33 protein-coding genes and 1 pseudogene (1 of these 34 running past the window's edge) are annotated in these 57,671 nt (G+C 61.8%); 6 read left to right on the top strand and 28 right to left on the bottom strand.

What is annotated here, in order from left to right; translation table 11 throughout:
• Window positions 1–719 carry the 3' portion of a purine-nucleoside phosphorylase gene (locus AC07V4_RS25495; protein ID WP_492637968.1) on the top strand. It extends 310 nt beyond the left edge of the window, so 719 of the gene's 1,029 nt are visible here — the last part of the coding sequence; the start codon falls outside the window, past its left edge; the stop codon is at window positions 717–719.
• Window positions 720–769: 50 nt separating this feature from the next.
• On the opposite strand, the gene AC07V4_RS25490 is transcribed toward AC07V4_RS25495, so the two are convergent.
• The 5 genes from AC07V4_RS25490 to AC07V4_RS25470 all read right to left on the bottom strand — a co-directional run bounded on the left by AC07V4_RS25490 (window position 770) and on the right by AC07V4_RS25470 (window position 3,936).
• Window positions 770–1,729 carry a quinone oxidoreductase family protein gene (locus tag AC07V4_RS25490; protein WP_492637969.1) on the bottom strand — a complete coding sequence of 320 codons (960 nt, stop codon included), beginning with the start codon at window positions 1,727–1,729 and terminating at the stop codon, window positions 770–772.
• Window positions 1,730–1,759: 30 nt separating this feature from the next.
• Complete coding sequence (locus AC07V4_RS25485) at window positions 1,760–1,933, bottom strand: DUF1427 family protein (RefSeq protein WP_492637970.1); 174 nt, start codon at window positions 1,931–1,933, stop codon at window positions 1,760–1,762.
• A 90-nt stretch (window positions 1,934–2,023) separates the two neighbouring features.
• Window positions 2,024–2,788, bottom strand: coding sequence for an AraC family transcriptional regulator (locus tag AC07V4_RS25480; protein WP_492637971.1), 765 nt, complete (start codon window positions 2,786–2,788; stop codon window positions 2,024–2,026).
• Window positions 2,789–2,987: 199 nt separating this feature from the next.
• On the bottom strand, window positions 2,988–3,443 hold the full coding sequence (locus tag AC07V4_RS25475) for a DMT family transporter (protein WP_492637972.1): 456 nt from the start codon (window positions 3,441–3,443) through the stop codon (window positions 2,988–2,990).
• Between the two features lie 4 nt (window positions 3,444–3,447).
• The gene (locus tag AC07V4_RS25470) at window positions 3,448–3,936 is read right to left on the bottom strand and encodes a DMT family transporter (RefSeq protein WP_492637973.1); all 489 of its coding nucleotides are present in this window, start codon (window positions 3,934–3,936) and stop codon (window positions 3,448–3,450) included.
• A gap of 117 nt (window positions 3,937–4,053) precedes the next feature.
• Between AC07V4_RS25470 and AC07V4_RS25465 the strand changes: the two genes are divergently transcribed.
• The gene (locus AC07V4_RS25465) at window positions 4,054–4,986 is read left to right on the top strand and encodes a LysR family transcriptional regulator (RefSeq protein WP_431750391.1); all 933 of its coding nucleotides are present in this window, start codon (window positions 4,054–4,056) and stop codon (window positions 4,984–4,986) included.
• Window position 4,987: 1 nt separating this feature from the next.
• On the opposite strand, the gene AC07V4_RS25460 is transcribed toward AC07V4_RS25465, so the two are convergent.
• The 3 genes and pseudogenes from AC07V4_RS25460 to AC07V4_RS25450 all read right to left on the bottom strand — a co-directional run bounded on the left by AC07V4_RS25460 (window position 4,988) and on the right by AC07V4_RS25450 (window position 8,767).
• Window positions 4,988–6,307 carry an Nramp family divalent metal transporter gene (locus tag AC07V4_RS25460; RefSeq protein ID WP_431750388.1) on the bottom strand — a complete coding sequence of 440 codons (1,320 nt, stop codon included), beginning with the start codon at window positions 6,305–6,307 and terminating at the stop codon, window positions 4,988–4,990.
• Between the two features lie 42 nt (window positions 6,308–6,349).
• A pseudogene (locus AC07V4_RS25455) lies at window positions 6,350–7,903 on the bottom strand (DUF726 domain-containing protein).
• An 81-nt stretch (window positions 7,904–7,984) separates the two neighbouring features.
• Window positions 7,985–8,767, bottom strand: coding sequence for an AraC family transcriptional regulator (locus AC07V4_RS25450; RefSeq protein WP_492637974.1), 783 nt, complete (start codon window positions 8,765–8,767; stop codon window positions 7,985–7,987).
• Between the two features lie 93 nt (window positions 8,768–8,860).
• Between AC07V4_RS25450 and AC07V4_RS25445 the strand changes: the two genes are divergently transcribed.
• Window positions 8,861–9,778: an EamA family transporter gene (locus tag AC07V4_RS25445; protein WP_492637975.1), complete on the top strand. Its 918-nt coding sequence runs from the start codon at window positions 8,861–8,863 to the stop codon at window positions 9,776–9,778.
• Here AC07V4_RS25445 and AC07V4_RS25440 read toward each other — a convergent pair.
• Window positions 9,772–10,077 carry an XRE family transcriptional regulator gene (locus AC07V4_RS25440; RefSeq protein WP_492637976.1) on the bottom strand — a complete coding sequence of 102 codons (306 nt, stop codon included), beginning with the start codon at window positions 10,075–10,077 and terminating at the stop codon, window positions 9,772–9,774. The two genes, AC07V4_RS25445 and AC07V4_RS25440, sit on opposite strands and share 7 nt — an antisense overlap.
• 148 nt (window positions 10,078–10,225) lie before the next feature.
• Window positions 10,226–22,897 (bottom strand): autotransporter-associated beta strand repeat-containing protein, encoded by a 12,672-nt coding sequence (locus AC07V4_RS25435; protein WP_492637977.1) that lies wholly within the window; start codon window positions 22,895–22,897, stop codon window positions 10,226–10,228.
• A gap of 304 nt (window positions 22,898–23,201) precedes the next feature.
• On the opposite strand from AC07V4_RS25435, the gene AC07V4_RS25430 reads away from it, so the two are divergent.
• Both AC07V4_RS25430 and AC07V4_RS25425 read left to right on the top strand, forming a co-directional pair.
• Complete coding sequence (locus AC07V4_RS25430) at window positions 23,202–25,010, top strand: monovalent cation:proton antiporter-2 (CPA2) family protein (RefSeq protein ID WP_431751541.1); 1,809 nt, start codon at window positions 23,202–23,204, stop codon at window positions 25,008–25,010.
• Window positions 25,011–25,082: 72 nt separating this feature from the next.
• The gene (locus AC07V4_RS25425; protein WP_492637978.1) at window positions 25,083–25,637 is read left to right on the top strand and encodes a DcrB/PsbP domain-containing protein; all 555 of its coding nucleotides are present in this window, start codon (window positions 25,083–25,085) and stop codon (window positions 25,635–25,637) included.
• A 133-nt stretch (window positions 25,638–25,770) separates the two neighbouring features.
• Here AC07V4_RS25425 and AC07V4_RS25420 read toward each other — a convergent pair whose 3' ends face one another.
• The 4 genes from AC07V4_RS25420 to AC07V4_RS25405 all read right to left on the bottom strand — a co-directional run bounded on the left by AC07V4_RS25420 (window position 25,771) and on the right by AC07V4_RS25405 (window position 28,548).
• Entirely contained in the window at window positions 25,771–26,490 is a 720-nt protein-coding gene (locus AC07V4_RS25420; protein ID WP_492637979.1) for an alpha/beta hydrolase, read from the bottom strand.
• An 8-nt stretch (window positions 26,491–26,498) separates the two neighbouring features.
• Window positions 26,499–27,254, bottom strand: a complete 756-nt coding sequence (gene cobF, locus AC07V4_RS25415) for a precorrin-6A synthase (deacetylating) (protein WP_492637980.1) — start codon at window positions 27,252–27,254, stop codon at window positions 26,499–26,501.
• A gap of 45 nt (window positions 27,255–27,299) precedes the next feature.
• The gene (locus AC07V4_RS25410; RefSeq protein ID WP_492637981.1) at window positions 27,300–27,854 is read right to left on the bottom strand and encodes a histidine phosphatase family protein; all 555 of its coding nucleotides are present in this window, start codon (window positions 27,852–27,854) and stop codon (window positions 27,300–27,302) included.
• A gap of 145 nt (window positions 27,855–27,999) precedes the next feature.
• A complete protein-coding gene (locus tag AC07V4_RS25405; protein ID WP_492637982.1) occupies window positions 28,000–28,548 on the bottom strand; it encodes a DUF4865 family protein in 549 nt (182 codons plus the stop codon).
• Window positions 28,549–28,641: 93 nt separating this feature from the next.
• Between AC07V4_RS25405 and AC07V4_RS25400 the strand changes: the two genes are divergently transcribed.
• A complete protein-coding gene (locus AC07V4_RS25400) occupies window positions 28,642–29,508 on the top strand; it encodes a LysR family transcriptional regulator (RefSeq protein ID WP_492637983.1) in 867 nt (288 codons plus the stop codon).
• Window positions 29,509–29,517: 9 nt separating this feature from the next.
• Here the strand turns inward: AC07V4_RS25400 and AC07V4_RS25395 are convergent, their stop codons facing one another.
• The 14 genes from AC07V4_RS25395 to gspE form a co-directional block, all read right to left on the bottom strand.
• On the bottom strand, window positions 29,518–30,495 hold the full coding sequence (locus AC07V4_RS25395) for a LysR family transcriptional regulator (RefSeq protein ID WP_492637984.1): 978 nt from the start codon (window positions 30,493–30,495) through the stop codon (window positions 29,518–29,520).
• 51 nt (window positions 30,496–30,546) lie between these two features.
• Entirely contained in the window at window positions 30,547–31,479 is a 933-nt protein-coding gene (locus tag AC07V4_RS25390) for a peptidylprolyl isomerase (protein WP_492637985.1), read from the bottom strand.
• Window positions 31,476–31,955: a YbjN domain-containing protein gene (locus AC07V4_RS25385; RefSeq protein ID WP_492637986.1), complete on the bottom strand. Its 480-nt coding sequence runs from the start codon at window positions 31,953–31,955 to the stop codon at window positions 31,476–31,478. Before AC07V4_RS25385 ends, AC07V4_RS25390 begins: the two co-directional genes overlap by 4 nt.
• Window positions 31,956–31,974: 19 nt before the next feature.
• Window positions 31,975–32,601: a DNA repair protein gene (locus AC07V4_RS25380; RefSeq protein WP_492637987.1), complete on the bottom strand. Its 627-nt coding sequence runs from the start codon at window positions 32,599–32,601 to the stop codon at window positions 31,975–31,977.
• An 18-nt stretch (window positions 32,602–32,619) separates the two neighbouring features.
• Window positions 32,620–34,320: a putative porin gene (locus tag AC07V4_RS25375; RefSeq protein WP_492637988.1), complete on the bottom strand. Its 1,701-nt coding sequence runs from the start codon at window positions 34,318–34,320 to the stop codon at window positions 32,620–32,622.
• A gap of 33 nt (window positions 34,321–34,353) precedes the next feature.
• The gene (locus tag AC07V4_RS25370; RefSeq protein ID WP_492637989.1) at window positions 34,354–35,058 is read right to left on the bottom strand and encodes an energy transducer TonB family protein; all 705 of its coding nucleotides are present in this window, start codon (window positions 35,056–35,058) and stop codon (window positions 34,354–34,356) included.
• Window positions 35,059–35,061: 3 nt separating this feature from the next.
• Window positions 35,062–35,487, bottom strand: a complete 426-nt coding sequence (locus AC07V4_RS25365) for an ExbD/TolR family protein (protein ID WP_431751068.1) — start codon at window positions 35,485–35,487, stop codon at window positions 35,062–35,064.
• An 11-nt stretch (window positions 35,488–35,498) separates the two neighbouring features.
• On the bottom strand, window positions 35,499–37,298 hold the full coding sequence (locus AC07V4_RS25360) for a DUF2341 domain-containing protein (protein ID WP_431751067.1): 1,800 nt from the start codon (window positions 37,296–37,298) through the stop codon (window positions 35,499–35,501).
• A gap of 24 nt (window positions 37,299–37,322) precedes the next feature.
• The gene (locus tag AC07V4_RS25355; RefSeq protein ID WP_492637990.1) at window positions 37,323–38,903 is read right to left on the bottom strand and encodes a ShlB/FhaC/HecB family hemolysin secretion/activation protein; all 1,581 of its coding nucleotides are present in this window, start codon (window positions 38,901–38,903) and stop codon (window positions 37,323–37,325) included.
• A 77-nt stretch (window positions 38,904–38,980) separates the two neighbouring features.
• On the bottom strand, window positions 38,981–39,574 hold the full coding sequence (locus AC07V4_RS25350; protein ID WP_492638109.1) for a transposase: 594 nt from the start codon (window positions 39,572–39,574) through the stop codon (window positions 38,981–38,983).
• A 990-nt stretch (window positions 39,575–40,564) separates the two neighbouring features.
• A complete protein-coding gene (locus AC07V4_RS25345; RefSeq protein ID WP_492637991.1) occupies window positions 40,565–53,056 on the bottom strand; it encodes a filamentous hemagglutinin family protein in 12,492 nt (4,163 codons plus the stop codon).
• 193 nt (window positions 53,057–53,249) lie between these two features.
• Window positions 53,250–54,422, bottom strand: coding sequence for a substrate-binding domain-containing protein (locus tag AC07V4_RS25340; protein WP_492637992.1), 1,173 nt, complete (start codon window positions 54,420–54,422; stop codon window positions 53,250–53,252).
• Window positions 54,423–54,908: 486 nt separating this feature from the next.
• Window positions 54,909–56,120: a type II secretion system inner membrane protein GspF gene (gspF, locus tag AC07V4_RS25335; protein ID WP_492637993.1), complete on the bottom strand. Its 1,212-nt coding sequence runs from the start codon at window positions 56,118–56,120 to the stop codon at window positions 54,909–54,911.
• Window positions 56,120–57,538 carry a type II secretion system ATPase GspE gene (gspE, locus tag AC07V4_RS25330; RefSeq protein WP_492637994.1) on the bottom strand — a complete coding sequence of 473 codons (1,419 nt, stop codon included), beginning with the start codon at window positions 57,536–57,538 and terminating at the stop codon, window positions 56,120–56,122. The genes gspF and gspE overlap by 1 nt, the downstream gene beginning before the upstream one ends.
• Window positions 57,539–57,671: the final 133 nt, after the last annotated feature.

The following is a 57,671-nucleotide window of genomic DNA, read 5'->3' as shown; positions in this document are numbered from 1 at the left end:
GCTACTTCCTGATTGCCGGGATCGCCGGTATCAGCCCCAAACACGGAACCATCGGCACTGCTGCCTGGGCCCATTACCTGGTGGAGTTCGGCACCCAATGGGAGCTGGATTCGCGGGACGTGCCCAAGGATTGGCCGACGGGCTACATCGGCATCAACACCAAAGGGCCGAACGAGAAACCGCCGCTGGACTACAAGACCGAGGTGTTTGAGCTCAATCCCAAGCTGCAAGCGAAAGCGTTTGCCCTGTCGGAAAAAGTCGAGCTGACGGAAAGCAAGGAATCCAGCGCCTGGCGCAAACATTACCCCGCCGCCCCGGCCAACCAGCCACCGCAAGTCACCCGTTGCGACACCCTGGCGGGTAACACCTGGTTCTCCGGCACACGCCTGAGCGAACGCGCCGAAGTCTGGACCAAGCTGCTCACCGACAACAAAGGCGAATACTGCACGACCCAGCAGGAAGACAACTCCACCTATGAGGCCCTGCTGCGTGCCAGTCGCGAGGGGTTGGTGGATATCCAGCGCCTGGCCGTGGTGCGGGCAGGTTCCGATTTCGACCGTCCTTATCCGGGCTATAGCGAGGTGGACAACCTGTTGAAATACGCGGACCAAGGTGGGTTCGTGCCAGCACTGGAAAACCTGTATCGCACGGGTAATCCGTTGGTACAGGCGATCTTGAAGAACTGGTCGACATGGGAAAAAGGCGTTCCCGAAGCCTGATGAGGAACAAAATGTGGGAGGGGGCTTTCCCTCCCACATTTTTCACCGCGTCAAGGCAGGAAGATGATCTTGTCCGCAGTGCCGCTATTCACTTCCTCATAGCACTGCCCCCCCTCCGCCAGCGCCACTTCACGCAAGCCTGTCGGCAATGGCAGCGACCCGTCATCAAAGAAGCGCCCAAACTGTTCCAGCATCACCGCGCACTGCTCGCAGTTGTAGAGCAACGAATTGATACCCACCACCGAACCGCCCTTGCGGTACAAGGCCAGGGCCGGCAGTTGCACGTGGCCGTCGACCGGCGCGGCGATGATTGCAATGCGCCCGAATGGCGCCAGACCTGCGACAGCAGCCGGCAGCCAGAAACCCGTCGTGTCGAAGATCACATCGGCACCGCCCTTGAACACGGCATTGACCTGCGCACCCAAGGCCTCCGGTTGCCCCAAAGTAATCGCCTCCAACCCTTGCGCCTGCAACACCTCGACCTGATCCACCTTGCGCACCGCCGCCAACACCTGGGCGCCGCGAATTTTCGCCAACGCCAGCGCGGCACTGCCGACGGCCCCGTTGGCCCCGATCACCAGCAACCGCGTGCCCTTGCCGACACCGCTGCGCTCCAGGGCATCCCAGGCAGTGGTGTACGGCACGCCAAGGCTGGCGGCCTGGGCAAAACTCAAGTGGGTTGGCTTGTGCGCTACGCCCTTGGCCGACACGGTCAGGTACTGCGCGTGAGAACCGTCGGCGAAAAACCCGAGGTCACGGCCGGTGCCCCAGACCTCCTGGCCGACCAGCTCCTGCGGCCCTTCCACCACCACGCCAGCAAAGTCCCGTCCGGGGATGCGCGGCAAGGTGGTGTAGGGAAAACGGCCGAGCACGTTTTTAACATCGCTGGGGTTAAGACCCGCCGCCTTGATCTGGACCAACACTTCACCGGCAGCCGGTACCGGCTGGGCGACATCAACGAAACTCAGGGCAGCAAGGTCGCCGGTGGCGGAAAATTGCAGGGCTTTCATGGCCAATATCCATCGAAGGGAAAGAAAGAATCAGGACAACCAACCGCTGAGCCACTCGCGCCCCATGGGCCAGAGTTTCTCGCCGAGCAACATGCCCATCAGTCCCACCAGGGCGATGGCCGGCGGTGCGGGCGAGCGGAAGTCCAAGGCGCCGTAGATCACGCCGACCAGCAGGCCGATGGCAAGAGATATCAGGTAGCTCATGGAGAACAGCGCCGTGTAGGTTGATGGGCTCAGTGTAGTGAGCCCACCTGCGAAACATCGGCCAAGTACTTCAGGATATCGGCCAAACCCTCAGCCCACATACTGCGACGGCGCCACGCCGAGTTCGCGACGGAACATGTCGCTGAAACTGCTGGGTGAATAGCCCAAGGAACGGGCAATACCGCTGACCGACTGGCCCTGGATCAGCTCGGCCACCGCCGTGGCCAGCTGTACCTGCCGCCGCCACTCGGCAAAGCCCATGCCCAGATGGTTCTGGAACAATCGCGCCAGGGTGCGCACGCTGGCCCCCGCCGCCTCGGCATGCTGCTCAAAGGGGATCTCCAGGGATGGCGCCGCCATCACTGCCTGGCAGGCGTTGATCAATCGACGGTCCGCCTCCAGCGGCATGGCGATGCGGATTTGCGAGCGGCGTGCCCGTTGCAATTCCAGCAGCGCCAGGCCGACCACGGCGTCGTAATAAACCGGATCGCCGTTGTCACCTTGATCGACCAAGGTGACGATCAATTCACGCAACAGCCCGCCCACTTCAATCACCTGCACCTGGCTGTCCAGCGTGGCCGCCAATGCCGGGCGCAGGTAGATATTGCGCATCTGCAGGTCCGAGACCACGCGAATCCCATGTTCCACACCCGGCGGCAGCCACACCGCGCGCTGCGGCGGCACCACCAAGGCTTCACGGGGCGTCTCGACCCACATCACGCCACTCATGGCGTAGAGCAACTGGCCCCAGTCGTGGCTATGGGGCTCCACATACAACCCACGCGGGTAAGTGCGCGCAAGGGGTTGCACGGGGACGGCATGATCAGTGAGGTCAGGGGGAGCGGCCAGGGCCATGAGGAACACATCAATCAAGGGTGAACGACCATGGTAATGACCGTCACCCGATAATCCGAGCGGATTTTCTAGCGTGTGCCCACTTGGCGCACTCGCACCCGTCGACAAGGCACGCGGCTCACCATGGGAAGGGTGCTCGGCGCAGCGGGTGCTGCACCTTAAGCAACGACTATAGGCAAGCAATCAGGGCTCAATACCTTTAATCGGCCAGGCGGCTATTGCTGCGGTACATGAACACCAGCGCCAGGGCCAAGAGCAACATCGCCAGGAGGCGACTGCCCGACAGCTCGATGGCCGGGTTGCCCAGCCAGCCGAAATTATCGATCAGCATGCCCATGCCCAACTGCCCGACGATCACCGCCACCGTTGCCACCGCCGTCCCCACCACGGGTACTGCGCCCACCATCACCATCATGTACACCACGCCGAACAACGCGCCGGTCAGTTGCCATTTCGGCACATCCAACAGGCTGACAGCCTGGGTGGGTTCGAAGAAAAAGATCAACAACGCCGTGGTGATCGCGCCGACTACAAAGGTCAGCAAACTACTGCGCAACACACCCACCGCCTGGCCCAGGCGACCGTTGATCGCCGCCTGCACACTCAACACCGCGCCTGCGGCGATCACCAGCACCAATAACAACATCAGGTTCATAGTCTTACCCTCGTGCAATCAAGACAAGTGCCGCCACAATCAGCGCCAGTGCGATCCAACGCTCGATATTGACCCGCTTGCGCGCGGTACCGAACCAGCCGAAATGGTCGATCAATACACTCTTGCCGACCTGGCCCGACAGAATCGCGATCATGGTCATGGCAATCCCGATGTGGGGCGTAGCCAGGGTCAACACCACCACGTACATCGGCCCCAGGAACCCACCGATCAATTGCCAGCGCGGCAGGTCGGTCAGTGCCGGACCTTTTTGCGGACCGCTGAACAACAACAGTAAAAACAGGATGGCCGAACCGACACCGAAGATGCTCAACGTCGCCCACAAATGCCCGACCTGCACACCCAACGGTCCCAACAACCCGGCCTCCACCGACAGCCCCATGCCAGCCAGGATCACCAGCGGCAATAACAGCAACCGTAGAAGGTTTCTTTTCGGCGTGGCCTGCGCCACACCCACGGTAGAACTGGCTTGCATACATCACCTGCACTTCAACAAAGGATTGATGACGCGCATTATCCGGTGGCCGTTCTGTGCGATAAATGGGAGCATGCGGATAACACCTTTGCGTAATACGCACAGCCTGGAGGCGCAATGCAGGGTTTGAATGAACTGAGTTTCAAGGCATTGCGCCTGTTCGTCGCAGTGCTGGACCACGGCAGCTTCTCGGAAGTGGCACGCCGCGAGAGCCTGGCGCCCTCCTCCATTTCTCGGCAGATCCAGTTGATGGAGCAAGCCCTCGGCCAGCAACTGCTCTACCGCCACACCCGTGCGGTCAGCCCCACCGAAGCCGGGCGCCTGCTCGGGCAACATGCGCGGGTGATGCTGGAACAATTGGAAGCCGCCGGCCAGGCCCTGCAGGAACAGGAAAGCGAGCCCAGCGGCCTGGTGCGCATCAACGCGCCGATGGTATTCGGCCAGCGCCATCTTTCACCGTGGCTCGGCGAGCTGTGCCGCCGCTATCCCAAGTTGCAGCTGGATATCCAGCAAACCGACACCTATGTCGACCCGCTGCAAGACGGCACCGACTTGCTGTTTCGCATCGGCGTGCTCAACGACTCCAGCATGCAAGCCCGCATCTTCGCGCCCCAGCGCTTTCGCATCGCCGCCAGCCCGGCTTACGTGGCCCGCCATGGCTTGCCGAGCCACCCCGACCAACTGGTGAATCACCAGTGCCTGGCCTACAAAGGCATCACCGGCCAGCAACGCTGGTTCTTCCGCCGTGACCAAGGCGACTGGACGCCCTACAGCGTCAAGGGCCCGATCACCGGCAACCATGCCGACACCCTCACCCACGCCGCTGAACAAGGCCTGGGGCTGGTGGTGTTTCCGTCCTGGCTGATTGGCGAAAGCTTGCGCGCCGGCACCTTGCAGGCAGTGCTCACGGAATACGAAGTGGCGACGACGCTGGAGCCACAACAGATCGCCGCGCTGTGGCCCGGCAGCCGACGGCTGTCGCTGAAGGTGCGTACGGTGATTGACTATTTTGTGGAGTGTTTTGGGGCGGTGCCGTATTGGGATCGGTGACTCAGAACAACCACTGTCCAATCAACCACGCATTCGCCCCACTGATCACCGCAAACAGGAACCACGCCAATAACCGCGTCGGCAGCCGGTTTACGAACGGCCCCATCAATTGCTTGTCATCGGTCATGCGGATCAGCGGGTACAGCGCGAACGGCAACTGCAAGCTGAGCACCACCTGGCTGAGGATCAGCAGTTTGCCGATGGCATCATCGCCCATTAGCCACACCCCGAGAAACGCCGGGATCAGCGCCAACCCACGGGTAATCAAACGGCGCTGCCAGCACGGGATACGCAGGTTGAGGTAACCCTCCATGATCACCTGCCCGGCGATGGTGCCGGTGAAGGTGGAGCTTTGCCCGGAGGCCAGCAAAGCGATACCGAACAGGATGCTGGCAAAAGCACCACCAACCAATGGGTCCAGCAGGTGGTAGGCGTCCTGGATCTCGACCACCTCGGTGTGGCCCGTCTTGTAGAACGCAGCCGCCGCCAGCACCAGGATCGCTGCATTCACCAGCAAGGCCAGGGCCAGGGAGCCGATGGTGTCGATACGCGCCAATTTGACCGCATCCTGTTTGCTTGCGAGGTCCTTGCCGATCAGCCGCGTTTGCACAATAGACGTGTGCAGGTAGAGGTTATGGGGCATCACCGTCGCACCCAGGATGCCGATAGCCAGGTACAGCGGCGCCGCATCGCTGATGGCCGACAACGACGGGGTAAAGCCGCTGAGCACGTCCGGCCAGTAGGGTTTGATCAGCACCAATTCGATAAAGAAGCACACACCGATGGTCGCCACCAGCGCCAGCATGATCGCTTCAAGGCGGCGGAACCCACGGTTTTGCAGGGCCAGGATCAATAATGTGTCGAAGGCGGTGATAACGATGCCCGTGGTCAACGACACGCCGAGCAACAGGTGAAATGCCAGGGCGCAGCCAAGCACTTCGGCGAGGTCAGTGGCAACGATGGAAATTTCCGCCAACACCCACTGGGTTCGTGCGGAACGCCGGCTGTAGCGCTCACGGCACAACTGCGCCAGGTCTTTGCCGGTGGCGATGCCCAACCGCGAGCACAGGCATTGCACCGCCATGCCCGCAAGGCTCGCCAGCAGTACGACAAACAACAGGCTGTAGCCGTAACGCGAACCGGCCTCGATGGCCGTGGCCCAGTTGCCTGGGTCCATGTAGCCAATGGAGATCAACAGGCCGGGGCCGGCGAACATCAACATGCGTTTGAAGAATGACGCCTTGGGGTCGACGGCGACGGACCCGGCCACTTCCGGAGGGCAGAACGGTGCGGTAGCGGTTTTCGGCAGGCTGAATTTCACGCGGCATCCCAAGTAAACAACACAAGACAAGGCCGCAGCTTATCAGTCGGATGCGACCGTGCGCATCACCGTTTCCCGGGGTAAATCAAACGCTTCGACCACTTGCACTACCAGGTCCATTTCCTGATTCAGCGCGTCACGCTCCATGCGCTGGCGAATCACCCCGACCACCAATACCGCCAGGGTGGTAATCGAATAGGCCGGACCGGAAAACGCACGTACACCGGTCACCAGCAACATCGCCGCCGCCAGCGCCTGGCCCACCACCGGAACGGCCGTGGCCGCGCCACGACGCAGGATAAACCCGGTGAGTCCCGCCAACGCCGTGCCGCTCAAGGCAGTAGTGGCCGAGCGACCGAGATCGATACGATTGAACAAACCCTGCTCTTTTTACGCGGCGGCTTTGAGCTCAGCGTCGAAGGCCTGGCGATCGGCGCTGCTGAGTTTGTCTTTGTACTGCTCGATCAGTTTTTCCGCGACCTGCGCCTCAATGTCTGCCAGCGCTGTGGCTTCAACCGGTTCATCGAACTTGATCCCCAGCCGTTGCGCCACATCTTCGGCAATCTGGCGATAACTCACGCCATGGCCACGGGCCAGGTTCATGAAGCTGTCACCGCCCATGCGCTGCAATTCGATAGCCAGTTTCAGTGGTTCGCGCACATCGGCATCGATGGAAGCACTGCGCTTTTGCGCCATCAGCTCAGCAAGAAATTTCAACTCGTCCGGACGTGCCTGCCCCAACGCGCAGAACAACTCCACGTCCTCCTCGGCAAAACGTACTTCAGGGGTCCTCAAGTCAGCGCGAATCAGGCCACGACGCTCTTGCAACAGGTCGGTGTACTGCACCACCGTCTTCAATTGCGGCCAATAGGCGGCATGATCAAAAGTGGCCAGATGCACATTGGTAACCTTGGCCTTCAACGCTGGTGTCACGTCAATCGCATAACGGCCAATGCAGCGTTCGGTATCCGGTTTTATCGCCAGCGCCCAGTCTTTGCTGGAGTGGCAGTTGATCACCCGCCCTTTGAACGGTGCCGACACGTCTTCCCAGGGGCTGGACGTAGAGATCGCACCGCCCATCAGCAGCAGGTTGTTCAATGGCAACTCGCGGGCGACCTCCGGGCTGGCCAGCACGCTCTTGACCAGAATGCGAGCGCCGAGGGAATGGCCGATCAGGTTGATACGCCGCACTGGCAGCGACTCGTCGTGCAGGTAGCCTGCCAGCTCCGGCAACAAAGTCTTGGCCACTTCATCGACACGTGCCTCGACACTCTTGTAATGGTCGAGGAAATAGGCAATCGCCTTGCCCACGCCCACCGTCGCCGCACCCAGGCCACCACCGCCGAGCATCGAGGCAATCACGTCTTTGAACGGCGCAAATAGGTTTTCCAGGAAATGCCCCGCCGGCCAGAACAGCATCAGGTTGGTCGAACCCTCGATACTCGCCAATTGTTCCTTGAAGCTCCCCAGTTGCTGGAGATTGAAGAAAGCCGAATAACCGTGAACGTAGAGATTGAGCACCTCCCCCTGGGGCTCTCCGCACAGCACGAACGTGGGCTTGCGGGTGCGGTGCATTTCATCCCACTGGTGTTGCATGGGCCGGTGACTCCTGGTGACGATGGGCAGCGATAGTAACAAAGCAGGGTGTTGACAAAGATGAATCCTGACCGACGTGATTCAGAACAACGACGCCGCCTTGGATTTGGCCAGGTAGCGTGCCGGGCTCTCTCCCAGATTGCGGCGGAATACCGAAGTAAAGGCGCTGGAGCTGCTGAACCCCAACGCGAACGCCACCTCGGTAATCGACGCGCCATGGCTGAGCCGAGCCGTCGCCTCCGACAGGCACACTTGCTGGCGCCACGCCACGAACGTCATGCCGGTGTTTTCATGGAAGTTGCGCGTGAAAGTACGTCGGCTCATGTTCGACCAAGCGGCCATCTCATCCAGGGAAATGCGCTGTGTCGGCGCATCCACAAAACGCTGGCAGGCCCGAGCCAGACGGGGCTCCGCAGGTAATGGTGCACTCAGAGGCACTTCGGGCATTGCGCTGATTTCATCGATCAGCAGCGTCAATACACAGCGCTGTCGCACACTGAGTGCCGCGCTGGGCGCAATCGCCAGTGCCGCTTCCAGCAGATGCCTGAGCAGCGATGACACCTCGAACACCTGACAACGGTCCTGCAAACCGGCTCGCCCGGCGGCGGCGTCATCAAGGTAAGTGTTAAGCATCACCACATCACCGCGCATGTGCATCTCGTGGTGTACACCACCAGGCACCCAGATCGCCCGCTGCGGCGGCACCACCCAACTGCCAAGGTCGGTAAACATCTTGAGTGCGCCGCTGGAGGCGTAGGCGAACTGACCACGCGAATGGGTATGCCGCTCGAACACGGTGCCGGACGGGTATTCACGCAAGGTGACCACCGCTTCGGGGTCGTTGGCATCAAAGGTCGGGATCATGGCCCGATATTGTCAAAGTATGGCCTGGCATAGCAAGCGGGCCATTGCACCACGCTCTAGCATTCATGTCTCCGAACCCGCCCTGGAACGCTCATGCACAAAAAACACCTCGCCCTCGCCCTGCTCGTCACCTTCATCTGGGGGCTGAACTTTCCCATCACTAAACTGGGCCTGCGCGACATCGACCCGTTCCTCCTCACCGGCATTCGTTTCGCCCTGGCCGCCTTGCCGCTGGTGTTCTTTATCCGGCGCCCCACCGTCAAATTTCGCTACGTGGCGGCCTATGGTGTGATTTTCGGGCTGGGCATGTGGGGCGTGATCAACTACGGCATCCACCTCGGGGTCAGCCCGGGTATCGCCTCGCTGATCATTCAGCTCAGCGTGTTCTTCACCCTGGGCTGGGGCTACGTGCTGTTCCAGGAAAAGATCCGCTACGCGCAGTGGATAGGCGCTGTACTCGCCTTGATCGGGCTAACCGGGATCATCGCTACCCAGCAAGGTGAACATGCCGTGCTGGGTGTCATGTTGATCGTGTTCAGTGCACTGGCCTGGAGTGTGGGCAACGTGATCATCAAGACATCCGGGGTGAAGGAAATCTTTGCGTTCATGGTCTGGGCCAGCCTGTTCCCACCGATTCCCTTACTGCTCATGACCTGGTGGATACACGGCGGCGCAGCGTTCGAAAACTTGCCCATCCACCTCGACCTGACCGCCGTGCTGTCGATCCTGTTTCAGGTCTACCTGGCCACACACCTTGCCTATTGGGGCTGGAACACACTGCTCAAGGCGTACCCGGTGTCCACTGTCGCGCCGCTGTCGTTGTTGATTCCGGTGTTCGGGATAGCCAGTTCGATGTTGATACTGGATGAGCGGGTTTCCACACTCAACCTGATGTCGATGGCAATCATCATCACAGGTCTCGCGGTTGGGCTATACCGTCGTCGAACGACGTCAGGGCCACAAAGCCCAGTGCTTGACCGAGCGGCTACCACACACTCATGCCGTCAGTAGGCGAAGTTGTCGATCTTGACCTGGCCATCCGGAAACGTTGCGATGATTTCCAGCTCCCCGCCCATTGCGCGGATGTAATCACGTAACGTGCTGATGTACATGTCAGTACGACGCTCCATCTTGGAGACCGCCGCCTGGTTGATATTCAATGCTTTGGCCAGGCTCTCCTGGCTCAGCTGTTGTGCCTTGCGCAGTTCATGCAACGGCATTTCTTTCAAGTGCTGGCGGAACAACTGCTCGGCCTCGGTACGGGACTCGGACGTCATGCGAGCTTGAAGTTCAGTGAATTTCTTCGCCATGGTTGTGGCCTGTATTGGAATTGAAGGCATACAAAACATTCCATTGAAGGAATTATCGCTAGCGCTCGACCACACCCATCTGCATGCCCACCACATTTCCAAAGCAAAAAAAACCGCCCTTTCGGGCGGTTAAGGTGCTCGGCTTTGATCAGAAACCGAGGGAGAAGCTGATAGTCATCGCGTGGTCCTTATCGTTGCGTGACAGTTGACCCGAGTAGCCCAAACCGAGCTTGCCGTTCTGGCTGATCTGATAATCCAGGCCCGCTTCCACGACCGCGCTGTCCTTGGCAATCGGCACGCCTTGGGTGCTGAACGAGCCCCCGCCATTGATGAAGCTCAGGTCGGCATCAGGTTTGGTGTCACCAAAGGCGTGACGCCAGCCGATGCTGCCCCGTGGCGTGATTTTCGAGCCGTTACCCAGGGTGATGGTCTGGCCGATGCGCACGCCCAAGGTGGAGAAGGTCACGTCTTGGTCAGCATTGCCACGCAGGGCGGCGGAACCACCTTTTTCCTTGAAGGTGTCGCTGTCGTAATTGACGTAGGCCAAGCCGGCAAACGGTTCCACGACCACGTTGCGGGTTTCGATCGTGTAGCCCACTTCACCGAACACTTGTGCACTGCGTGCCTTGTAGTCGGCTTTCAGACGCTGACCTGTACCACCGACTGCCACGTCGCGTTTGCTCTCGATGTCGTGCCAGCTGTACGCCACGCCCATCCGAGCGGCGAAGGCTTCCTGCTGATACGCGGTGTACGCCATCAAGTGGTAGCTGTCGACGTCAGCGCTGGAGTTGCGGCGCTTGGCATCCAGGTCGCTGCGGGTGTAGCCGGCGGCCACACCGACGCGCCAGGCGTCGTCCACTTGCTTGTCGGTACCGAGCAGGAAACCGCCGAGGTTGCGATCCAGTTTGGCGGTGTTGCTGTCGCCACCCATGTGGCCCCAGGTGCCCAGCACACGCATCCAGCCGACCATTTCGCCGTGGCAGCCCGCGCTGCTCAGGCGGTTTTCACTCGGTGCCAGGCTGTTGCGTGGATCATCCTCGCGATAGCAGCCGGGTTGGCGCAGGCGCTCGTTGACCGCGTCACGGATGTAGCGCGAGTCTTCGAGCATGGCACTGGCGGTACTGGCATGGATTTCACCGGACAAGCTGTCGAAGGCCGCCCGTGCACCGGCTGCATCAGTGTTAAGCAGCGCATTCTGCACCGCTGCCCCACCCACTGCGGAACCACTGTCCAAGGCCGCCGCCACGCCACGCTGGTTGCCGGTGGCTGCCACGCTGGCATAGCTCACGTTGTTACGGCTGACCGCCAGGGCCACCTGGTTCGGGCTGTAGTTCAAGGCGGTATTGAGGAACGCCAGGTTCTCCAGATTGGTGTTGCTGAAGGTGCCGTTGACGCCGCCACTGGCCGTCAGCAGCGTGTAGGTGGTCGGGCCGGCATACGGTGCCAGGTTGATGACATTCAACGTACCGCCGAGGTTAGCCGTACCGCCGACCGCCAAGGAACTGGCGACCGAAGGCGTGATGACCAGGTTGAGTGCACCGGTATTGGCGTTGGTGAAATTGCCAGCCACAGTCAGTTTGCCGCTGTCAGGGGTGACGCTGCCGTTGTTGACCAGCGAACCGACACTGCCATTGCCGGTCAATCCGGCGCCACTGGCCACGGTCACTTGCCCACCCAACACCGCACCTGGATTGGCCGCATTGCCGACTTGCAGCACGCCCTCATCCACTGCCACCGTGCCGCTGAACGGTTGGTTGCCAGTCAGCAACAGCGCGCCCGAGCCTTGCTTGGCGATGCTGCCGGTGCCCGTCAAGGTGCCGCTGAAGGTGCCATTAGTCCGTTGTACAAACAGCATGCGTGCGTTGTTCAGGAAACGGCCCTGCAAGCTCTGCGTGCTACCGGCCAGCGTACCGCCGCTGACGGTAGTACCGCCTGTGTAGGTGTTGGCACCGGTCAACAACAAGGTGCCGGCGTCCAGTTTGTTGATGGCCCCAGCCCCCACGATTGGTGCTGCCACCTCCGTGGTCACCCCCGAATTGACCCGCACCGCTGCAACGCCAGTCGGTGTCAACGAGCCACCAGCCCCCGCCGTCAGCGTGTAGCCAGGGTCGAGGAACTGCAGACCGGTAAAGCCCTGGTTGCCGACTACAGTGACACTGCCGCCCTGCCCGCCAAACACGGCGAACTGGTTGTTCGACGCCTGGCCTTGGGTGCCCGTCGGGTCGGTCCAGTTGGTGCCTGGGCCCCAGGTGCCGCTGCCGCCGGTGATGGTGCCGCCTGGGTTAGTGGTGCCGCCGTTCCAGAACTGGATCTGCCCTGGTGTGGTCTGCACCAGCAAGTTGAGCTGGTTGGCCAACGCTGTCTGCAGGGTCAGGTCGCCCAAGCCCACCGGCAATGAGCCAAGGGTCAAGCCGTTATCGGTCAAGCTGCCGCCATAGCGGAACAGCTGGTAGACGCCGACCCCAAAGCCACCTGCATTGGTGACGTTGAGCGTGCCATCGAGGACTAGGTTGCCCGCCACATTCACTGCGGTAGTGGATGCCCCGGGTGCACCCAGCGTGAAGTCCAGGGCCGTGCCCGATGACAGTGCCAGCGAGCCCACCGACAACGGCGTCGCAGAGCCCGCCTTGAGGGTGGAACCATCCGCCATCGTGACAGCGCCACCGAGGGTGCCGCTCCCGCCGAGGGTCGCGCCACTCGCCACTTGTACCGCCGCGCTGTTCAAGGTGCCGTTGACCAGCAGGCTGCCCGCGTTGACGCTGGTGTTGCCGGTGAAGGTGTTGTTGCCCGTCAGCAGCAGCGCGCCGGTACCGGTTTTATTCAATACCCCGGTGCCCGTCAGATTGCCGGTGTAGGTACCATCGGCTCCTTGGGCGAATGTCAGCGCGGCGTTGTTGGCGATTGCGCCTTGCAGGCTGTTGGTGTCGCCGGTGGTGCTGCCGCCGTTGAGCGTGGTGCCGCCGCTGTAGGTGTTCGCGCCAGTCAGCAGCAGCGCGCCGTTGCCGTTTTTCACCAGGCTGCCGGTGCCACTGACGACGCCGTTGAGTGCCAGGTCGTGACTGCCAGCCAACGTCAGCGGGCCGCCCAGGTTGATGGCGTTGGCCAGTTGCAGGTCGGTCGTGCCGTCCAACTGAGCAGGACCGCCCACCGCCAGCACACCCGTGCCCAACGCGCCGTTATTGCCAAGGATCAGTTGACCGGCATTCAAACCGGTGCCGCCGCTGTAGGTGTTGGCACCGTTGAGGGTCAGTGTTGCCGCGCCTTTTTTCAGCAGACTGCCAGTGCCGCTGATCGCACCGTTGAGCGTCAACGCGTTGCTGCCGCCGATGCTGAGCGCACCGTTGAGTACAGCTGTGTTGCCCAGGACGACGGCCGCGTTGCTGTCCAGGGTAGTGCCGTCCGCTGCAGTCAACGCGCCGGAGCCCAGCGCGCTGTTATTGCCAACCACCAGCGTGCCACCATTCAACGCGGTGCCGCCGGTATAGGTGTTGCTGCCGTTGAGCACCAAGGTGCCGCTGTCGAGCTTGGCCAGGGTGCCAGCGCCACCGAGTGTCACACCCAGGGTGGCGGTGGCGTTCGGGTCGACACGGATCGCCGTGTTGCCGGTGCCACCGTTGACCAGGTTGAGCACGCCTGCTGTGCCAGAGGCCAGGTTGTAGCCGTCAGTGACGAACTGCATGCCGGTGATGGATTGCGTACCGTCCACGTTCACGTTGCCCGCCGTGCCTTGGAACACTGCGAAGCTGTTGCCCCAGCCTTGATTGAGCGTGCCGTCGACATTGGTCCAGTTGGTGATGCCAGTGCCCCAGGTCCCAGTGCCGCCATCAATGGCGCCATTGCCCACCAGGTTGGCGCCATCCCAGAACTGCACAGTGGTGTTGGGCGCCGTCACCAGCAGGTTGACCTTGTTGCTGACCGCTGTCTGCACTTGCACATCGCCCGGGATCACGCTGCCAGGCAGTGTGCCGAGAGCCAAGCCATTGTTGGTGAGTGCCCCGCCGTAGTTGATGATGTTATAGACGCCGCTGCCAAAGCCGCCGATATCCGTGACGTTGAGCTTGCCACCCAGTGTCAGGTCGCCACCCACATTCAACAGCCCGCTGCCGCCGCCGACCACCGGAATACCGAGGCCGACGTCCAGGTTGGCGTTGCTGCCCAATACCAACGAGCCCACCGACAGCGAGTTGCCGGAGGTCAAGCCGAGATGGCCGCCGTCGGCGACCGTCACCGCGCCGGTCAACGTACCGGTACCGGCCAGGGTCGCACCGTTGTTGACCGCCACCGTGCCGCTGGCCAGCGAACCGCTGACATTCAAGGTGCCGCCATTGATGTTGGCGGCGCCGCTGAGGCCATTGGTGCCGCTCAGGTTGAGCACACCGCTGCCGTTTTTATCCAGGTTGCCGGCACCGTTCAGTGCTCCTGCGAAGGTGTTGTCCAGGTTGCTGCCACCCACCGCCAGCGTGTTGCCGCCCGCGACTTGGACAATGCCGTTGCCGGCCAAGCTATTGAGGCTGGCATTCCCCCCCAGGTTGAGGCTGGCACCCGTGCCAACGTTGACACCGGACGTGTTGCCCAGCGCCGCGTTGCCCTGGGTGGTCACGCTACCGCCGACCACGTTGAGGGGGCCGCTGAAAGTGTTATTACCCGTGAGCAGCAAGTCCGCCGCGCCGTTCTTGATCAGCGCCGCATTACCGGCCAGCACGCCGCCCAGGGTCAGGTTGTTGTTACCGGCCACGTTCAGGTCGGCATTCAGGTTGACCGCGTTGGCTAGCACCAGCGGCACGCTGTTGTCCAGGGTGCCGGTGCCGCTGACGGTCAGGGCGCCCGAGCCCAGGCCCGCAGCATTGCCGACGGTTAACGTACCGGCAGCGAGGGTGGTGCCGCCGCTGTAGGTATTGGTGCCATTCAGGGTCAGATTGGCATTGCCGTTCTTGATCAACGAACCGTTGCCGCCGACCACGCCGCCCAGGGTCAGGTCATGGGTGCCCGCCACGGTCAGCGCCGCATTGACGTTGACGTTATTGGCCAGGGCCAGTGCGCTGCTGTTATCCAGCGTGGCAGCACCGCCGACGGTCAAGGTACCCGTGCCGAGCGCCGAGCCGTTGCCCAGGGTCAAGGTACCTGCGTTCAACTGCGTACCACCGAGGTACGCATTGTTGCCCGTGAGTGTCAGGTTGCCCGCCCCACTTTTGGTCAGACCGCCCGCGCCGCTGACCAACCCGTTGAGCGCCAAATCGGCGCTGCCGAGGATACCAAGGTTGCCCGCCAGGTTTACGGTATTGGTCAAGGCCACTGCGCTGCTGGTGTCAAGGGTGGTGCCCGCCGCCGCATTCAACGCTCCGGTGCCCAAGGCATTGTTGGAAGCCAGGATCAACCCGCCGCCATTCAGCGCGGTCGGTCCTGCATAGGTGTTGTTACCGCTCAAGGTCAGGCTGGCGATGCCATTCTTGATCAGGCTGCCGGTGCCCGCCACGGTGCCTGCCAGGGTCAGCGCGTTGCTGCCGCCGACGGTCAGGGTGCCGTTGACGTTCACAGCATTGCCCAGGGTAACGGCGGTGTTGCTGTCCAGCGTGGTGCCGTTGGCAGTGGTCAATGCACCGCTGCCCAACGCGCTGTTATTGCCGACCACCAGGGTTCCGCCATTGAGTGCGGTGCCACCGGTGTAGGTGTTGGCGCCATTGAGTACCAGCGTGCCCGCATCCAGCTTGGCCAGCGTTCCACCGCCGTCGAGGGTCACACCCAGGGTGGCGGTGACGTTCGGGTCGACACGCACCGCCGTATTGCCGCCGACGCCGTTGAGCAGGGTCAAGGCCCCCGCCGTGCCGCCGACCACGTTGTAGCCGTCAGTGACAAATTGCAGGCCGGTAATGGCTTGAGCACCGTCAACCGTCACAGTGCCTGCCGTGCCTTGGAACACCGCGAAGCTGTTGGGCGTCCAGCCTTGATTGACCACGCCGTTGACATTGGTCCAATTAGTACCAATGCCCCCCCAGGTGCCGGTGCCGCCATCGACGTTGCCGTTCGCCACTTGCTGGCTGCCATCCCAGAACTGCACGTTGGTGCTGCCGCTGACCAGCAAATTGATCTGGTTGGCGATCGCGCTCTGCACGGAAAGATCGCCCGGGGTCACGTTCACCGGTACGCTGCCCACCGCCAGGCCGTTGTCAGTGAGTGCACCGGTATAGTCGATCAAACGATAGATACCCGCACCGAAACCGCCGATATCGTGCACGTTGAGGGTGCCGTCCAGGGTCAGGTTGCCGCCCACATGGATCAGCGCTGTACCGCCGCTGGACGCCGCGCCCAGCCCAGCATCCAGGTTGGAGTTGCCGTTCAAGACCAGCGAGCCCACCGTCAAGGTGTTGCCCGAATTGACGGCCAGGTGAGCGCCATCGGCAACATTCACACTGCCCAACAAAGTGCCAGTGCCGCCCAGGGTAGCGCCGCTGACGACGCCCACGTTCGCACTGGCCAGTTCGCCGTTGACCAGCAGGCTGCCGGCATTCACTTGGGTGTCACCGGTCAACGTGCTGATGCCGCCCAGGGTCAGGGCTCCGTTGCCGATTTTAGTGAAGTTGCCAGCGCCGGTGAGCACACCACCGAAGGTGCTGTTCAGGTTATTGCCACCGACACTTAAAGTGCTGCCCGTGCCGACCAAGGTCACGCCGTTACCAGTGAGCGCGCCGAGGCTGGCCGAGCCGCCCAGGGTCAATTGCGCACTGTTGCCCAGGTTGACCCCGGCGCCCACACCCAGCGCACCGTTGCCCAGGGTGGTGAGGCTGCCGGATTGCACGTCGAACAGGCCGGTGAAGGTGTTGTTGCCACTCAGGGTCAAGTCGGCCAGACCGGTTTTGATCAAGCTGGCGCCACCCGATAGCACACCGCCCAGAGTCATATTGTTGTTGCCGGCAAGGGTCAGGTTGGCGTTGACGTTGACCGCATTGGCCAGCACCAACGGCGCGCTGCTGTCCAGGCTGGCAGCGCCACCGACCGTCAAGGCGCCAGAGCCAAGCGCTGCCGACGTACCCAGGGTCAAGGTACCGGCATTGAGGGTGGTACCGCCTTGATAAGTATTGATGCCATTGAGTGTCAGGTTGGCAGTGCCGTTTTTGACCAGCGCCCCGTTGCCGGACACCAGGCCACCGAGAGCAAGGTCATTCGTACCGGCCACCGCCAGGTTGGCATTCAACACCACATTGTTGCCGGCAGTCACCGCCGTGTTGTTATCCAGGGTGGCTGTGCCAGCGACGGTCAGGTTGCCCAGGCCCAAGGCCCCATTGCTGCCCAGCGTCAGGGTGCCGGCGTTGAGGGTCGTGCCGCCGAGGAAGTTATTCGCGCCACTGAGCACCAAGTTGGCCGCGCCGTTTTTCGTCAGGCTGCCGGCACCGTTGATGGTGCCGCCGAGGGTCAGGTCTGCCGTACCGAGGATGCCCAGGTTGCCCGCCAGGTTGATCGCATTGTTGGCGGTGACTGCGGCAGTGCTGCCCAGGCTCGTGCCGTTCGCTGCATTCAAGGTGGCGCTGCCCAACGCCGAATTGGACGCCAGAATGAGTCCACCGGCGCTCAACGCCACCGGACCGAGGAAGGTGTTATTGCCGCCCAGGGTCAAGTTGGCCGCCCCCGCCTTGATCAAGCCACCCGCGCCGCCAATCACACCATTGAGCGTCAGCGCCTGGGTGCCTGCCACGGTCACATTGCCATTCAACGTGACGGCATTGGCCAGGGTGGTCGCGGTATTGCTGTCCAGCGTCGTACCGCCAGCGGCGGTCAACGTGCCACTGCCCAGCGCCGCGTTATTGCCCACCACCAAGGTGCCGCCATTGAGCGTGGTGCCCCCGGTGTAGGTGTTGGTGCCGCCGAGTACCAGCGTACCGGCGTCGAGTTTATTGAGGATGCCGGTACCATCAATGTTCACCCCGATGGTCGCAGTGGCGCCGGGGTCAACCCGGATCGCCGTATCACCCGACAATCCATTCACCGCCGTCAACTGCCCAGCTATGCCGCTGACCAGGTTGTAGCCGTCGGTAGCGAATTGCATGCCGGTAAACAGTTGCGGCCCCTGCACCGTGACCGTACCCGCCGTGCCCTGGAACACGGCAAAGTCCCCGGCCCATGTCTGGTTGAGCGTCCCGCTGACGTTGGTCCAGTTGGTGCCACCACTGGACCAAGTGCCAGTGCCGCCCTCCACCGAGCCGTTGGGAATGGTCTGGCTGCCGTCCCAGAACCGCAGGTTGGTGCTCGGCGCCGAGACGACGATATTGACTTGATTACCGACGGAGGTCTGCACCACCAGGTCGCCCAGGGCATAACCGATGGGCACGGTGGCGACGTCCAGGCCCAGGTTGGTCAGGCTGCCGGTGTAGTTGGCCAACCGATAGACGCCGACGCCAAAGCCACCGGCATCCGTCACGTTAAGGTTGCCATCGAGGGTGAGGTTGCCACCTACGCTGAGCAAGGGCGTGACGGACGGAGCGTTCAGTGCCACATCCACATTGGCTCCCGAACCCAATACCAGGGAACCGGCAGACAGGGTCGCGCCACTGCTCAGTGCCAGGTGCCCGCCATTGTTCACATTCAAGGCGTTGAGTACCGAACCGCTGCCGGTCAGGGTGCCGCCGCTGTTCACATTGACGATGCCGCTGGCCAGGGAACCACTGAGATTCAAGGTGCCCGCATTGATCGCGGTATTGCCGGTCAAGCCATTGGTGCCAGCAAGGTTGAGAGTGCCGCTGCCGACTTTGGTCAGGCCACCGCCGCCATCGAGGCTGCCGTTGAACGTACTGGATGTGCTGACGCCACCCACAGTTAATGTCGTCCCCGCGCCCAGTACAACCGAACCACTGCCGGACAGCGCCGCCAGGCTCGAATCAGCCCCCAGGTTCAGTGATGCCCCGGCGCTGATGTTGGCACCGGAAGTATTGCCCAGAGCATTGGCGCTCAACACACTGAGGCTGCCGGCAAGTACATCCACGGAGCCGGTCAACGTGTTATTACCCGTCAGGGTCAGGTCGGACAGGCCATTCTTGATCAGGCTGCCGGCGCCGCTGAGCACACCGCTCAGGACCAAATTGTTGTTGCCGGCGAGGGTCAGGTTGGCATTCAGCGCAATGGCGTTGCCCAGGTTGAAGGGTCCACTGGTGTCCAGGGTCGCCGCGCCCCCGACGGTCAGTGCCCCGCTACCCAGCCCGCCGGCGTTGCCCACGGTCAGTGTCCCGGCGTTGAGCGTGGTGCCGCCGCTGAACGTGTTGTTGCCATTGAGGGTCAGGTTGGCTGCGCCGTTCTTGATCAGCGGACCAGCACCGCTGGCTACACCACCCAGTGTCAGGTCGCTGGTGCCACCCACGGTCAGACCGGCATTGAGCGCAATGGCATTGGCCAGGGTGACGGCCGCGTTGCTGTCCAACGTCGCGGCACCACCGACGGTGAGCGCGCCACTGCCCAGGGCCGTGCCCGTACCGACCGTCAGCGTCCCACTGTTGAGCGTGGTGCCGCCCTGGAAGGTGTTGAGACCGTTGAGGGTCAGGTTGGCCGCGCCATTCTTGATCAATGAACCTGCCGCGCCGCCGACCACACCGCCCAGTGCCAGGTCGGCCGAGCCGCCCACCGTCAGCGCGCCACCGAGGTTGATCAGGTTAGTCAACGACGAAGAGGTATTGGCGTCCAGCGCAGTCCCCGCCGCCGCCGTCAGCGTGCCGCTACCCAACGCATTGCTGCCACCCACGACGATCTTGCCGAGGTTGAGCGATGTGCCACCCAGGTAGTTGTTGGCACCGTTGAGGATCAGGTCCGCCGGGCCGGCCTTGACCAGGGCACCAATGCCACTCACCACGCCGTTCAAGGTCAAAGCGTTGCTGCCATCGATGGTCAAGCTGCCGTTCAGGTTGAGGTTATTGCCCAGGCTCAATGCGCTGCTGGCATCCAAGTGGGTGCCATTCGACGCGTTCAAGGCCCCCGTGCCCAACGCCGTGCCGGAACCGAGCATCAGCCCTCCAGCGGTCAGCGCGGTGGTGCCGGAATAGGTGTTGGCGCCATTGAGGGTGAGGGTCGCCGCACCCGTTTTGATCAATCCGTTGGTGCCGCTGATGACACCACTCAAGGTCAGTGGATTGGCGCTCGCCACCGTCAGGTTGGCGCCCAGGTTGATAGCATTGCCCAGGGCGACGCCGGCGCTGTTGTTCAGGGTCGCGGCCCCGGTCACATTGAGCGCACCGGTACCCAACGCCGCATTGTTACCCACCGTCAACGTGCCGCCCGCTAGCGTGGTGCCGGCCAGGAACGTGTTAGCGCCGTTGAGCACCAACGCCGCCGCGCCGTTTTTGGTCAGCCCACCCGCACCACTGATCACACCGCCCAGCGTCAGGTTGTTGCTGCCACCGATATTCAGGTTGCCGGCGAGGTCCAACGCATTGGAGAGGCTGACGGCGGTGCTGGCATCCAGCGTGGTGTTGTTGGCCGCACTCAAGGTGCCGCCCGCACCCAGGGCCGTATTGCTGCCAAGGATCAGCGAACCGCCGTTGAGGTTGGTGTTACCGCTGAAGGTGTTGTTGCCACCCAGGGTCAATGCAGCGACGCCGTTCTTGATCAAGTTTCCCGCACCGGAAATGACGCCGTTCAAGCCCAATGCCTGGCTGCCGCCCACGGTCAGTGCACCACCCAGGTTCACGGCGTTGGTGAGGGAGACGTTGGTGCTGGCGTCCAGCGAAGTACCCGCCGCAGCAATGAGGGTGCCGGTACCCAGGGCTGTGTTGCTACCGAGGATCAACGAACCACTGTTGAGGTTGGTGTTGCCGCTGAAGGTGTTGTTGCCACCCAGGGTCAACGCAGCGGCGCCGTTCTTGATCAGGTTTCCTGCACCAGAAATGACGCCGTTCAAGCCCAGCGCCTGGCTGCCGCCTACGGTCAATGCGCCGGCCAGGTTGACAGCATTGGCCAGGGTCACGGCGGTGCTGGCATCCAGCGAAGTGCCCGCCGACACGGTAAGGGCGCCAAGCCCCAATGCTGTGTTGGAACCCAGTACCAGGCCGCCAGCGTTCAGTGCGGTAGTGCCCGTACGGGTATTGTTACCGGTCAGGGTCAACAGGCCCGAGCCGCTTTTGGTCAGTGCACCCGCGCCGGACATCACGCCGCTGAGGGTCAAGGGGTTGATCCCGGTCAGGTTCAACGCACCGCCGAGGTTGATGCTATTGCTCAAGGCCGACGCACCGCCGCCATCGAGGCTGGCCGTCGCCGTGACATTCAAATTGCCGTTGCCCAGGGCATTGTTATTACCCAGCACCAAGGTGCCTGCACCCAGGTTGGTAGTGCCGGTATAGCTGGTGTTGATGCCGTTGAGGCCAAGGCTGCCGGTGCCGATCTTGGTGATGCCGCCTGCACCTGTAATGAGACCGCCCAGGTTCAGCGTCCCGGCAACGTCGGTGGTCAACGTGCTGCCAAGGGTGAGGTCGTTGGCGAGGTTGATCGTGCCGGGCGCCTGCAAGGTTGTCACGCCGGTGACGTTGACCAAGCCGCTGCCCAGCGCCAAGTCATTGCCCAACTGCACGGTGCCACCGGCCAGCGTGGTGCCGCCCGAATAGGTGTTGGCACCGCTGAGGATCAATTGGCCGGTGCCGGCCATGTTCAAACCACCCGTGCCTGAGAGTACGCCCGCCAGAGTCAGGCCGGTGGCCGCGCCATTCACCGTCAGGCCGCCCCCCGTGAGCGTCATCAAGTTACTAAGGATGAGCCCTCCGGCGCTCGCTTGAATCGCGCCGCCATTGGCGGTCAGTACGCCGCTGCCGAATGTAGCGTTGTTGTCGAACAGTGAGATACCACCGTTGAGTGTCGTATTGGTGCTCACCAAAGGCCCTGTCAGGGTCCAGGTGCCGCTGTTGACCGTCAGGTTGTTGAAGTTGACGTAATTGGCACTGGAAGCAGCGCCGATACCACTGGTGCCGCCGCCTAAACCACCAGCGTTTTGCAGCACCAACGTGTTGCTACCCCCTGCTCCACCGTCAATCTGGCCAGTGGGCGCAAAGGTGAGATTGATCCCCAGCAAACCGCCCAGGTTGAGACCAAGCCCACCCCCGCTGGCCACGCTGGAACCGGTAATGGCGTTAAAGGTGTTGCTGCTCCCCGTCCCCATCGACAAACCGCCCACAATGCTGCCGGCGTTGGTGAACGTATTGCCGCCTGTCGACGTTTCGAACGCCATGCGCCCGTTAATGTTAGCCCCCGCTTCGTTGTTCATGATGATTTGAGAGCCGCCGTGCACCGCCACCACCGGCACATCAGGAGTCAACAGACTAATGCCCAGCAATGCCGAGGAACCCAAGGTCCCACTGTTGGTGATGGTGGTCGTCCCCGAACTGCCATTGTTGATATTGAGGGCCATGCCATTGAGGGTGCCGAGGTTGAGCGAGAGAAGTCCCGAGGTGCCCTTCATCGTCCCCGTGTTATTGACGACCACCTGGCCCGACGCTCCACTGCCAATCACCACGCCACTGCTGAGCAGCGTCACCAGCCCGACGACTGAAGGGTCGATGGTGCCGTTGTTGTTCAAGGTAATGTTGTTACCCGTCAGGCTCATCACCGTACCCAGCGAGGCCGCCATGGTGGTGCCAGCGTCCACAGTAACCGTAAGGCCGTCCGTGCTATTGGCAAAGGCGTTGGGTGCAAAGAGCGCAGCCGTACCGTTGCAGTCCACCGTTAACCCAGTAACTGTGCAGGCAGCCATCGCAGGCTGGGCAGTGAGACCGATCAGCAGCCCAGCGACGCCGAGGCGAACCGCAAGGGAAAGAGGAGAAAACCGGGGTGCAGCGGCAGTAGCAAGTCTTCTATCCACGTCCAACTCCTTCGTGGTCCAAGCCTTTCATCCATGAATGCGTAGAAGCCCAACCCTAGAGACCAACACGCACTGAATTCGAAATACCTGACCGTGGTGACAACTGACCTAGTGTGTCGAAACGGTAGTAGACCCACGGAAAGCCATTGAATTAAATGGTATTAATACTTTCGTAAATTCAGTGTAAGAATGGAATTACAGCCAACATCCATTGACATTTCGCGGCAAAAACACAAGTTTCCAAATGTAAGCAAGCGCTCTAATGGCGCCCTGTAGATTCGCTTTATTGATCCTGGAGTTCCCCATGCCCCATGAAGGCAACCTGTTACAAGCAGCCGTGGTGTTCCTGCTCGCCGCCGTGCTGACCGTGCCTTTGGCCAAACGCCTGCAACTGGGTGCGGTACTCGGCTATCTGTTCGCTGGCGTGATCATCGGACCATCGGTGTTGGGCCTGGTGGGCAATCCACAAAGCGTGGCGCAGTTCTCGGAACTGGGCGTGGTGTTGCTGCTGTTTATCATCGGCCTGGAACTGTCGCCCAAGCGTTTATGGGTAATGCGCAAGGCGGTGTTCGGCGTCGGCCTGGCCCAGGTGTTGCTCACAGGCCTGGTGATGGGGGCGGTAGCGCTATGGCTGTTTGGCCAAGCGTGGAACAGCGCGATCGTGCTGGGTCTTGGCCTGGCCCTGTCCTCTACGGCCTTTGGCCTGCAAAGCCTGGCCGAGCGCAAGGAACTCAACCAACCTCACGGGCGCCTGGCCTTTGCGATTCTGTTGTTCCAGGACATCGCCGCGATCCCACTGATCGCCATGGTGCCGTTGCTGGCCGGCAGCGACCACCCGACCACCGAAGCCCAGGGCTGGCAACACGTACTGCAAATCCTCGGCAGCATCGCCGTGGTGATCATCGGCGGACGCTACCTGTTGCGCCCGGTGTTTCGTATCGTCGCCAAGACCGGCCTGCGCGAAGTGTCCACCGCCACCGCGTTGCTGGTGGTGATCGGCACCGCCTGGCTGATGGAACTGGTGGGCGTGTCCATGGCCCTCGGCGCCTTCCTCGCTGGCCTGCTGCTGGCAGATTCGGAATACCGTCATGAATTGGAATCCCAGATCGAGCCGTTCAAGGGCCTGCTGTTGGGCCTGTTCTTTATCAGCGTCGGCATGGGTGCCAACCTCAGCCTCCTGCTCAGCACACCGCTGGTGGTCATCGGCCTGACCCTGCTGTTGATTGGTTTGAAGTTGCCACTGCTCTACGCCGTTGGCCGCTTGGTGGGCGACCTCAATCGTGAGAGCGCCCTGCGCCTGGGCGTGGTGCTGGCAGCGGGCGGTGAGTTTGCCTTCGTGGTGTTCAAGATCGGCCGCGACCAGGGCCTGTTCGAGCCGCATCTGTACGACGTGCTGGTGCTGACCATCACCCTGTCCATGGCGGTGACGCCGCTACTGCTGTTGGTATGCCCCAAGCTGTTCAAGCCCAAGGCCAAACCCGTGGAGGTGCCGGAGGAATACCGCACCATCGAAAGCGACGCGCCACGTGTGGTGATCGCTGGCATGGGCCGTATGGGCCAGATCGTGGCGCGGATCCTGCGCGCCCAAAACATCTCGTTCATTGCCCTGGACACCTCGGTGGAGACCATCGAGCTGACCCGCAGTTTCGGTGGCATGCCGGTGTTCTACGGTGATCCACAACGCCCGGAAATCCTCCACGCGGCCAAGGTCGATCAGGCCGAGTTCTTCGTAATCGCCATGGACGACCCGGAGATCAACATCAAGACCGCCGAACTGGTGCGCAACCTCTACCCGCACATGAAAATCATCGCCCGTGCCCGTAACCGCCAGCACGTACACCGGTTGGTGGACCTGGACGCCTCACCGGTGCGAGAAACTTTCTATTCCAGCCTGGAAATGAGCCGTCGCACCCTGGTTGGTCTTGGTTTGAGCCAGGCCCAGGCCGACGCACGCATTACCCGTTTCAAAAACCACGACCTGCAAGTCCTCGCCGCCCAACACGCGGTGTACGACGACGCGGCCAAGGTGATGCAAACCGCCCAGGAAGCCCGCACAGAACTGGCGCGGCTATTTGAGATGGACCGACTTGAGGAAGAGTCCGACAAGGTGTAAAGCCATCGATGAACGATTTTGCGAGTTTTCTGACAGAATACGCCGCAATTTCGTTCATCACTGGAGCGCTCCATGGCCACTTTCACCAAGACCGCCGCCCTGCTGGCCCTCGCGCTTACCGCCGGCAGCGTATTCGCTGCCGCCAAACCGACCACACAAACCATCTCGACCTTGGGCGGCAAGTTCACCTTCAGCCTGCCCAAGGCCTACACCGCCGATGCGCTGCCTTCCGGCAAAGCGGAAGATGGCACCGCTGATACCCAGGGCACGCTATACGCCAACTCGACCACGAAAAGTGTGGTGATCGTCGCCGAAACCGTGCGCAACGATGGGGCAACCATCAAGGACAACGACCCACAGTTCCTCGACGGTGCAGTGGCCGACTTCGTCAAGGACCAGAGCGCCGCCCTGCCTGACTTCAAGAAACAGAACGAGAAGAAACTCATCTTCAAGGGCCTGGGCCTGCGCCAAGTGGACAGCACCGCCACCCAAGGCGGCGGCAAGACCTTGAACTCCACCTTCCTGGGCGGTTCAGGCAGTCATTTGCTGGTGATCCAGGCGATTTCCCGGGCGGATGATGTGAAGGGGCATGCGGAGTTGGTGAAGCAGATCACCGGCGGTAAGTAACACCATCCCATGACCGAAACAGGTCAACTGTGGGAGGGGGCTTGCCCCCGATAGCGGAATATCAACCAGCAGAGATGCTGAATGTGCCATCGCCATCGGGGGCAAGCCCCCTCCCACACTGTTCAATTGCGTTCTACTTGAGGTTTGTTTCCAGCCAGGCTTTGAGGTCCTGTATCTCAGCCTCACTCACGGTATGCGGCATGCCCATATACCCGTGAAACTCCGGTTTCAACCCCAGCCCCAGCAACACCTCATTCGCCCGCGTCGCCGAGGTGTACGGCAGTGCCTGGTCCAACGTGCCATGGCCGATAAAGATCGCCAGCTTATCCAATGAGGCATCGGGCTTGAGTTCTGCCTTGAGCACCGGCAACACACTACCACTCAACGCTGCAATTCCACGCACCAGCGTGGGCTTTCGCAAGCAGACCTCGTAAGACATGATCGCGCCCTGGCTGAACCCCACCAGGAACACTCGATCGCTTCGAGTGTGATATTTAGCCGTGGCCTGGGTCACAAAGTCTTCGATCAGCTTGGCACTGCGTTGCAAGTCAGCCGTCTCGCCATCGTAATCACCGTCTCCCGGTTTCCTGGCAAACCAGCGATAGCCACTGGGGTCCACCGGCATCGGCGCACGCGCCGACAGGTAGGTCCAGGTGGACGGCAGCGCGTCCTTGATACCGAACAGGTCTTCCTCGTTACTGCCAAACCCGTGCAGGAAAATCACCAGCGGCTGGTTGCGCGCATCGCCCTGGGTCTGTTCCAGATACGACAGCGGCAAGTCGGTGTGCAATGCGGAGTCAGCCTGGGCAGCGCCGGCCACCAATGCCAACGTCAGGGCAAACAGTTTGAACATGGACAACCTCACGGTTTACGCAGCAAATAGGTGTCCATGATCCAGCCATTCGCCAGGCGCGCAGCCTTGCGCACCCGCTCGATCTCTTCGGCCACCTCCGCCACTTTTCCGCTGATCAGGATTTCATCCGGCGTGCCCAAGTAAGCGCCCCAATAGATATCCAGATCCTGATCGGCCACGGTGCGGTAGGAGTCTTCGGCGTCGAGCATCACCACCAGCGTATCGGCGTCACTCGTCTGCCCCGCCGCCAATCGCCGTCCAGTGGTGATTTCGATGGAACGGCCGATACGGTTCAGCGGCACCTTGTGCTGGGCGGCCAGGGCTTGCACGCTGGTGATGCCGGGGATCACTTCGAATTCAAATTCACAGCGGCCACTGGCCAGAATCGCCTGCAAGATACGAATGGTGCTGTCGTACAGCGCCGGGTCGCCCCACGCCAGGAACGCGCCCACTTCACCGTCGGCCATTTCCTCGTCGATCATGCGCTCGAAAGTCGCCTGCTTGTCGCGGTTGAGGTCCTGCACGGCGGTGGTGTAGTCGATGTCGCCGCGCACACGCTCGGGACAATCGGCCTCCGCAAAACGGTAACCCGGCTCGGTGATGTAGGTCTCGCAGATCTCACGACGCAGGTCGATCAGCTTGTCTTTGCTCTGGCCCTTGTCCATCAGGAAAAACACGTCGGTGCGGTTGAGCGCCTTCACGGCCTGCATCGTGATGTAGTCGGGGTTACCGGCGCCGATGCCGATGATCAGGATGGTCTTCATGGAGGGCTCTCAGTACGGGGCGTGGATTTTGCCATGTTCGCGGGGCTAGGCGTGAGTTTCCAGGCGCAGGCGCCATACGTTGTTGAAACGTAACTCGGTGCTGGACAGCGGTTCGATGTCGATCAAGTAGAACATTGAGAGTGGAAACCGCATGACGTACAACAGAGCAGCGCGGATCACAAACGGGTGGGTGACGGCCAACACATGGCCGGGTTGGGATTCGAGGGATTTCATCCAGCGCTCCACTCGCGTGCAAATCTGTACCACAGACTCGCCGCCGTGGGGCGCGCAGGTACTGTCGGCCATCCAGTCCTGCAACTGCTGACTATCGAGTTGGCCGATGTCCTGCCCTTTCCAACGGCCAAAATCGCCATCACGCAAAGCTTCTTCGATCTGCGGATCAGCACCGAACAAGCCGGCAGTCTGCCGGGTTCTGGCCTCCGGCCCGCACACCAGGCGAGTTTTTTTCGGGTAGCGTCCGCTCAGCGACAGCGCTGCGTCGTGCCAATCCGCCGCGACGGATTCGTCATCGGGAAACCGCCCCTGTTTTTGCAGCGGTGTGACGGCATGGCAAATCAAGGTCAAACGGGTGGACTGCATCACAAATCACTCTGTTTCGTTGCGCAGTCAGCGTAGACAGGCAAAGTAGTCTCGACATGTTACAACGAACATGAAACAGGAAACCGGTTCCGTCGACAGGTACGGCCTTAACCGGAATACCGTTTGTTGCACATGCCATACGCCGTCAAATACCCGGACGGGCCAGGTAGAGCACTTGATAACCCGCGCCAGGGTGCTCAGCGTCCAATGCCTTGGCCGACAACGTAATCCGCACCAGGCGCCATGCTTGTACATCCAACGCCAGGAACACCGCAAACGTATCGCGGTTATCCGCCAACTGCTGATTAATCACCTTCTCGCCCGCCACTACCCCAACCCGATCTGCTCCGGGTGCCAGTGGCCACTCCTCCCGGTACAAACTCACTGCGCCCTCTGCGGGCCCACGCTGTAGATCCAGCGGCAACCAACTCTCGATATGCGGTCGACCAAAGCTATCGAGCACCTTCTGGAAGCGCTCGCCCAGCAAAAAGTCGGCCGCCTGCATCGGGTCGGACCACAGGTACACCGAGGCATAAACATTGCCCTCCGCTTGCCCACGCGCCTGAGCGACAAACGCCTTGAACAGCAACCCCTCGGTGTGATCCCACAAAGGCCCCAGTTGTGCGGCGCGCCGGCGGATCACGTCCATGTCGTAATCGGCGGGCAAGCGATGTGAATACTGTTTGGCAAACATAGAAAAGCTCCCGTGCAGAATGAGGCTCCAGCTTGCGCAGCAGTGATAATTTCAACAAGATATCAATGAATATATATGTAATAAGGACTTGATATGACTGACGTCTCCAAACCTCTGGATATCGACACCGTACAAGCCTTCGTATGGGTGGCGGATTTCGCCAGTTTCACCCGTGCCGCCGAGGCCCTCGACACGTCCCAGGCGGCCGTCAGCCTCAAGCTCAAGCGGTTGGAGGAACGCCTGGGTTATCGGCTGCTGGAGCGTACTCCCCGCCATGTGCGGCTATCGCCCCTGGGTGAACGGTTCATCGTCGCCGCCCGCGCCCTGCTCAACGCCCACGAACGCGCCCTCGGCGACTTGAACGCCCACGCGTCTCGACGGTTGGTGATCGGCATCAGCGACCATGTCGCCGGGCCGGACTTGCCCACCTGGCTCAGCCGTCTCGCCGCCTACGATCCGATGGTGATCCTCGAAGTGCGCATCGCCTCCTCTCGCGACCTGGTGGCCGCGTTCGACCGCAATGAACTGGATGCGGTCATCGTGCGTAATGAAGGTGACCGCCAGGATGGCGAAGTCTTGGCGGTGGAGCGCTTTGGCTGGTTTGCCGCGCCGACCTGGCAACACAACCCCGACACCCCCCTGCGCATGGCAACCATGGCCGCGCCCTGCGGCGTTCGCCACTTGGCGACCAGGGCCTTGGATGAAGCGCGCATAGACTGGACTGAAGTATTTGTCGGCGGCGGAGTGATGGCCGTGGGCGCGGCCGTCAGCGCCGGCCTTGGGGTGGCGGCCCTCGCCCACCGCGTAGCACCGGCCGGCGCGGTGGACGTCAGCGAACAATACGGTTTGCCCGCCCTGCCAGTCAGTGAAGTGGTGCTCTATAGCCGGATCAACGACGCCCGATCGCGCGAGACGTTACGGGCCTTGAGTGCAACTTTTCGAGGGGTGCTGCAGCGCTAGGTGCTCAATTCAATCAAACCACTCTCGCCGCCCCTCAAACGTCCCCACAATCAACGCCACAATCATCCGCACGGCCTCAACATCCTGGACCTGTGCATTCACCGCCAGCCACACCTGCCGCTGCATGCTCTCCACCACCAACCCCGGCAGCCCCACCAGCCCCCGGTCAAAACTCCCCATGTAATGGGGCAACAACCCAATGCACGCCCCACACCGAATCATCTCCAACATCAGCGAATACGCCTGCACCTGCACCACCGCCGCCCGCCGATCCTCAACCACCCGGTTCCAGGGCTGCAAGGCCTCGACCTGCCCATCCGGCTGCCACTGCACCAGCATGTAGTCATCCAAGTCTTCCACACTGTCCGGCCGCGTCGTCAGCCGCGAATACCGCTTGGCGATATGGGGCAAATACTGCAAAACCGCCAGCCGTCGAGGTGCTTCGGTCGCGAAACTCGGGCCGGGGGCGGGGCCGTCGGCGTCCGACAGCCACACCACCACATCCGCACTCACCGCTTGCAAAGCCAGCGGACTGTCGATGGAAATAATTTCCAGGCGCACGCTGGCATTGCGACGCAACAAGGCGATCAGGTCGCGACCCAGGATGTCATGCAGAATCGGTTCGGCCACCGCCAGGCGGATCAGTGGCTGCTCCACCACCGGGACGCGCTGCGCATGGGCCAGGCTGATCAACTGCGCTTGCAGTTGCAGGCCGTCGCGACTAAGCACCAAGCCGTTGCCCTGATAACTGAACAACGAATGCCGTAAGTGCTCCTCCAACTGCGCCAGGCGCTTGCGCAGCAACGTCGCCTTGATATTCAAGCTGCGCGCCGCCTGCATGAAACAGCCGCAACGCGCACTCACCAGGAAGTAGCGCGCCACCTCCGGTTCGATCTCATCGGCCAGGGCCAGCCAGGCACTGCGCGGCTCGCTCGGCACGCGATAAGCGGCGGTCCCCTGGGGGCCGGAAGGTTCCAGATATGCCATGGGTGACTCCCTGTCTCGTAGGTCTATGCATCCAATGCGTGCTTTCGCGGGTTACTCCAGCACCTTGTTCAACTCGGCGCCGTCGATACTCAAGGTGGCGGTATTGAGCATGCCTTCCAGGTAGGCCTTGGCAATCTGCTCCTGACGCTGGGCGCGCAAGGCTTGAGTGAGGCGCTCGCGCAGCTCATCGAGGGACGCGGTGCGCGCCGGCTCCTGGGCGGTGAGCTTGAGTACATGGAAGCCCGCCGCACTCTGCACCGCGTCCGACACGGCGCCCACCTTGAGGCGCGACACCGCACCGCGCACCTCAGGCACCAGTTGCTGCAAGGGTTGCAACCCCGAATCACCGCCCTGTTGCGCGGTGCCCGGGTCTTGGGAAAATTGCGTGGCCAAGGCAGCAAATTCGCCCGGCGCGGCCTGGGCCTTGCGACTCAATTCCTGGGCCTGGCGGCGCACGCTGTCGACGCTTTGCGGGTCATTCACCGCAAGGAAAATCTGACTGACCCGGTACAAAGCCGGCGTCACCCATTGTGCCTTGCCGCTGTCGTAAGCCTGTTGCAATTCCGCCGCGCTGGGATAGTCGGCCGGCACCTGGCTGACCGAGAGCATGTAGTCACGAAACACGATCTGTTCGGTGGCGGCGCGGGTCTGTTGTTCCACCTCCGGGCGCTGACGCCAGCCTTGGGCGTCGGCCTGTTCAATCACGGCCTTTTGCGCCAGGCGCGAGCGAATCCAGGTTTCCAGCGCGCCACGGTTGCCGCGCAGTTGCTCACGGGTTTCGGCCGGCAGGCTGGCCAATACGCTTTGCAGTTCAGGCAGGTCGATCTGCTGATTGCCCAGGCGGGCCACCGCAGGCCCCGCGTGCTCGGGCTTCAGCGGTTGCTGAGCAGCGACCGGGTCTGTGCCCGGTCGCAGACTCAACCCTACCGCCACGACCAGCAAGGTCAGCGCACCCGCGCCGACGAGCAGGGTTGGTTTCTTCACAGGACAGGCGCCTCTTCATCCACCGGTGCTGCCGCAGCCTGGGCTTGCAACTGGGCCGCATGCTGGCTGTAGTCACGCAGGTACACGATAAATTCCTGCAGCAGGCGATCCCACAACTCCAATTGGCTGCGCAGGTGCGTAGCGCCGACACCGGCCACTACCACGTCCATTTCCATCAGCAGAAACTCACCCTGCAACGACAACCGCGCGAAGCGCCGCGAGGCGTTCCACACCTGGGCCAAGCCTTCCGGCAATTCGCCCTGCACCCGCAGTGCGCAGCTGTAGGTGAAGTCTACGTAGCTACCCGGCTCCGCCGCCGGGTTGCCAAAACGCACGGCAAAGCCGATGCCCTGGCTGGCGCTGAGCAGTTGCACTATGCCGTTCTGTTCGGTCTGGTTAACGCGGTAGCCGGCTTCCTGCAGCAGTTCGGTAAGGCTTTGCGGGGTGACGCTGGTGATCAGTTGAACATCGCTCATAGTGTCTCTTCCTTGTTGATCATTGATTAAGCGCGGTGTGTGGAGCATCAAACCGATTAAGGTATAGCTCATCGCCAAAACCCTGGGCGAGTTCCTCGAACTTCACCCGCGCGCCACTGGCGAAAGGTTGGCGGATGCTCATCACTTCGGCCACATCGATTTTTTCGTAGGCGGCCAAAATCTGCTGGGCCACGCCGTACATCTGTTGATTCTTGGCTGAACATTGCTGCACTTGTGTGTCACGTTCAGTCAATTGCGCCTGCAAGCGGGCGCGTTCGGTTTCTTTGCCTTTGGCCAGCACCAGCAGGTCGTCATAGGCCTTCTTGAACTTGCCGATCTGCTCGTTGCTCGCCGCCACCTGGGCTTGCGCCTGGCTGTGCACGCTCTGCTGCTGGCCGGCCAGTTGCTCGGCCACGCCGCGGGCCTTTTCCAGTTCGGTCGTCAGCTGCTTGATCTGCACCTGGGCTTGCTTGGCCTGGGCCTCGGCGGCCAGCCGTGCGGCACTGGCCTGGGCCTGTTCACTTTGCAGCGCCTGCAACTGCTGGGTGGTGCTGCGCAGTTGGGTACGCAGGCGCTCCTCCATGCCTTCGGCCGATGCACCGGTGGCAACCAGCAACAACAGCAGCCCGCCTATTCGCCTGTTCATGTGGCATCTCCCTGCGCATCAGAAGCGCGTGTTGAGTTCCAGTTGCATCACATCGATGTCAAACGGCGCGCCATACACTTCGGAGGCGCTCAGCCAACGGGCGCTGGCATAGATGTTCTTGTCGATGCCGTAGTTGCCGCCAATGAAGTAGCCCTTGGCGTTGGTGCCACCGAGGTGAAACGAGGAGTCGTTGAAGCCATCGGGCAAGGCATCCGGCTGGATGTACTTGTAACCGGCCAACACGTTCCAGTCGCCGCGCTTGCGCATCTCAAAGGCGTTGCCCAGGGTGAACTGCACCATCGCCGCGTTGCCGCCACTTTCAAACTGGCCATTGCTGTTGATGTTGTTGACGATCTGGCCTTCGCTGCGCTTGAGCATTTCGCCCTTGTCGTACGCCAGGTTGTGGATGTAGTTGCCCTGGGTACGCAGCTTGAAGTCGCTGGGCAGTTCGGTGTCCCAGGCCAGGTTCAGGTCCAGCACGTCGAACTTGGACGCCAGGCCCACGAACTGCGGTTGCGGGGTCAGGCCAGGGGTCGCCGGATTGGGCGCGATGTCGCGTAGCAGGAACACACTGTTGCCCTTCTGCATGAAAGCCAGGCGCGAGCCGTCGCTGTCACACGCAGGTTGTCCGGCCCATGGCGAGCAAGGGCTGGAGCGTTTACCTTCGATATCGTCGAAGTGGTAGTAGGCCACCGCGCCCTTCAGGTTGTTGCTGCGGTTGATCTTCCAGTTGGCGCCCATTTGGCCGCCGAACAACCATTTGGTGTCGCTGTCTTCCTTATCCAGACCGTTACTGCTGGCGGCGTCGGAGGTGTACTCCACCGGGAACGCACCCAGGGTGCCGAATACGCCCCACTCGTTGCTCAGCGCATGGTTGAAGTTGGCGGCGATACCGTCGAAGTTCAGGTCCGGGGAATACAGGATGTCGGTGGAATAGAACGGGTTGGCGAAACGCCCGGCAGTCAGGGTCAGGTCCGGGCTGGCCTTCCAGCTCATGTAGCCCTGGTCGAGCCAGATGTCCTTCTTGCCGAAGCCGCCGCCCAGGGTCTGGGTGGTGGACACCGGGTTGTTGTCGGAACCCGTACCGATACGGATGCCAGCGGTCCATTCCGGCGAGATCACCGCTTTCATGCCCAGGCGGGCACGCAGGCGGAACAGGTTCTGCCGGTCCTTGGTGGTATTGAGCAACGGCGGCAACTTGGTGTTGGTGTCTTTGTTGACGTCGTACGGGCCACTCTCGTTGAGCTTGGCGTAGTCGACGATTTCATTGCTGTTGTTACCCGAGAAATAGCGCGACTCGTCTCGCAGGCGGATATCGCCATCGAACGTGATGCGCGACACCCAGTCCGGAAAGGTATTGGGCTGCGCCCAGTTTTCCTGTTTGGCGGTGGCCATGACTTCAGCCTTGACCTGGTCACGGATCTGGTCACGCACGGCCTGCGGCACGTACTGCACGCGCACATCGCCAGGCGCTGCGGTCGGGCCGCTGGCAACCACCGGCGCGGCATTGGCCTGGCGGGCCTGCTGGGCTTGTTGTTCGGCCTGGGCGATCAACCCATTGGCGGCGTCCTGGGTCAATACACCTTGCTGCACCAGCAAACGGATCAAATTGATCGTGACGTTTTCCGATGGCGCAACCGGTGCTGCCGACGCCTGGCCGACCAGGGTGGCGATGACCATGCCGACCGCCAGGGTCAGTCGATTCACGGGGGAAATCATGTGTACGCAACTCCTGTCAAAAATGGGGTTTGATCAATCCGGGCGTCGGCCCTTGAGCGACAGCCGTACCGGCATCGTCACGGCGGCCGGTACGCGCTGCGTGGCATGGGGCGCACGCAACGCGGCGAGTACTTGTGCATCGGTCTCGGCGTCGCCGCTGGACTTCACCAACTCAGCCCGCGTCACCTGACCCTCGGCGCTCAACCATAAATCGGCCTGCACCGCGTAAGCCTTCTTGCGTAACTCCGGGTCTTCTCTCAACAGGCGCTGGAACACCCCTGCCAAATACTGCTTGTACGTACCGGTGCCCAAGCCACCACCGCCGGAACCGGCCATGCCGCCGCCCTTGCCCGCGCCGATGTTGAAACCGTCGTTACCGGACTGCGCATCGCCATCGATCTGCATCGGGTTGGCCAAGTCATCGGCCGGTGACGGCGGTGCTTCCTCTGCCGGCTTGACCTCTTCCGGCTCTGGGGTGGGCTCCGGTTCCGGGATCTTTTCTTCAACCTGAGGCTCAGGTTCCTTGGGCTTTTCCGGTGGTGGCGGCGGTGGTGGCGGCAACGGGATAATGGTCGGCACCTTCGGCGCTTCACGGCGCACGCCGCTCATGTCATTGGCCCACTGCCATAAGAACCAGGCAGCCACGGCGCCCAGCAACAGGCCGACGCCCCACTTCAATGGGCGCAGAGGCGGCTTGTTCTTCACAGGCAGGGGCGGCATCGGGATCTGTGCGGTCATGGCTCAGCCCTGGCTCGGTTTGCCGGTAACCAACCCGACCTGGGACAGCTCCAGTCGACGCAGCAGATCGAGCACCTCGATCACCTTCTGGTACTGCACCAACGCATCACCGCGCACGATCACCGGAAAATCCGGGCTCTGCGCCTTCTCGATACGCAAACGATCTTCCAGCTCGGCCAGGGTCACCGGGTAAGCATCGAGGAACACCTGGCCGCCATCGTTCACCGAAATGGCCTTGGTCTTGGCTTCGGACAGCGACACCGAGGCACTGGCCTTGGGCAGATGAATCTGGATACCCGAAACCTGGGCCGTGGCGGTGAGGATGAACATCACCAACACCACCATCAGCACGTCCACCAGGGGCGTGATGTTGATGCTGTCGACGGCGGCATCTTCGTCATCGTCGTGGGAGGCATTTACGCTAGCCATGGCGATTCTCCTCAGGCCGACACAGGGGCGTGCTGCTCGCGGCGGTGCGCCGTTTCGCTGGACTGGCTCTCGCCGTGCATCTCCGCCAGGCGAGTGATGAACTCGTCGACGAACACGCGCATATCGGCGCTGACTTCTCTGTTGCGCGTGATCAGGCGGTTGTAGCCAAACAGGGCCGGAATCGCGACGAACAAGCCCATGGCCGTGGCCAGCAACGCGGCGGCCATGCCCGGGGCGATGGCGTTGATGTTTACGTCACCGGCCATGGCCGTGCCGAGGAACACCACCATGATCCCCAGCACCGTGCCCAGCAGGCCGATATACGGGCCGCCGGCAATGGCGTTGGACAGGGTCGACAATTTGGAACTGAGTGCCTGGTTTTCCCGGGTGCGCACACCGTCCATGGAGCAGCGGATGGCTTCGATGGTGGCCGCCGACACCGACGACGTGTCGGCACCTTGGGCGCGGCGCGTGCGGATCTCCTTGATCGCCACGCGGTACAGGCGCCACAACGAAGAATGTTGCAGGCGCTCGGCCAAGACGGTGTCGTCGTAGTACATCTCCAGGCGGGTGCCGATTTGGGCAAATTCGCCGCGGAAGATCTCGTTGGCCGCACTCACTCGGCTGACCATGCGGTTCTTGCGCAGCATGATGAACCACGACTGGAACATCATCGCCACCAGCACCAGGATAATCACCCAGGCATCCACCGGCACGGCCTTGAGTAGGAAGCCCAGGCTGCCGAAACCGAAGCCCGACTGCTCTTCATCCACACCGTAAGCCACCAGTTTCGACTCGGCGCCCTGGGCACTGGCATCGGCCAACAACAGCGAGGCTGGGCGAGCGACCTTTGACAGACGCAACTCATCGATTGCCCCAGCGAACGGCTGGTGACCGCTGGCGGCTTCCGGAAGATCGGCACCAAGCGCCAATTGCGTATTGAACGCCGGCAGCGCCACCGCCAGGCTCGCCGTTTCGCGGCCATTGACGTACAACGCGATCTTTTCGCCCTCGGCGGTGAACGCCAGGTGCTGCCATTGGCCAGGGTTCAGCGGCTGGGTCGAGGCAGCGCGTTGGCCGTCAACCTCCACAAACGGACTGCCTTGGTTCACACCCAGCAACAGGCTGTGCGGTCCCTCGCGACGGGCCAACAGCACTTGTTCGCCACTGGCCTGGTCCAGACGCAGCCAGGCGCTGAAGGTGAACGCGCCACCGGCCGCGTGTTGCAACGACGGGCTGGCCGGCAGCAACAACGGCTGACCGCCGAACTGCAAGGCGCGACCAATCACACCGTCGATGCTGGCGCCGGTGGCATTCACGGCGGTGTTGCCATAGGCGGTGGTGTCCCGTGGCGGTGTGCCGTTGGCGCCGTCGAAGTGATACAGCGCGGTGTAGTTCGGGTCGAACGTCAGTTGGCCGTTGGCAGTGGACGGCGCTTTCTGGTTGCCGTAGTACATCCAGATGTCCTGGCGCTGGCCGCCTTCGACCTTGGGCACATCGACCCAGATCAGCGCCATGCCCATCAACGGGTCGAAGCTTTCGATCTGGTGGTTGAACACGGTCTTGTCATCGGCACTGACAAAGCGCAGGTCGGCGCCGTCATCCTTGACCCCATCAAACGTGAAATTGCCGGTGTGCAGGCGTACCAGCAATGCGGTACGGCCCAGGGCCTGGTTGATCGCCGCGCCTTGGGCGGTGGTGTCTACGGTGATCTGTTTGCGGTAGTGCCAGTCGTCCTGCCACCAGGCATGGGCGGTGGCTGGAAGCGTGAAGCCCAGGCAGATCAACAGGCTCAGGAATAGGCGTTGCATGGGTGAAGTCTCCGGAAGAAAAGGTCAGAAAGTCGCCTGCACACTGAAGTGCAGTCGCGAATCCTGTTTCTGGGTGTTCGGTCCATCGAGCAGCGGGTAGCCCCAATCCAGACTGCCGGATAACCATTTGCTCAAACTGGCGCGGGTGCCCAGGCCAACGCTGGCCAGGCTGTATTCGTCTTCTTGCTCGGCCAGGGGTTTTTGAAGGCGCAGGCGCGCACCTTCGGCGAACGCGTAGAAGCGCCATTCCTGCACATAGCTGCCGAGAAACTTGGCCAGGGACGGCGTGCGCATTTCCTGGGAAAACAGAATGCCCTCGTCCCCCGTGCGCTCCGCCGCCAGGTAGCCGCGCACCGAGGTGGCGCCGCCAGCGGAATACTGTTCGTTGGACACCAGCGGCCCGGAGGCGAGTTGGAAACCGCCCTTGGTCGCCGACTGCCAATCATTGGCGAAGGTGTAGGTGTAATTCGCGTCGCCCTTGAGCACCGCGAAACTCGGACTGGCCTTGTAGCGCTTGTACTCGAACTCCTGGGAGTCGCTGCCATAGCCGAAGAACGCGCGGGTGCCTACCACCAGGTTCAATCCCAGGCCCAGGCTGGATTGTTCGCTGTAGCGATAGCCGTTGTAGCCGAAGGTGAACGGCGCGTACTTGAGCGGCACCTGGTCGTTGCTGCTGCCCAGCCTCAGCTGTTCGTCAAAGTCCTTGAAGTCCACGCCGAAAGAGAACGAATTGGCCCATTTGTCACTGGCCGGCAGGTTGTAGATAGCCGACACGCCGTAGGAATGACCCTTGCCCAACACGTTGCTGCCGCCGATGGTGGCGATGTTGCTGTCGGACTGGTAGCCCGAAAATTGCAAGGTCCAGCGATCATTCAACGGTGCGCTATAGGAGCCCGACCAGACCTTGGCATTACTGCTGTCCTCGGGTGCTGTGAAGTAGGTCAGGGAAATGCTGTGGCCCAGTTGCCAGAGGTTGTCATAACCCACGGTCGCCACCGAGCGCAGCTCCTTGGTGTCAGCACTGTAGTCGTTGTTCAGGCCGATGCTGGCGTGCCAGGGGTTCTGGTCTTCGACCTGCAAGTCGACATCCATGGTGCCCGGGCGCTGCCCTTCGCGTACCAGCGGCGTCACCTGCCGCCCCACGCCGCGGTTGAGCCCGGCCAGTTGGGTTTGCACGCTGGCGAAATCGGGTACTGCACCCTCCTTGAGCGCCGGCACCTCTTCACGGATTTCCACCGGAGAATAGTGTTTGGCACCCACCACCCGTACCCGGCCGACCTTGGTTTCACTGACTTGCAGATAGACGATGCCGTCATCGACTTTCTGCTCGGGCAGCTCGACAAACACCGACTGGTAGCCACGAGCCTGATAGATTTTCTGCAGCGCGTCACGGGCGCCTTCGATATCACCGAGGGTCTTTTGCGGGCCGAGGAACGGGTACACCGCTTCCTCGATGGCGGCCGCATCGAGCACGGTATTGCCGCGCACGAAGTACTCGTTGACGTCTACCCGGCGTGCCGCGCCCTCTTCCTCGGCCAACGCGGGTTGAGCCAAGGCCCCCAGCGTCAGGCACAGCGCCAGCGTTGACTTGAACAGATGCTCCACACCGCCCCCCGGTTGTCTAAAAAAGAGTTGTCTAAAAAAGTTGTGCGCCTTCGCCGATTGCACGGCGTTCAGCCTGCTCAATTGCTGGTGGTCGAAAGATGGCTGTGCCGGGCCAGCCAGGTATGCAACAAGGCGAAGTTCAACGAGAACTCCGGCATGTGCAGCAAGGCGCCACAAAACACTTCACCGATGATTTTCTGGATGAGTTGCACCGCATGCGGGTTGTTGAGCAACGTGGCGATGTCGCGCTGCAGGGCGTGGATGCCCCACACCCGCTGGTTCAGGTCGAGGCCGACGAACCAGCGGAACAGCAGGTTGTAATTGAGCTGTTCATGCAGTTGCTGCTCGCTGGGTACCGAATACAGCAGTTGCAGCAGCAGGATGTGCACCACGGTGTGTGGCGCGATCAGCATGCCCGGCTCGGCCTGGAGCAGGTCGCGGTGCTGGTCGAGCACTTCGTCGATCTGCGGGCGCAGCAACACCAGAGAATGGCCGGCGGGGATGTAGCTGGAGACTTCCTTCAAGGCGCCCTGCCAATCGTCCTGGGAGACGATCCACACCCACGGCGCGCCGTAGCGGTACACCGAAACCGGCTTCTTGCGCGCGGCTTCGACGATCTTCGACAGGCGCTGATCGAGCTCCTGCATGCCGACTTTCGAGTAACGTTCCATAGTTCCCATGTGCCCCACTCCTGGCGTCCTGCTGACGGCTTTGGAGGGGACTTTTGATCGCCTCCAGCGCGTTACATAGGCAAGACGGGAGTGGGTGCGGGCTACCGAACTTTTGTCATGAAAGCTTCATTTGGGATTGATTGGGGGGCAATTTTTTAACTTGGGCTTGTTGTGTGTGTATCCGTTATTTGGGTAACGGCCTCTATTGGTTCCGCTCTTACAGCGGCTCACTTTTGAAAAGCGCAAAAGTAAGCAAAACGCTCTTGCCCCAACACTCGGCACCTCGCCTAGGCTCGGTGTGCCCGTAATTCGACATGGATTTGGGGGGCCGCCGCCACGCGCCATCCATGGCGCGGGGCGGCTAACCCGGCGTCCTGCCGGTTTACCCCCCAAATCCATGCCGAACTCCGGCCAGCGTGTTTAACGGGGCGCCTAAGATCAAAATCAAGATCAAAAACAAAGCCAGAACCAGAGCCAGAGCAGCATCAGATCTGCTTTTCTGTGGGAGCTGGCTTGCCTGCGATGCAGACACCTCGGTGAATCAGGTACACCCAACTGATGCCATCGCAGGCAAGCCAGCTCCCACATTTGACCGAGGTCGACAGCCAGAAACCGGTCGGCTCTAAGGCCGCCGCGCTTTTGCTTTTGATCTGGAGCGCCCCGTTAAACACGCTGGCCGAACGCAGGCTTGAATCCGTGGGCAACCCGGCAGGACGCCGGGTTAGCCGCCCCGCGCCATGGATGGCGCGTGGCGGCGGCCCACGGATTCAAGCCTGCGTTCGGGCACACCGAGCCTAGGCGAGGTGCCGAGTGTTGGGGCGAAGCGTTTTTGGTTACTTTTTGCGCTTTTCAAAAAGTGACCCGCTGTAAGAGCGGAACCAATAGCAGCCGCTACCCAAATAACGGATATGTCCCCAACCCCAAAGCAAAAAAAAACGGGGCAATCACTGATCGCCCCAAACGGTACATCGAGAGGTCCTTCCAAAACCCTTACAAATTGATCTGCCGCCGCTCCTCATCCGTCAACCGCGCCTGCGCCTGTTCACTCAACGGCCCCGCGCCCAACACCTGCACCGGGCTGTTCGGGTTGTAACCGGATGTCTTCTGCCGAGGCTCAGGCTCACGTGGCACTGGCTCAGTGCCAAACCCCAACACCTCCACCGTCACGATTGACGCCCGGCCCTGCTTCGCCGCCGCCTGCTGGCTGCGCGCGGCATCCTCCGCCGCCTGGGACGCCGCCGCTCCTGCCGCACTGGCCGAAGTCATCGCGCCAGTGTTCACCGCCGCCGTCACCGGCACACCGGACGATTTGCCTTGGGTCTGGATGTTCGCCGCGTTGACCACACGCAAGGCGGCGATATTGACGTTACCCGACACCCGAATGCCCGCTTCACCCGCATCGATGGTGCCCAATGGCGCGATCAGGTCGATATCTCCTGCCGGTACCTCCGGGATCGGGTTCAGCGTGGCAATCCCCGCACCGGTACTCGGTACTGCGGGCGACAGGTTCACGTTGCCCCAATTGTCATAGACCCGCCTTGGCGGCGTGTACACCACGGTGGTCTTGGAGCCCCGCCCGGCGTTGATATCGCCCTCAGCAGTCCAGCCCATGATGGAACCACCGAAAGTGGTCATGACGCGACTCTGGCCGAGCAATATGCTGCCCATGGAATACAGCTGGATATCCCCTGCTCCCTGGGTGATCACGCCTGCCGTCGACGGTGGCGCCGCACCTTCAATACCATACGTCTGGCTGCCTCCGGGGGTGAGCATCTGGATCGAACCGCCGAAGTCAGTGTGCACACCCGCACCGCCGAACAGGGTGATATCGCCCTGGTAGGTAATCGGGTTACCTGCCACGTCTTTGCTCGGGAACAGCGCGGCAATCGCCGCCCGGCCCCGCAGGTAGCTGCCTTGACGCACGCCGCCGTCCTGGTTGTATTCACGGCCGGCCGCCTTGAGCTCGGCAAAGTACACATCACGGGCAAATACCCGTTGTTGCTCGGCGGGCAGTGCGGCGTAATAAGCGCGGGCCTGCTCGCTGTCGCCGACAAAACCAAAGCGTTCAGCCAACCACGTGACCAGTTCCTTTTCGTAGGTCTTGGCGACTTTGCCACCTTGGATCGAATCGCTCGGTTGCGCCAAGTTCGCGGGGTTGAGGTAAGTCTCGACGAAACGCAGGTAGTCCGAGCCATTACGGCCCATGCCGGCCTGCATCACGATGCTCGCGCCCGGTCGAGTATCGCCGGGAGCCACTGGACCAATACTGGTCACACTGACCGCATCGCCCATATAGATATTGCGCCCCGCCGTCAGCTCCAGCAGACCAGGACCGGCCACCTGGAAGTTACTGAACAGAATGTCTCGTCCTGCCGACACGATCGAAATGTCGCCGGGATTATTGTGGATGAACAGGTTGCCCGTGGACCTGACGGAATCAATCGAACTGTCAGTGGCACTGCTGACGATATCCCGCCCCGCCATCATCCACACCGGGCCGCGACCTTCGTACCAGGTCAACCCGGCATGTTGCCCAGTGATATTGTTGAAACGGATGACCCGACCACTGTTCACACCCACCAAGTCCCCCGTCAGTGCATAGAAGCGCGACGGCTCGCCATTGCCGTTTGATACTGCCGTAATACTGCCTGGACCAAACGCAAACAACGGCAGGTTCGCGCCCGTGTTACCACTTTCAGACAGGTTGCTGGTCACCACGCGGCCGCCAATCAAACCTTCAAACCCCGGCCGCCCAGGCGTAGCCACCGCACTGAGGTCCGAGCCGGACTGGCTGACGGTCAGGCCACCGGCATAGATGGAGTCGTAGCCGAGCAACTGCAACTGCCCGTCAGGCCCGGGAGCCAACAACAGAGGCGCGGTGTTGAAGCCGTCCAAAGCCGACGAGGCCGCGGACTTGCCGTAGTAAATACTGCCTCCCGCCGCCGTCGCTCGCAGAATCGATGGATAAACCACTGCCAAATCACTCACAGGGCTGTTGGACAATGGCGTCAGGTTGCCCCCCGAGGAAAACAGGTCGATAGCCGTCCGCGCAGTCCATAAGGTGAACCAGCTGGAACCGGTGCCCTGCTGGCCGCCCTGGGTAAATGCTGATGCATTGGGCAACACTACACGCCCAGGGTCTTCGACGTTCTGCACGATCAGGTCACCCAGGGTCTGCACATTGAAGGTGGCATCACCTGGCACCAACGTCATTGCGCCACGGGAAACCCCACGCGTCGATACCATCGGGTCGAAGGCACGGGTTTCACCCGGGCTCTGGTCACGGGCAATGCTGCCATACACCAGATCGAGACTGCCCATCGAGCCGCTACGCACCTGCGCATGCCCACGAATGTCTGCCAGCACACCATTGCTGTGCCCAATACCCGTTTCGCCAAGCGGGTTCAACTGGCCGCCGACGCGCAGTTGCAGATCCCCCCCGCCGGTCAGCAACAGGCTACCGTCGCTGGCCACGCGACCAGTGCTGCCGACCGCAAGCACGAGGCCTTGGGTACGCGGATTCAATGTCGGGTCGGCGGCACCATTGGTGCGCGGTTTCAATAGCCCGGCATCCCCCTCCACATTGACGTTCAGATTACCGCCGCCCAAGGTGCCGAACCCGGTGAAACCCACCAACCGGTCGACCGGGCCATCGGCGGTATAGCTGCCGAAATTAATCCACCAGGCAGTCGGCTGCGGCTGCCCGCCTGTGACCACGTTCCCACTGCCCTGGCGCCATAGCCAGTTGCCGATGGCCGCCGAGTCATTGCCGGCGTCATTAGGGTCGGGGCGCAGGCTCGGTGAAGTGGAGCGGCTGGCAATGTTGCCAGTCAGGTTGCCTGCCACCGCGACCGTCAGATTGCCGCCCGCCTCCGGATACCAGGCGCGGTACAGGTTGTCGGTGGAACCATTGACGAATTTCTCAAAGTAGCTCTGAGGATCATTCAGCACGGTTTTTGTGTTGTTGAGGGCCTTGGGTTGGTTATACGGATCGCCCGACTGGGTCGCAGCAGAGGAAGTACCGGCCGTGTAGACCCCGTACAGGGAGTCCATGCTCAAGTTACCGCCGCTGAGCAACTCCAGGTCACCCGTGCCGGTACGGATCACGCTGAAGCGCGAGCTGGACGGTGTTGCCGCATACTCCTTGCCTGCCTGGGCTTCACAAAAACCCGGCGAATCACTGCAAAAGCCCTCAACGGAAGGGACGTTGTATTGATCGAGGAAACTCTGTTCGATCACCGTACCGGCCTTGACGATAATGCCGCTGTTGGCCAATGACTTCTCGGCCTTTTCGGTCCAGACATAACGGCTCAATACCGCACAGTAACCCGGGTTGTAGCTGCAGAAGTCTTCAATGCTACCCATGCCCAACTCATCGAGCAGTTTCTGGTCGACCGGGTCGCCCACCTTGACCGTGATACCGAGCCCCGCGAGGTCCGCCACCACTTTGGCAGTCCAGGTGAGTACGCCTTTGCTCGGCACTTCCTTGGCAAACATGCCGTAGTGACTGTCGGCTAGGCGCAGGTCACCTGTGCGCGGGTGGGGTTGCAGCAGGCGGCTGTCCGCCGCGTCGGTGTCGGCCCCTGCCACAAGGCGCAATGACCAGGATTGCGAACCCTCGGCAAGCATGGGTGAGATAGCCCACTGCTTGCCCTGACGCCCGGCGATTTCCGGACGCAGTTCTACCGAAGCCACACCGTTTGGCAACTTGACGTCAGTGCCGGCAGGGATCAACGCCCCACGCGGCAGAACCTGGTTGCCATTGAGCCTGACGACGCTGTTCATCAGTGTCCCTTCGTGTACCTGTGGCAGCGGCACGCCTTTGGGCCAGCGCATGCCAAGCAGTTGGGTACCTTGGGTCAACAGGCTTCCTGCATCCAACTGTGTGCCGGCAGCCAGGGTCTTGGCTTCGCTGAGCAAAGTGCCGGCCGCAAACAGAAGGGCGCCCGAGGCGTCGCGTACCGCCGCCGCCAGCACCGTGCCGGCCGGCAGTACCAAGGTCTGATCCAGGATAGCCATCACCGGCAAGCGAGTACCCGCCGCGACCATCAGCCCCCTGATACTCACGTCATAGTTCAACGTCGCACCCGCCGGGAACGCCGTGCCGTCGGCCAGGGTCACGCCGTTGCCTGGCACCACGATATCGCCACCGCTGAAATCCTTGCCGGACAGCAGCACCCAGCCTTTGTCATCCACGGTTTCCGGCGGCGCAGCGAAACCGTCGTTAAGGCTACCGTAGATATTCAGGTCGCCACCGGCACGCAGGGTCAGGCTGCCGGACTCACCGGAACCGTACACCGACGTTTTCTGGGTACGAGAGTTAAGGCTGGCATAGCGATAACCGGACAAGTCGATGTCACCCTGCACCACCAGGTCTCCATCCTGGGTGTTGCTGACGATTTCCACGCCGGGACGCAAGTGGAAGGCGTCGGCATAAGTCGCGTTGTTCAAACCAGCCAATCTGTTTTGCAGCAGGTCATTGTTTTGCAGTGCCGCATTGATGAATGCCGTGCTCAGGGCATGTTTGCCGTCCAGATAGGCTTGATCGATCACTTGGTAAGGGCGGCCGCTCGTCGTGAGGTCTGTTTTCACCGGCGCATCGTCGTAGCGCGCCATACCATTGAGGACGATTGAACGGGCACCTTGAATTGCCAGACGACCGCGAGCGTCGATGTTGACGTCATTGCTGCTGCCATCGGTGTTGATCAACCTTGGCGCATTCAACTCCAGGGTGCCGCGATTACGGCCATCATTGCCCTGTGCCTGTGTGCCGTGACGCAAGTCGATGCGCACACCATCGGCCAGGGTCAGCAGACCATCGCCGGAGCCCAGTACCACCCGCGCGCGGTTCGGTGAGTCGATGATCTTGCCGTAACTGTCCACCCGCAGCTGGCTGCCATGGGCATCCAGTACGGCCGTAGCGTCGAGGTTCAAGCCTTTTTTACCCGCGAGGTTGATACTGCCCACCCGCTCGCCGCTGGCGTCCACCAGGCCCGTGACCCGCAGGCTGCCGTGATCCACCGAGACATTGATCGTAGTGGCCTTGAGGTCATTGCCGATGGTCAGGTCGCCCTGTTTGAGCTGGAAGCTGCGTGCCCCGAACACCTGGCCTTCATTGAGACGCTGGTTGAGGTCGGCGAACGACTGGTTCAGCGCACCACCGCCCCCCAGGCGCTGGGCCTGGATTTCCACTGTACCGGCCAGATAAGGCACGGCAGTGCCCCCGGCGTCGTACGAGCCACTGCTGCTGCCGAGGATCTTGCCCAGCAGGTCGACGTTGCCTGCCGCTGCATCGGTCGCCACGGCACGCAGTGAGCCGGCCTGGTTGTACTGGGCCGACAGGTCAATCGTCGAGCCCGCCGCTTGGTGAATATCACCGTGGCGGCTGTCCAGCAATACATCGCCACCCCAGCCGTATTTCGTCACGTCATTGAACTTGATGCCACGACCGGCGACGTCGATTGAGGCAGCGTCAGTCAACACCACGTCACCCTGAGCACCTAGGCTGACTTTGCCGCTAGGCAGCACCACCGCACTGGCCAGGCGAATGCTTTCGCCTTGCAGGGCCAACTCGGCCCCCTGGCCATCAGCCGTACCACGCGGGCCTGCAGACGACGCCACATCAATCGCGCCGCCAGCAGTGATGCGGTTGACCGAGCCGGCCTCACCGGTCATCAACGGCGTGCGGAGGCTGAGGTTGCCGCCTTTGTACTGAAAACCCTGGACCGGATCGTAATCGCCCTGGCTCTGGTACACCGCCAGACTGCCCCTATGATTGGCGGTTATGCGCTGACTGGCATTCAGGTTGACGTCGGCAAAGCCCAGGACCAGGCGGTCGAAAGTCTTGGTCGTACTGGCCTGGGCAAATTCGCCATAACCGAATTCGATACGGTCGGCATTGACGACCAGGCGTCCGCTACCAGTGCCCGCGCCCCCCGTGATCACAGCACCCGGTCCGTTGGTCGCGCCTTGCCAGATCAAGTTGGCGGTGTGCACGGTAGCCACATCGTTAGTGTCACCGGCACCATAGATCGCCGGAGTCGACAGCATGAGGTTGCTCAGCAGCGATTTGCCGGTCACTGCGTCAAAGGTATCCAATGAGGTGGTGCCATAGAAGTTGAAACTGTCGCGAGCCGACAGCTGCAATGTCTCCAGGGCTGGGGCGCCGGACTGCGTGTCACCGCGTAGCAGACGGTCGAGCAGTGACTGGTTCAGAACCAGGCCAGCCGGCAAGCGCCCGGCTGCGGACATGGTGGCCAGGGCGTCGGCGCTGCCGAGGTTGAAGGTGCTCACCCCCAGATTGAGGTGACGGGTGCCGTAACGCACCTGATCGCCCAGTTCGAAGGTGTTGTCGGTCAATGCCACGATGCTGCCTTCGGAATACAGCCCGGTCTGCCCGCTACAATGGCCGCTGCTGCACACGCCGACCTTGACGCCACCGCTGATCACCCCGCCCGGCTGAACCTGGCCAATGATATTGAGCAAGCCATTGGACACCGCCAGTACGTTGGCGACCTGATAGATATAGCCATCACGGGCGTCATAGCTGGCCTTGCCACGGCCAAGTGTATTGATCGAAGCACCTTGCTCCACCACGATCGACCCCGTGTTGCTGACCAGGAAGACTTCCGGCGCTGCGAGTGTCACACCTTCGCGCAGCGTGACCGTGCTATTGGCGCCATTGAGGCCGCCGGCCAGGCCGATGAAGTTGCCACCTTGGCCATATGTCACCGCTGTCATACCACCAACCATCAATCGCGATGCGCCCAAGGCATTAAGGCTATCGGCGTTGAGGGTAATACCGGCGAAGCCTTTGGTGGCGGGCTGGCCAGCGGCGATCACTTCAATCCCGCCTCGGGCAGCATCAATCACCGCCACTGTACCGCCATAACCGCCCGCAGCAGCGTCAAACCGGCCGTTGCCCTGGAAGGTAAATGCATCCGCCTCACCGCCAGGGCGTATCGCCAGTTTCAACGTCTTGGCATCCGCTTCCAACAAGGGCCGTGGCACACCGAGCCTGGCTGCATCGGCCTTGGCAAACGCGGCATAACTGGTTTCGTTATATTGGGAATAACGGCGCAGGGTATCGGCCGAAGTCAGGATCAACGCGCTGTCGAGGCTGTTGCTGATCCCCGTATGGGCGACGGAAAGACGCCCGGCGGTGGCCCAGGAGCCGTTGCGCATCAACGTGGTCGCGGTGTCACTGCCCGGCCCGCTCAGGCCATTGACCTCAACGCGAAACGCACCGGGCAATAGCGCATACGTGGAAGGCATCAGGGTATAGGTGCCGGCGGGCAACCCTGGCACACCTGCGCCAATGGTGACTTGTTGGCCCACCAGCGGTGCAACGGCGCCGCCCTCCGGTGCCACGGGTGCCGCACCAGGTTGCACACCAGGCACAATGGCGTAAACCGGGTTGGTTGCCAGGCCCGGCAGCACAAACCCACCGTTGGTACCAAACTGCACCAACGGGTTGTAACGAGCATCCGTGGAACCACCGCGTCCGGAAATGAACCCTGCCCCCAATAGTTCCCCTCCACCGGACAAGTCCAGGGCCGCGTCGGGCATCACCGCCACCGACTTGCCTCCCAGGATGACACCGACGCTCAAGTCACTGTTGGTATTGGCCAAGCCACCTTGACCGAGGAATGTCACGCTCTTGCCGTTGTATTTATAGATTTGCCCATCCAGCGTACCGCCATAAGGCAATACCAGACCCTTGCCACTCACCGAGGTCACGCTGCCCGGCAGCAATTGCACGAGGCTACTGCCCATGCTGCCGATATCGATCAACCCGAGGGGCGCCCGCACCACGCCGCCCTGCCGAACCGTGGCGGCCCCCAGTTGCAGCCGCCCGAACGCCGAATAAGGCACGACCGCCTCCGTATTGCCTACGCGACCAATCGTCAACGTACGCAGGGGGTTGAACTCCAGGCCAAAGGCGACTGTGTTCGAATTACCCAGGTAACCCGCAATCACCCGGGCCCCCACTTGCGTGCCGGGGTACAGCTGCGCGGCGCGCAAAGTCATATCGCCTTGGGTGAGCAATTGGGTGTTAACACCTTGCACCACCTGATCGCCCCCCGCGAGAAAGCGCAGATCGCCTTGACTGGTCAGGTTGACCTGGTCGAAACCACGACGCTCAAGCCGGGCCAGGCTGGCGTTTGCCTGACGCAGGCTGCTGTGATTGCCAAACACCACGCTGCCCGCCACATCGATCAGGTTGCCGCTGGCATTGAACTGCGCCTGGGTGGCTCGTTGCGAGGGTTCAGGCAACACCGGCACCGGACGTACATAAAAGTCCCTGCCGGGTTCCTCCGGCGCCAGGATGCCTGCCAGCAACAGGTAAGGTGCGGACACGTTGACGTGCGTGTTGGCGGAGGCACTGTCACGCAAGCCATAGCCACGGCTATACAGGCGCAGGCTCTGCCCCATGTTCAATGTCACATCACCCTCGACGCTCAACAGGCCGTTGCTCAACAGCGCCAGGTTATCGAAGCCACCTGAGCTGACCTGATCCACGCCAAGGCGGCCGTGACCGTACTGCAGGCCGCTGGCCAACACCTGGGGATGACTCGTTTGACCCAGCACGAATTCGCGGACGTTAAGCACAGGGTCCGTGACCAATTCTTTCCTGTAGTAGGGGCTCTCCAACGCCACATTGAGGCTGCCGCCCGCAGCACCAACACCACCCGCCCTGGCGACAAAACTACCGTCCAGGTACAGGCCGTTATTGGACGCCAGGCTGATACTCCCGCCATTGCTGGCTACCTGCATTGCACCCTGCCCCGGCACATTCAGCATGGCTTGAGTACCGGACGCCTCCAGGCGCGCACCGTCGTGTACGACCACAAACAGATCGCTGGCCTTGGCAATGCCAGTCGCCAGGTCGATCTCGCCGCCGAGGCTGATCTTGCCGCCATCGCGCACCAGGCCATAGGTGCGTCCACGGTTGTCCACCGCTGTGGCTGCCCGCGCCGACACATCGATCAGCGCCTGCTCACCCAACCGGATCGACCGGTCGTGGCCGGCGGCATTCACGGCCTCCGACGCGGCCGTCGTCAGGCCACCCAGGCTGACGTTACCGCCCCAGGCGTTGAGCGTGCCGTTCAACGTCAGTTGGCCGACGCTGCGCAGATTGATGCCCTGGCCCGGGTCGACTGAAATCACCGCGCCCTGTCCCACAGTCAAGGCGGTGCTTGCCATCTGTGTGGCAGTGGTGTCCACAGTGCCGGCTGTCAAGCTCAGGCTGGCACCGCGCCGCTGGGTCAACACGCCCTTGGTTGCATCTTCCAGGTATAGCGGTGAAACCCAGCGTTCCAGGGCGATAGCCGGGTCAACGCCACTGGCTGTGGTCGATGCCTGTGCGCCCAAGCGGTAGGTCGGCAGGCTCACATCGACCCGTGTATCGTCAGTGACGAGCAGCCCTTCGTTGCCCGTGATGTCGTAGGCCGAGAACCCCTTGTCGAAGTCATTACCCGCCAGCTTCAAGGTGCCGGCAGCAGTGGCGCCGTCGCCGATCTGGACCTTGCGCGCCTGCAGCGCCAGAGTGCCGCCGCCGGTGACACCGTAGCCGCGAATATCGCCCCCCAAGTCCAACGCACCAAGAGCACTCAAGGTCACGTTGCCGCCCTTGCCGCCGCTGAACTGGCCATCCAGCCCGTAGGCGGCACCGGACGACACATCCACCGCACTGGCATTGGCCAGGCTCACATTGCCTGTGCTGCGCAACGAGACCTTGCCGCCGTTCAGGTAGGGCATACCCGCCGTGCTGGTCGGCGCCAACGGCAAGTTGCTCCAGCGCCCGCTGGCATCCAGCTTGACCCCCGCCGCAACGTCGATCGAACCATTACCTGGCAGGATCACATCGGCAACCGTATTGCCGCCAGCCAGGTTGACCTGGTTAAGCACGTTACCGGCATTGATACTCCCGCCGTGAGCAGTCAGATTGGCGTTGAGCTTGATACCGGGACCATAGAGCGTGATGTCGCCGCCGTCCGCCACGCTAAGCGCAGCATTGACGGTGACTTGCTGTTTGGCGCCTACCTTGAGCGAACCCAACTGGAAGCCATTGAGCTGGTCACTGTCGAGCAATATCTTGCCTTGTCGATCTACCGGCAGCACGGTGGAGAGGTCCAGGCCATTGGCAATATTCTGCGTGCTTGGGCCGATTAGCACTTGGTCGGTGTTGGTGCCCAACGCGTAACGCAAGGTACCGGTGGCCTTGTCATAGACCGGGGTGTATTGCCCGATGATCAATTGCGCCCGCTGGGCCCTGGCCTTCTGGGCTTGCTGGTAGCCATCAAGGTTAATGTTCGGTGCCTGGGTCTGGCGCTCACCCTGGAACACGTCACTGACCAATTGGCCCTCCAGCACCGCGCTGGCCGTGCCAACCACCAGTTTGCCGGCGTCCCGGCCGACGGTATAACCGGCCTCGTAGCGACGTTGCGGAGCAATCAACGGGTTGTAGTAGTAATCGGTACGTCCCCAGCGCGCGCTGGCGTCCTCGAAGCCTTTGTAGAGGCCGGAATAAAGAATATCCCCCGGCGCTTTCGACAGCTCATACAAACGCCCATCGGGACCCTTGAGCCAGGTTTGCTGGACATAACCGGCCTGCACATCCACGGTGCCCCCCGACAGATTGATCTGCGCCCCCTGCTGGGTCACCACATCCTTGCCGGTAAATGTCGCCGTGCCGCCCTGGGCCATCCACTCACCCACCGAGTGGCCTTGCGTGCCGAGGTAGCCCCCGACTTCCAATAAGCCGCCTGCGGTATACCAGCGATCCGTGGCGTAGCCATGAGTGCCCGCCGGTACAAACACCAACTCGCGCAGGTCGACCCACACATCGTTGTTGATCAGTTGCCCGCCTTCACGGTTGACCGGCGCATCGCGCTGCTCGTTGCCCTGCACATTGATCTTGACGGAGTTGGCTTCCATCGCCACCTTCACGCCAACGGCACCGGACACATCAATCGTCGCGCCATCGCGCACCAGACTGCGCTGTCCAGCGCTGACCGCTACCTGGCCGCCGGTGGCCAAGGTGATCGAGCCCTTCTGGAAATCCACGGTACCGCCGCTGACGATTTCGATACGCGACTGATCAGTACGGTCGGCCACGGTGCTCAGGTTGTTGAACTGGCTCGTGATCAGGTTGGCAGCCAGGCCATCGTATTTGGTCAGGCCGGCGTTCTTCTGGCTATCGAATGCCGTGCTGCCACTGGCATCCAGCATAATCGCGGTGGCGCTGCCCTGCCCCAGCGTGACGCTGCCGGTGGTGTCGTTGGCAGCGTTGAGCAGGTGAATCGTGCCACGGGTATCCACCGACGTGCTGGCCAGGGCGACAGCATTTTGCTGCACCTGGTGCCCGGTCAGCGTGATATCGCCGGTGGCGACCATGATCAAACCATTGTTGGTGACCGTGCCCGCCGCGCTGCCGGCCTTCAGGCGGGTTGCCACTTCATTGCCTCGGGTGGTCGAGCGGTCGTTGCCTGCCGTGCCGACACCCTTGCGAATGTAGAAACTGTCACCGGCTGCCAAGGTCGTCTGCCCTTTGGCGGTGATGATCGTACCGGCGTTCTCCACTTCCGCCCCCAGTAGCAAGGCATAGCCACCGGCGTCGGTGGATGTGACCGGGTTGTGGGTCTGGATCAACGCACCGCGCTGAACCTCGACCTTACCCACTGCATCGGTGAAGGTCGGTTGGGTACCGTTGGCATCCACATACAGACCGCGTTGGGTGAACTGCTCATCGGTGATGGTCGCCGCGGCCGCTACCAGGTTACGCACGTTAGTCTGGCTGGAGCCGCCGAACACCACACCATTGCGGTTCATGATCATCACCGTGCCGGTGCCCTTGATCTGGCCCTGGATCTGACTGGGGCGCGCATCGGGGTCGTTGACACGGTTAAGCGCCGCCCAGTTGGCCTGCTGCTGGAAATCCACAGTAGTGTTGCGCCCGACGTTGAAGGTTTCCCAGTTTAGAATCGCCTTGTCGGCGGTCTGCTCGATGGTCACCGTAGTCTGTCCACCCGCCTGGGCCTGGGTCGGGCCCTTGGCATTGGTCCAGCCTTGGCTCAGGCTGTTGTCGACCTGCAGGCCGCCTTTACCCAAACCATCTGGAACATTGGACACCTGTCCAAACGCGGCCTGGCGACCTGCCGCCTGCGCCGCTTGTTGGGCCGCAATGGCCGCGACGCTAGTATTTAGCGTGCTGATGGAGCGCGCCAACTGCTGTTTGACCTGCGCCTGTTGGTTCAACGACGGAATGCCCGGCAGTTGCCCCGCACCGGTACGTGCCGCGGTCGCCGCCTGAGCCGCGCCCTTGTCGGCAAACCAGCCGGAACTGAACGCCGTGGCCGCCTGTGCATTGCCCGCGATCATCAACAAGGCAATGGCATGGGCCAGGGGCTTGAGGCGCAGCACCGTCTGGGCATTTAGGCCTTGGGCTTTCAGGTTAACCGGTGATTTGCAGCGGACCATCGGGAATCATCCTTCTTTGTTATCGCCAGGGGCAAGACAGGCACACGTATGGGAGTTAGGCGGTTGGCGCAGGGCGGGACTGAACTTCTGTCATGCAAAGTTCATAGAGACCGGCTAACAACCTGCACAAACGAAAAATCAGCAACGGCACAAGCCGTTGCTGATCAGGTGTTGCGGGGGTTCAAGCGTTGGGTTACAGCGGACGACCGATGCCGTTGCAAACGTTGGCGTTACCGATGCTCAGTGCACTGGAGGCGGTCAGGAAGTTATCGTTGATCGCGGTTTTCCAGGAAGCTGGCAGTGGCACGAAACGGTTGTTGCGGATGGCGTTATCGTTGTTGGTGAGGGTGCTGTCGCCATAGTGACGAGTGAAGAAGGTACGGACCTGGGAGGTCTGGGTAGCGTCGGCATAGCACTGGCTGAAGATCAGGTTAGTGAAGCCCAGGATCGGGTAGCCAGTCGCTGGGTAAGCGACGACGCTTGGGTCAGCCGGGTTGGCAGCGGCGGCAAACACAGGCACCCAGGCGTTCTGGTTGGCGACGTTGGCGGCAGCCGGAACCGGTACGGCAGCGATGGCAGTGGAAACGTTGGCAGGCGCGGGCGAGACACCGGCTACCTTGGCAACCTTGGTGGCATCATCCAGACCGGCCAAAGTGGTGGCGGCGTAATCCGGGCTCATGTAGGTGATAGCGCCATCCTGGGCGTTCAGCGTATCCATGACGGCCTGGCTACCAGCCGCCGACAACGCGCCCGAAGGTACACCACCGCCGTAGCTGGAGGAGAACGTCGTGGTCACTGCGAAAGGCAGTGCTTCGGCACACTTGGCATTGAGGAAGCGAGTGAACAACTCAGTGGTGCCGCTCGATTCGCTGCGGTAAACGACCTTGATGGTGCCAGTACGACCTGAACCAGCAATCTGGCTCCAGTCAGTCAGGCGGCCAGAGAACACACCACACAGTTGGTTGACGCTCAGATCGACGGCAGCAGCGCCCGCCTTATTAAACGGAATAGCAACCGAAGTGGCGACCGACGGCACTTGGATCAACTTGCCCCAGCCTGGCTGGTTGTAGGTCTGGTAGTCCTGCAGCTCAGTCGCGGTCAGCTTGGAGTCGCTACCGGCCCAGTGCACGCTCTTGTTTTTAACGCCGGCCACGAACTGGCTGTAATCGTTGTTCATGAAAGCCAGTTTGCCTTTGCCACTGCCCACACCGATGTACGGGGCAAAACCGGCAGTCAGCACGCCAGCAGTCTGGTACAGAGGTTGTGGCAGGGTCGCTCCGCCGCCGTTGATGTCAGCCAGTGCAGCCTGTGCCGAGCACAGTGCAGCGAGGGTCATGGATACCGCGAGAACGTTGCGCTTAAACATGAAGAAGCTCCTTTCATCGTGTTTGTACGTTGAGGGGTAGATGGCTCTTGCATGACGCCATGGCTTCGATCCCAAGCCGTGTACCGGGGGTGGCGAGGGCTGAGGCCATGGGTAAGAAATTTCGCAGCATCCGATGACAGCAAAAGGAAAAAACCTCGGGAGGAAGCGCTTGATTTTGCAAAAGATTCTCGGGTGTTTCGGTCATGTTTTTGAGCGGTTTGGGCGTAGGTGACAGCGGGGTTTCAGTGCGTTTTTTCTGGACGCGGCGTGGGCTGTGTCGAAAGGCTTCGGATATGACGGAATGAGGAACCCGAGGTTGGGGGGCAGCCGTCGGGAATTCATAAGATGCTGTCCAATAAACATCATTCCAAATGTGGGAGCTGGCTTGCCTGCGATGATGGGGTTTCAGACAGCCCCTTTGCCACTGACCCACCGCCATCGCGGGCAAGCCCGCTCCCACATTTTTGATTTGTGTTTCTTCAGTGGTTAGGTCACCAGTTGGTTGATCTCGATGATCGGCAACAACACCGCCATCACAATCACCAGCACCACCGCGCCCATCACCACGATCATCAGCGGCTCCAGCAATGCCGTCATGCCCATGGCGCGGCGTTCGATATCCCGGGACAGGGTCTGCGCCGCACGCTCGAGCATCGGCGGCAGCGAGCCGGTTTTTTCGCCACTGGCGATCAGGTGGATCAACACCGGTGGGAAGACTTTTTCCAACGCCAGCGCCGGCGCCAGGTTCACGCCTTCGCGCACCTTCGCGGTGGCTTCGTTGACGCACTGGCTCAGGCGATCATTCGACAAGGTCTGGCGCGCCGCCTCAAGGGCTCGTAGCAACGGCACGCCGGCCCCCCCGAGGATCGCCAGGGTCGAGGCGAACCGCGCGGTGTTCAGGCCCAGCACGAAGCGCCCAATCAGCGGCAGGCGCAGCACCCGGCTGTGCCAGCTCAGCCGCGCCACGGGGTTGCGCAGGTACAGGCGCCACCCCCAGAAACCGCCGACGATCCCGGCAAAGCACAACCAGCCCCAGGCGCGGATAAAGTCGCTGGCATTGAGCATCGCCAGGGTCAGCCCCGGCAGGTCCTGGCGTGCCTGGGAGAATGCGCTGACCACTTGGGGCACCACGTAGCTCAACAGGAAAATCACGATGCCAATGGACACCAGGCCGACCACGCCCGGGTAGATAAACGCGGTCATGATCTTGCCACGCAGGTTGTTGCGTTCCTCGATGTAGTCGGCCAAACGCTCCATCACCTGGGCCAGATCGCCGGACTCCTCCCCCGCCGCGATCAACGCACGGTAGATCGACGGAAAATCCCGAGGCCGCGCCGCCAGGGCATCGGCCAGGCGCATACCACCACGTACATCGGCGCGCACTGCGGCCAGGGTCTGGGCGATATGTTTTTTCTCGGCCTGCTCCACCGTTGCGCTCAGCGCTGCTTCCAACGGCAGGCTGGCGCCCAGCAGGCTGGCCAACTGACGCGTGGCCCAGGCCAGGTCGTTATCCGATAGTTTGGCGCTGAACAGGCTGCTGCTTGCCGCCGTTTGCTGATTGCCTTCGATCTGCACCAGCAACGCGGTCAAGCCTCGACCTCGCAAAGTGGCAAACGCAGCGCTTTGGCTATCAGCCTCCACGTGCCCGGCTTCGACCTTGCCGCTGGCATCGGCGGCTTCATAGCGATAGCGATTCATCAGGCGTCCCGTGTCACACGCAGGATTTCTTCGGGCGCGGTGGTACCACTGCGTACCCAACGCTCACCGTCTTCACGCATGCTGAACATCCCGGCGCGGCGGGCGGCCAGGCGCAAATCCTGCTCGCCTGCGCCCTGGTGGATCAGGCTGCGTACGTCGTCGTCGACGCAAAACAACTCATGGATACCGGTACGTCCGCTGTAGCCGATCTGATTGCACTGCGCGCACCCCACCGGGCGCCAGGTGCCAGGTGCGGCCGGATCTTCCTGCTTGCAATGGGGGCACAGGCGACGCACCAGGCGTTGCGCTAACACACCCAGTAAGGAAGACGCCAACAGGAACGGTTCCACGCCCATGTCGATCAAGCGGTTGACCGCCGACACCGCATCGTTGGTGTGCAAGGTGGCGAGTACCAAGTGGCCGGTGAGCGAAGCTTGCACGGCAATTTGCGCGGTCTCCAGGTCACGGATTTCACCAATCATGATGATGTCCGGGTCTTGGCGAAGAATCGCACGCAAGGCCAGGGCGAAAGTCATGTCGATCTTGGCATTGACCTGAATCTGGCTGATGCCCGGCAAGTCGTATTCCACCGGATCTTCCACGGTCAGGATATTGCTGGTGCTCGCGTCCAGCCGCGCCAGCGCGGCATAGAGACTGGTGGTCTTGCCGCTGCCAGTGGGTCCGGTGACCAGCACGATGCCGTGGGGCTGGCGGATCAACGTGTCGAGGCGCGCCAGCAGCTGCGGCTCCATGCCCAGGGTTTCCAGTTGCAAACGCCCGGCCTGCTTGTCGAGCAGGCGCATCACTACCCGCTCGCCATGCCCGGTGGGCACCGTCGACACGCGAATATCGATCGGGCGCCCGGCCACACGCAAGGCGATGCGGCCATCCTGGGGCAAGCGTTTTTCGGCGATATCCAACTGAGCCATGATCTTGATCCGCGACACCAGCGCGCCATGCAGCGCCTTGCGCGGCGACACCACGTCGCGCAGGGTGCCGTCGACGCGGTAGCGCACCACGGAATGGGTTTCGTAGGGTTCGATATGGATATCACTGGCTTCGTCCCGGGCGGCCTGGGTGAGCAAGGCGTTGATCATGCGGATCACCGGCGCGCCGTCCTGGGTGTCGAGCAGGTCGGTGATCTCGGGCATGTCTTGCATCAGGCGGTCCAGGTCCACCTCGTTTTCAGCGGCACCGACCACGGCCGCGGCGCTGCCGGTGTCGGCGTAGGCGCTGGTGAGCAGGCCGTCGAGTTCGTCGTCGCGGACTTGTTCGAGATGGGCTTGGCCGAATTGGCGGTGGACTTCACTGATGGACCAGCCGGGGGTTGAGGGGCAGATGGTCAGGAGCATGCCTTGCTCGCTGGGGCGCAGGAGGATGCGTTGGGATTTGGCCCAGGCGTAGGGGAGTAGGCTCATGGTTTTGGCCCTTTTTTACGGGGTACATATCCGTTTTTTTGGTGAAGGCTGATATCGGTTCCGCTCTTACAGCGGCTCACTTTTGAAAAGCGCAAAAGTAAGCAAAACGCTCTTGCCCCAACACTCGGCACCT

The sequence above is a fragment of the Pseudomonas sp. GW821-FHT03A09 genome, assembly GCF_059421065.1.
Note: the sequence above shows the minus strand (reverse complement) of the source record. Positions and strands in the feature narration are given on the sequence as shown.

What these genes read in the sequence shown, in the direction of transcription:
- AC07V4_RS25440 (WP_492637976.1), bottom strand. Translation starts at nt 10,077, where the DNA reads ATGGCGAAGAAATTCACTGAACTTCAAGCTCGCATGACGTCCGAGTCC.
- AC07V4_RS25485 (WP_492637970.1), bottom strand. Translation starts at nt 1,933, where the DNA reads ATGAGCTACCTGATATCTCTTGCCATCGGCCTGCTGGTCGGCGTGATC.
- AC07V4_RS25340 (WP_492637992.1), bottom strand. Translation starts at nt 54,422, where the DNA reads ATGTTTAAGCGCAACGTTCTCGCGGTATCCATGACCCTCGCTGCACTG.
- AC07V4_RS25370 (WP_492637989.1), bottom strand. Translation starts at nt 35,058, where the DNA reads ATGACCGCACAGATCCCGATGCCGCCCCTGCCTGTGAAGAACAAGCCG.
- AC07V4_RS25475 (WP_492637972.1), bottom strand. Translation starts at nt 3,443, where the DNA reads ATGAACCTGATGTTGTTATTGGTGCTGGTGATCGCCGCAGGCGCGGTG.
- AC07V4_RS25425 (WP_492637978.1), top strand. Translation starts at nt 25,083, where the DNA reads ATGGCCACTTTCACCAAGACCGCCGCCCTGCTGGCCCTCGCGCTTACC.
- cobF (WP_492637980.1), bottom strand. Translation starts at nt 27,254, where the DNA reads ATGAAGACCATCCTGATCATCGGCATCGGCGCCGGTAACCCCGACTAC.
- gspF (WP_492637993.1), bottom strand. Translation starts at nt 56,120, where the DNA reads ATGAATCGCTATCGCTATGAAGCCGCCGATGCCAGCGGCAAGGTCGAA.
- AC07V4_RS25385 (WP_492637986.1), bottom strand. Translation starts at nt 31,955, where the DNA reads ATGAGCGATGTTCAACTGATCACCAGCGTCACCCCGCAAAGCCTTACC.
- AC07V4_RS25405 (WP_492637982.1), bottom strand. Translation starts at nt 28,548, where the DNA reads ATGTTTGCCAAACAGTATTCACATCGCTTGCCCGCCGATTACGACATG.
- AC07V4_RS25395 (WP_492637984.1), bottom strand. Translation starts at nt 30,495, where the DNA reads ATGGCATATCTGGAACCTTCCGGCCCCCAGGGGACCGCCGCTTATCGC.
- AC07V4_RS25450 (WP_492637974.1), bottom strand. Translation starts at nt 8,767, where the DNA reads ATGATCCCGACCTTTGATGCCAACGACCCCGAAGCGGTGGTCACCTTG.
- AC07V4_RS25430 (WP_431751541.1), top strand. Translation starts at nt 23,202, where the DNA reads ATGCCCCATGAAGGCAACCTGTTACAAGCAGCCGTGGTGTTCCTGCTC.
- AC07V4_RS25365 (WP_431751068.1), bottom strand. Translation starts at nt 35,487, where the DNA reads ATGGCTAGCGTAAATGCCTCCCACGACGATGACGAAGATGCCGCCGTC.
- AC07V4_RS25400 (WP_492637983.1), top strand. Translation starts at nt 28,642, where the DNA reads ATGACTGACGTCTCCAAACCTCTGGATATCGACACCGTACAAGCCTTC.
- AC07V4_RS25345 (WP_492637991.1), bottom strand. Translation starts at nt 53,056, where the DNA reads ATGGTCCGCTGCAAATCACCGGTTAACCTGAAAGCCCAAGGCCTAAAT.
- AC07V4_RS25470 (WP_492637973.1), bottom strand. Translation starts at nt 3,936, where the DNA reads ATGCAAGCCAGTTCTACCGTGGGTGTGGCGCAGGCCACGCCGAAAAGA.
- AC07V4_RS25375 (WP_492637988.1), bottom strand. Translation starts at nt 34,320, where the DNA reads ATGATTTCCCCCGTGAATCGACTGACCCTGGCGGTCGGCATGGTCATC.
- AC07V4_RS25350 (WP_492638109.1), bottom strand. Translation starts at nt 39,574, where the DNA reads ATGGAACGTTACTCGAAAGTCGGCATGCAGGAGCTCGATCAGCGCCTG.
- AC07V4_RS25465 (WP_431750391.1), top strand. Translation starts at nt 4,054, where the DNA reads ATGCAGGGTTTGAATGAACTGAGTTTCAAGGCATTGCGCCTGTTCGTC.
- AC07V4_RS25420 (WP_492637979.1), bottom strand. Translation starts at nt 26,490, where the DNA reads ATGTTCAAACTGTTTGCCCTGACGTTGGCATTGGTGGCCGGCGCTGCC.
- gspE (WP_492637994.1), bottom strand. Translation starts at nt 57,538, where the DNA reads ATGAGCCTACTCCCCTACGCCTGGGCCAAATCCCAACGCATCCTCCTG.
- AC07V4_RS25410 (WP_492637981.1), bottom strand. Translation starts at nt 27,854, where the DNA reads ATGCAGTCCACCCGTTTGACCTTGATTTGCCATGCCGTCACACCGCTG.
- AC07V4_RS25380 (WP_492637987.1), bottom strand. Translation starts at nt 32,601, where the DNA reads ATGAACAGGCGAATAGGCGGGCTGCTGTTGTTGCTGGTTGCCACCGGT.
- AC07V4_RS25480 (WP_492637971.1), bottom strand. Translation starts at nt 2,788, where the DNA reads ATGGCCCTGGCCGCTCCCCCTGACCTCACTGATCATGCCGTCCCCGTG.
- AC07V4_RS25360 (WP_431751067.1), bottom strand. Translation starts at nt 37,298, where the DNA reads ATGCAACGCCTATTCCTGAGCCTGTTGATCTGCCTGGGCTTCACGCTT.
- AC07V4_RS25445 (WP_492637975.1), top strand. Translation starts at nt 8,861, where the DNA reads ATGCACAAAAAACACCTCGCCCTCGCCCTGCTCGTCACCTTCATCTGG.
- AC07V4_RS25490 (WP_492637969.1), bottom strand. Translation starts at nt 1,729, where the DNA reads ATGAAAGCCCTGCAATTTTCCGCCACCGGCGACCTTGCTGCCCTGAGT.